Annotated in this window: 44 protein-coding genes and 1 pseudogene (1 of these 45 running past the window's edge); 33 read left to right on the forward strand and 12 right to left on the reverse strand. The window is 60.8% G+C overall.

Annotated features, from left to right (window positions below):
- Window positions 1-46: 46 nt before the first annotated feature.
- Window positions 47-556 carry a helix-turn-helix domain-containing protein gene (locus K7I12_RS04275; protein ID WP_231663125.1) on the reverse strand — a complete coding sequence of 170 codons (510 nt, stop codon included), beginning with the start codon at window positions 554-556 and terminating at the stop codon, window positions 47-49.
- A complete protein-coding gene (locus tag K7I12_RS04280) occupies window positions 553-1,044 on the reverse strand; it encodes a transposase (RefSeq protein ID WP_231663127.1) in 492 nt (163 codons plus the stop codon). The genes K7I12_RS04275 and K7I12_RS04280 overlap by 4 nt, the downstream gene beginning before the upstream one ends.
- An 86-nt stretch (window positions 1,045-1,130) precedes the next feature.
- Here K7I12_RS04280 and K7I12_RS04285 point away from each other — a divergent pair, with 86 nt between their 5' ends.
- Entirely contained in the window at window positions 1,131-1,289 is a 159-nt protein-coding gene (locus K7I12_RS04285; protein WP_231663129.1) for a helix-turn-helix domain-containing protein, read from the forward strand.
- A 311-nt stretch (window positions 1,290-1,600) separates the two neighbouring features.
- Complete coding sequence (locus tag K7I12_RS04290; protein WP_231663133.1) at window positions 1,601-3,085, forward strand: YfjI family protein; 1,485 nt, start codon at window positions 1,601-1,603, stop codon at window positions 3,083-3,085.
- A 56-nt stretch (window positions 3,086-3,141) separates the two neighbouring features.
- On the opposite strand, the gene K7I12_RS04295 is transcribed toward K7I12_RS04290, so the two are convergent.
- Window positions 3,142-3,894, reverse strand: coding sequence for a hypothetical protein (locus K7I12_RS04295; protein ID WP_231663134.1), 753 nt, complete (start codon window positions 3,892-3,894; stop codon window positions 3,142-3,144).
- A gap of 334 nt (window positions 3,895-4,228) precedes the next feature.
- Here K7I12_RS04295 and K7I12_RS04300 point away from each other — a divergent pair, with 334 nt between their 5' ends.
- The 9 genes from K7I12_RS04300 to K7I12_RS04340 all read left to right on the forward strand — a co-directional run bounded on the left by K7I12_RS04300 (window position 4,229) and on the right by K7I12_RS04340 (window position 23,453).
- A complete protein-coding gene (locus K7I12_RS04300) occupies window positions 4,229-4,498 on the forward strand; it encodes a helix-turn-helix transcriptional regulator (RefSeq protein WP_231663136.1) in 270 nt (89 codons plus the stop codon).
- Window positions 4,499-4,631: 133 nt separating this feature from the next.
- On the forward strand, window positions 4,632-5,540 hold the full coding sequence (locus K7I12_RS04305) for a WYL domain-containing protein (RefSeq protein WP_231663138.1): 909 nt from the start codon (window positions 4,632-4,634) through the stop codon (window positions 5,538-5,540).
- A 25-nt stretch (window positions 5,541-5,565) separates the two neighbouring features.
- On the forward strand, window positions 5,566-9,117 hold the full coding sequence (locus K7I12_RS04310; protein ID WP_231663141.1) for a helicase-related protein: 3,552 nt from the start codon (window positions 5,566-5,568) through the stop codon (window positions 9,115-9,117).
- Window positions 9,118-9,125: 8 nt separating this feature from the next.
- A complete protein-coding gene (locus tag K7I12_RS04315; RefSeq protein WP_231663143.1) occupies window positions 9,126-12,041 on the forward strand; it encodes a DUF1156 domain-containing protein in 2,916 nt (971 codons plus the stop codon).
- 8 nt (window positions 12,042-12,049) lie between these two features.
- Window positions 12,050-13,099, forward strand: coding sequence for an AAA family ATPase (locus K7I12_RS04320; RefSeq protein ID WP_231663145.1), 1,050 nt, complete (start codon window positions 12,050-12,052; stop codon window positions 13,097-13,099).
- Window positions 13,092-13,697, forward strand: coding sequence for a hypothetical protein (locus K7I12_RS04325; RefSeq protein ID WP_231663148.1), 606 nt, complete (start codon window positions 13,092-13,094; stop codon window positions 13,695-13,697). Before K7I12_RS04320 ends, K7I12_RS04325 begins: the two co-directional genes overlap by 8 nt.
- The gene (locus K7I12_RS04330) at window positions 13,690-15,378 is read left to right on the forward strand and encodes a DUF262 domain-containing protein (RefSeq protein ID WP_231663149.1); all 1,689 of its coding nucleotides are present in this window, start codon (window positions 13,690-13,692) and stop codon (window positions 15,376-15,378) included. The genes K7I12_RS04325 and K7I12_RS04330 overlap by 8 nt, the downstream gene beginning before the upstream one ends.
- The gene (locus K7I12_RS04335) at window positions 15,378-18,251 is read left to right on the forward strand and encodes an ATP-binding protein (RefSeq protein ID WP_231663150.1); all 2,874 of its coding nucleotides are present in this window, start codon (window positions 15,378-15,380) and stop codon (window positions 18,249-18,251) included. Before K7I12_RS04330 ends, K7I12_RS04335 begins: the two co-directional genes overlap by 1 nt.
- 141 nt (window positions 18,252-18,392) lie before the next feature.
- Window positions 18,393-23,453: an AAA domain-containing protein gene (locus K7I12_RS04340; RefSeq protein WP_231663151.1), complete on the forward strand. Its 5,061-nt coding sequence runs from the start codon at window positions 18,393-18,395 to the stop codon at window positions 23,451-23,453.
- A gap of 37 nt (window positions 23,454-23,490) precedes the next feature.
- Here the strand turns inward: K7I12_RS04340 and K7I12_RS04345 are convergent, their stop codons facing one another.
- From K7I12_RS04345 to K7I12_RS04350, 3 genes and pseudogenes are all read right to left on the reverse strand, one after another.
- The gene (locus tag K7I12_RS04345) at window positions 23,491-24,720 is read right to left on the reverse strand and encodes a tyrosine-type recombinase/integrase (RefSeq protein WP_231663152.1); all 1,230 of its coding nucleotides are present in this window, start codon (window positions 24,718-24,720) and stop codon (window positions 23,491-23,493) included.
- A 361-nt stretch (window positions 24,721-25,081) separates the two neighbouring features.
- A pseudogene (locus K7I12_RS17650) lies at window positions 25,082-25,327 on the reverse strand (IS30 family transposase); the annotation flags it as partial.
- A gap of 33 nt (window positions 25,328-25,360) precedes the next feature.
- Window positions 25,361-25,738, reverse strand: a complete 378-nt coding sequence (locus tag K7I12_RS04350; protein ID WP_442908017.1) for a transposase domain-containing protein — start codon at window positions 25,736-25,738, stop codon at window positions 25,361-25,363.
- Between the two features lie 197 nt (window positions 25,739-25,935).
- Here K7I12_RS04350 and K7I12_RS04355 point away from each other — a divergent pair, with 197 nt between their 5' ends.
- The 4 genes from K7I12_RS04355 (at window position 25,936) to K7I12_RS04370 (ending at window position 30,733) form a co-directional block, all read left to right on the forward strand.
- Complete coding sequence (locus tag K7I12_RS04355; RefSeq protein ID WP_031383939.1) at window positions 25,936-27,447, forward strand: CoA-acylating methylmalonate-semialdehyde dehydrogenase; 1,512 nt, start codon at window positions 25,936-25,938, stop codon at window positions 27,445-27,447.
- Between the two features lie 107 nt (window positions 27,448-27,554).
- Complete coding sequence (locus K7I12_RS04360) at window positions 27,555-29,219, forward strand: GMC family oxidoreductase (protein WP_031383938.1); 1,665 nt, start codon at window positions 27,555-27,557, stop codon at window positions 29,217-29,219.
- Window positions 29,220-29,733: 514 nt separating this feature from the next.
- Window positions 29,734-30,342 carry a L,D-transpeptidase family protein gene (locus tag K7I12_RS04365; protein ID WP_231663153.1) on the forward strand — a complete coding sequence of 203 codons (609 nt, stop codon included), beginning with the start codon at window positions 29,734-29,736 and terminating at the stop codon, window positions 30,340-30,342.
- 112 nt (window positions 30,343-30,454) lie between these two features.
- Window positions 30,455-30,733, forward strand: a complete 279-nt coding sequence (locus tag K7I12_RS04370) for an Lpp/OprI family alanine-zipper lipoprotein (protein ID WP_231663154.1) — start codon at window positions 30,455-30,457, stop codon at window positions 30,731-30,733.
- 99 nt (window positions 30,734-30,832) lie between these two features.
- Here K7I12_RS04370 and mfd read toward each other — a convergent pair whose 3' ends face one another.
- A complete protein-coding gene (gene mfd / locus K7I12_RS04375; protein ID WP_231663157.1) occupies window positions 30,833-34,282 on the reverse strand; it encodes a transcription-repair coupling factor in 3,450 nt (1,149 codons plus the stop codon).
- Between the two features lie 256 nt (window positions 34,283-34,538).
- Between mfd and K7I12_RS04380 the strand changes: the two genes are divergently transcribed.
- From K7I12_RS04380 to K7I12_RS04430, 11 genes are all read left to right on the forward strand, one after another.
- A complete protein-coding gene (locus tag K7I12_RS04380) occupies window positions 34,539-36,008 on the forward strand; it encodes a glyceraldehyde-3-phosphate dehydrogenase (RefSeq protein ID WP_051907452.1) in 1,470 nt (489 codons plus the stop codon).
- A gap of 293 nt (window positions 36,009-36,301) precedes the next feature.
- Window positions 36,302-37,654, forward strand: coding sequence for a Na(+)-translocating NADH-quinone reductase subunit A (locus K7I12_RS04385; RefSeq protein WP_031383933.1), 1,353 nt, complete (start codon window positions 36,302-36,304; stop codon window positions 37,652-37,654).
- A complete protein-coding gene (locus K7I12_RS04390) occupies window positions 37,654-38,886 on the forward strand; it encodes an NADH:ubiquinone reductase (Na(+)-transporting) subunit B (RefSeq protein WP_031383932.1) in 1,233 nt (410 codons plus the stop codon). The genes K7I12_RS04385 and K7I12_RS04390 overlap by 1 nt, the downstream gene beginning before the upstream one ends.
- Window positions 38,883-39,671, forward strand: coding sequence for a Na(+)-translocating NADH-quinone reductase subunit C (locus tag K7I12_RS04395; protein ID WP_150113104.1), 789 nt, complete (start codon window positions 38,883-38,885; stop codon window positions 39,669-39,671). Before K7I12_RS04390 ends, K7I12_RS04395 begins: the two co-directional genes overlap by 4 nt.
- 3 nt (window positions 39,672-39,674) lie before the next feature.
- Window positions 39,675-40,343 carry an NADH:ubiquinone reductase (Na(+)-transporting) subunit D gene (locus K7I12_RS04400; RefSeq protein ID WP_031383930.1) on the forward strand — a complete coding sequence of 223 codons (669 nt, stop codon included), beginning with the start codon at window positions 39,675-39,677 and terminating at the stop codon, window positions 40,341-40,343.
- A gap of 1 nt (window position 40,344) precedes the next feature.
- Window positions 40,345-40,965: an NADH:ubiquinone reductase (Na(+)-transporting) subunit E gene (gene nqrE, locus K7I12_RS04405; protein WP_031383929.1), complete on the forward strand. Its 621-nt coding sequence runs from the start codon at window positions 40,345-40,347 to the stop codon at window positions 40,963-40,965.
- 25 nt (window positions 40,966-40,990) lie between these two features.
- On the forward strand, window positions 40,991-42,226 hold the full coding sequence (gene nqrF, locus K7I12_RS04410) for an NADH:ubiquinone reductase (Na(+)-transporting) subunit F (RefSeq protein ID WP_231663159.1): 1,236 nt from the start codon (window positions 40,991-40,993) through the stop codon (window positions 42,224-42,226).
- On the forward strand, window positions 42,223-43,311 hold the full coding sequence (locus K7I12_RS04415) for an FAD:protein FMN transferase (protein ID WP_231663161.1): 1,089 nt from the start codon (window positions 42,223-42,225) through the stop codon (window positions 43,309-43,311). Before nqrF ends, K7I12_RS04415 begins: the two co-directional genes overlap by 4 nt.
- Window positions 43,308-43,565 carry a (Na+)-NQR maturation NqrM gene (gene nqrM / locus K7I12_RS04420; RefSeq protein ID WP_031383926.1) on the forward strand — a complete coding sequence of 86 codons (258 nt, stop codon included), beginning with the start codon at window positions 43,308-43,310 and terminating at the stop codon, window positions 43,563-43,565. The genes K7I12_RS04415 and nqrM overlap by 4 nt, the downstream gene beginning before the upstream one ends.
- A gap of 67 nt (window positions 43,566-43,632) precedes the next feature.
- Complete coding sequence (gene sthA / locus K7I12_RS04425; protein WP_231663162.1) at window positions 43,633-45,024, forward strand: Si-specific NAD(P)(+) transhydrogenase; 1,392 nt, start codon at window positions 43,633-43,635, stop codon at window positions 45,022-45,024.
- Between the two features lie 64 nt (window positions 45,025-45,088).
- Window positions 45,089-45,373 carry a YrhK family protein gene (locus tag K7I12_RS04430; RefSeq protein WP_231663164.1) on the forward strand — a complete coding sequence of 95 codons (285 nt, stop codon included), beginning with the start codon at window positions 45,089-45,091 and terminating at the stop codon, window positions 45,371-45,373.
- Between the two features lie 3 nt (window positions 45,374-45,376).
- Here the strand turns inward: K7I12_RS04430 and K7I12_RS04435 are convergent, their stop codons facing one another.
- From K7I12_RS04435 to K7I12_RS04450, 4 genes are all read right to left on the reverse strand, one after another.
- Window positions 45,377-46,243: a DNA replication terminus site-binding protein gene (locus tag K7I12_RS04435; protein WP_231663166.1), complete on the reverse strand. Its 867-nt coding sequence runs from the start codon at window positions 46,241-46,243 to the stop codon at window positions 45,377-45,379.
- A 123-nt stretch (window positions 46,244-46,366) separates the two neighbouring features.
- A complete protein-coding gene (trhO, locus tag K7I12_RS04440; RefSeq protein WP_231663169.1) occupies window positions 46,367-47,302 on the reverse strand; it encodes an oxygen-dependent tRNA uridine(34) hydroxylase TrhO in 936 nt (311 codons plus the stop codon).
- 158 nt (window positions 47,303-47,460) lie between these two features.
- Window positions 47,461-48,360, reverse strand: a complete 900-nt coding sequence (locus tag K7I12_RS04445; protein ID WP_231663170.1) for a carbon-nitrogen hydrolase — start codon at window positions 48,358-48,360, stop codon at window positions 47,461-47,463.
- 1 nt (window position 48,361) lies between these two features.
- Window positions 48,362-49,429, reverse strand: coding sequence for an agmatine deiminase family protein (locus K7I12_RS04450; protein ID WP_231663172.1), 1,068 nt, complete (start codon window positions 49,427-49,429; stop codon window positions 48,362-48,364).
- 191 nt (window positions 49,430-49,620) lie between these two features.
- On the opposite strand from K7I12_RS04450, the gene K7I12_RS04455 reads away from it, so the two are divergent.
- Complete coding sequence (locus K7I12_RS04455; protein WP_031383919.1) at window positions 49,621-50,862, forward strand: lipoprotein-releasing ABC transporter permease subunit; 1,242 nt, start codon at window positions 49,621-49,623, stop codon at window positions 50,860-50,862.
- Window positions 50,855-51,586: an ABC transporter ATP-binding protein gene (locus tag K7I12_RS04460; RefSeq protein WP_031383918.1), complete on the forward strand. Its 732-nt coding sequence runs from the start codon at window positions 50,855-50,857 to the stop codon at window positions 51,584-51,586. The genes K7I12_RS04455 and K7I12_RS04460 overlap by 8 nt, the downstream gene beginning before the upstream one ends.
- On the opposite strand, the gene K7I12_RS04465 is transcribed toward K7I12_RS04460, so the two are convergent.
- Window positions 51,583-52,113: a DUF2062 domain-containing protein gene (locus K7I12_RS04465; RefSeq protein ID WP_231663174.1), complete on the reverse strand. Its 531-nt coding sequence runs from the start codon at window positions 52,111-52,113 to the stop codon at window positions 51,583-51,585. The two genes, K7I12_RS04460 and K7I12_RS04465, sit on opposite strands and share 4 nt — an antisense overlap.
- A 101-nt stretch (window positions 52,114-52,214) precedes the next feature.
- On the opposite strand from K7I12_RS04465, the gene K7I12_RS04470 reads away from it, so the two are divergent.
- The 5 genes from K7I12_RS04470 to lpxK form a co-directional block, all read left to right on the forward strand.
- Complete coding sequence (locus K7I12_RS04470) at window positions 52,215-54,536, forward strand: DNA internalization-related competence protein ComEC/Rec2 (protein WP_231663176.1); 2,322 nt, start codon at window positions 52,215-52,217, stop codon at window positions 54,534-54,536.
- A gap of 113 nt (window positions 54,537-54,649) precedes the next feature.
- On the forward strand, window positions 54,650-55,303 hold the full coding sequence (locus K7I12_RS04475; protein ID WP_231663177.1) for a MotA/TolQ/ExbB proton channel family protein: 654 nt from the start codon (window positions 54,650-54,652) through the stop codon (window positions 55,301-55,303).
- The gene (locus tag K7I12_RS04480; RefSeq protein WP_031383914.1) at window positions 55,300-55,731 is read left to right on the forward strand and encodes an ExbD/TolR family protein; all 432 of its coding nucleotides are present in this window, start codon (window positions 55,300-55,302) and stop codon (window positions 55,729-55,731) included. The genes K7I12_RS04475 and K7I12_RS04480 overlap by 4 nt, the downstream gene beginning before the upstream one ends.
- The gene (gene msbA, locus K7I12_RS04485) at window positions 55,728-57,470 is read left to right on the forward strand and encodes a lipid A export permease/ATP-binding protein MsbA (RefSeq protein ID WP_031383913.1); all 1,743 of its coding nucleotides are present in this window, start codon (window positions 55,728-55,730) and stop codon (window positions 57,468-57,470) included. The genes K7I12_RS04480 and msbA overlap by 4 nt, the downstream gene beginning before the upstream one ends.
- Window positions 57,467-57,671: the 5' end (the start) of a tetraacyldisaccharide 4'-kinase gene (lpxK, locus tag K7I12_RS04490; RefSeq protein ID WP_031383912.1), read on the forward strand. The gene runs 812 nt beyond the window's last position; 205 of the gene's 1,017 nt are visible here — the first part of the coding sequence; the start codon lies at window positions 57,467-57,469; the stop codon falls past the right edge of the window. Before msbA ends, lpxK begins: the two co-directional genes overlap by 4 nt.

Below are 57,671 nucleotides of genomic sequence, written 5' to 3' on the forward strand. Positions count from 1 at the left end.
CTTGCCGCTCTTGCTCCCGTACCGGAGGTCGAGCTGCCCTCAGCTTCTATCGGCCTGCTGCGACAGACCAACGGCAGTGCTCTTTCATCACTGCACGTTTCCAAAGCGCCTCGTGGCGCACCACGTCCCAGCTCCAACAGGCATTGGGGCGTGTCACCCGGTGTCGTTGAGGATCGCCCTGGGGACGTGGGGCACGAGCGCGGCCACGCTGATGCTGCTCACCATGCGCCCGGAGGATGCGGTAGTAGCTCGACTCTGACGCCACGTAGCGGCCTTCGTCGTCCAGCAGCCGCGGCACGATCTGCCCGGGCGGCAGGCTGGCGAACTCAGGACGATGGCAGATCTCCAGCACCTGCTGACGTTCCTCAGGCGACAGGGCATGGCGCGGGACAGGTCGCACGGCCTGAGGCCGGCGATCCTGATCGCCCCGCACCCAACGGCGGTAGGTGTTGGTGCCGATGCCGAGCTCTGCACATGCGGCTTGCAGGCGGGCTCCCTCGGCACGCGCCTCATCGATCAGCTGTGCGGCGTCCTGGCGATCTGCGGTGCTGATCATTCGTCCTCGTCCCCCCAGATCGCTCGGGCCTTTTTTCTCAACGTCAGCAGCGCCGCGGTTTCCGCGAGGGCGGCCTCCTTGCGGCGGAGCTCACGTTTGAGCTCCTTGTTCTCCCGGCGGTCCGCCTTGCGGGCTTCACCCTGCTGCCTGGAGGCGGCATCACTCCGGTCGTTGGCGCCTTCGCAGCTCGCCCGCCAGCGCTGGATCTGCTCAGGATAAAGGCCACGCTGCCGGCAATACTCGGCACGCTCAGCCTCGCTGAGGGCCGCCGTTTCCAGTACGGCGTGGAACTTGTCCTGCGAGCTCCAGCCCTCGGAATCATCGCTTTGGTCTGGTAGCAAACGGCCTGCTTGCCGAGCCTTCTTGCGCCAGTGGTACAGCGTTGCCGCGGAGATACCTTCTTCCTGGGCCACTTCCGCCACCGTGCGGTTGTGCGGCGGGAGCAGCTTCTTGAGGATGGCTTCCCGGCGCTCGTCGGAGTACTTCATCGGAACCTCATCACGCCCCATATGGTTCAGAGTCTAACAGCCGCTGAAACTCCAACTAGCGTGACAGTGGGGGGTTGGTCAGTGCCATGCGCTCTTTGCGTCACAAGAAAAGACTGACTCAGAGAGAGTTTGCTGATCAGTTAGGCGTCAGCCCGCGAACCCTCCAGGATTGGGAGCAGGAGCGTAGGCTTCCATCTGGGCCGGCCAAGGCACTTCTTCAGCAGCGGCTCAAAGAGGTGTTCTGACGCCATGCATCGACCAAGGTCTTGGTCGCTGTTGACAGCCCAATTTGAGCGACAACCAGAGAAGCACGTCGTTATCTGGCCCTAATACGCGCTATGACTGCTATTCCATAGCAGAAATAGCAAAAATCAGGTTCTGATGACCAGAAAATAGAGCAGGGGCTTGCCATAAGATCTTCTCGATGTCAATGGTTTTGCATGATTTAACCCTGGCTTTTAGCAAGGCCCTCCAAGGATGTTGGCATGGGGTTCACTCTTGGCCAGGCACGGCGACTGGTAGCCCGTGCAAACACACAGCCATAAGGAGCCAGGAGATGCACAACCCGTTCAGACTCAAACGCCCCCTTCTGCCGGGGCCCGGGGAGTTCGATGCTTCAGTTATGGAAGGGTCGCTGTTTTGGGAAGCCACTCAAGAGCTGAGCCGCAATATACAGGTACCACCTGATATGGCTGGTCTCACTTTTCTTGGTGCTTTGGCTACCGCCTGTCAAGGCACACATGACGTGCGCATGCCCTATGGCAACCTGAAGCCACTTTCTCTGGCAATCAATATCATCGCACCACCTGGAGAGCGAAAGTCAGCACTATTAAACCGGGTGATGTCGCCTATTAATGATATGGAACGCCAGCAGAGAAGTGAATATGCGAAGAAGTTGGAGCTATACCAGGCCGAGCAAAGCCAGTGGCTTGCAGAGAAAAAAGCGTTAACAGAGCAAATCTATCGGAACAAAACGAAAGGATCTCGTACCGATAAGCAAAGTCTCGAACTTGAAGAACTATACGAAAGGAAGCCGGAGAGGCCAAAGGAAATGGCGATGGTCTATGAAGATGCAACACCCGAAGCTGTTTTCAAAGGTCTTCATGAGGATTTCTCCTCAGCTAGCGTCGTTACCGATGAAGGTCATACGGCCATGAAGAGTGCTTTGTTTAGAGAGTTGGGTAAACTGAACACGCTATGGAGTGGTGGTACCATTACGACTGCGCGTGCTACATCTGGTGGTGTGACTCTGGATAACGCACGGTTAAGCATAATGATGCTGGTGCAACCAGGGGTAATGCAATCTCACTTAGAGCAGCATGGTCAGCGTGAGCGAGAATCCGGTCTATGGGGACGGTTTCTCGTGTGTTGCCCGGCTTCCCTGCAGGGATCTCGATTTATGGATGCGCATCATCAGGTGAGTTGGGATGCTTGGGAAATGGCTCGACAACGTCTCGCAAGCTTGGTGCTGGAAAACTTAGTTTTGACTGAGAACGTTCCACATGAACGTCGTGTCCTCGAATTTTCAGCTGAGGCTCATGAGTGCTGGGTTAAGGTCCACAATGAAATTGAAGCTCAGCTCGCTTTTGGGGAGCGTTTTTTCTTAGTGCCTGATCATGCTAACAAGCTTGCGGAGAATATTGCCCGTGTCGCCGCACTTCTCCATCTTCTAGAGGAGGATGAGGAGGGGGGCGACGAGGAAGGCAAGATTGGAATTCGTTCTTTGCGGCAAGCGATAGAGCTCTGTAGCTGGTACTCAAACTACTTTCAGCAGATCTTTGTTCCACCTCCGCAAGAGGAGTTAGATGCTCAGTTGCTGAGCGAGTACTTGAATGAAGTCCGGCAGTACCGATACCAAGTCATTCGCTACAATGACGTTCGCCAGCGTGGCCCCAATCCAATTCGCAATAAAAAGCGATTACAGGCAGCTATAGAGGTGTTGATGTCGCATGGGGAAGTAGATCTCTTCATGCAAGGCAAAACCAAGTTTATTAACCTATATCCGCAGGTACAGCCGATTCCTAGTGCCAGAGGTTTTTGAGGGTTTTATTACAAAGCGCCGCTAGTAGCGGCGCTTTTTGCCGTATGGCGTCTTGGTTATTGGTCAAATGTTACGTTCATCTTAGTGATTTTGGCGAACTTGACTTTCTTGTTGGCGTTATCTTGAAAATCCTTAAGGACTTGCTCGTTTTTGAGGATGAGCTGGTGTATCTTGTCCATCAGCTTGTCTCGGTCAGTAGGCAGGGGAAAATCCTGCTCTTGAATCAACGGAATTAAGTCGTCGGCGATGGTTGTGGCAGTTTCTACCGGTTCAGGCCAGCCGTTGGGCGGGCGCTTCTTCAATTTGCTGCGTACTAAAGAGCGGAGCAGTGTCGACACTTCATCCTCTTTCGCTCGCTTGGCCTCATGGGCTTTTTTAGAGCGCTGGGAATAGTCCTTATCCCGGACTTGTGTGAGAATATGAAAAGCTGACCAGTATCGATTAGCCCACTCCAAAGCGGTAAGCATCTCGCGTCCTTTTTCTTTTATCTTCTCTTCCTTCACCCTTCCGCTGTCATTGGACTCTATTAAGTTGATGTCTCGTTCGTACAAGATGCTGACATAAACTGCTTGGCAGAGAGCAGCATCGTAATACTTATCAACTAGCTGGTCCAGAGTTTCTTGTTTCTGGCTTGCGCGAAGCTCTTCTTCCCAATCTTTTTTAGGATCTATCTGACCAGTCGCCATACGCTTGACCATATCTTGCATGTTCGCCATGAAGTCGAGATGATCCATGTTGGAATGGCTTCGGCGAATCTCGGTCAATAAATCCTTACTACGACGATAGATGGTGAGAATTAGATCGTCCATGAAGGAATTCCTCTTCTATGTTGCTTGAAATGCTTGGGCTTTATGATGGGAGTCACAATTGGAACAGTGAATCAAGCCGCATTTCAAAATTACCATGTAGAAGTGCTGTGTTTCCATGCTCGAAGGGTCTTTTGACAAGGGCGTTCCTATGACTGCGGCTATTCCGTAATCCATATTTTTAATAGAATGTCAAGATCTTTGCTTGATGGAGCCGCGATTTTTAGCAGCCGTGCAGAGAGAGCCTCGCCATCTTGGGATGATCTGATTGTCATCCAGCGAAGCCGCATGAAGCTGGGAAATCCAACCGGGTCACCTCCGCAGTAAGGAAAGCGCAATGGCACAGCAAGCAATCAACACCCAAACCAATAGGGCTATGGCATCGGGGTATGATGTGCAGAATAGGCCGAAAAAAGTATTGAGAATCAGTGAGTTGACACTTCGTACAGGGCTGTCGAGATCGACCATCTACAGCAAGCTGGACCCAGGGTCAGCAGCGTTCGACCCCACATTTCCGAAGCAGATCAAGCTGGGCAGCCGAGCCGTGGCATGGTTGGAGGACGAGGTTGATGCTTGGTTGTGTCAGCAAGCCGGCCAGCGGCATTGATGCCAGCGAAGCAATGCTTGTCCGCCAAGGTGGTATGGCTCGGCAGCGCGAGTGTTAGCTGCTACTATGCCACCTATCACTATTTGTTAGGTTGTGCCTGCTTGGGCACAGTCGCCGCCAAGGAGGCCCGCGGGTGCCCAACGCATCACACCAGTCGAGCTCGCTGACGTCGCTCTCCACGCCGCAGCGGGAGCGTCTCGCTCATATCGACTTCACCCTCATGTTCAAGGGTGAGGCGGGGCGCGGCGACCTGATGGAGCGCTTCGCCATCGCGCCGACGCAGGCCACCAAGGACTTCGCGCTCTATCACGAGTTGGCGCCGGCCAACATCGTTTACGATAAGTCCAAGCGGCTGCATGTGCGAGCTCGCTCCTTCACGCCGCTGTTCGACTACGACACCACCCGCACCCTGGCTACCCTCTGCCAGGGGCATGGTGATGGCTTCCTCGGCACGCTGCCGACCTCGGTGCGCTGCGAGATGGCCGATCAGCTCAATCAGCCGGATCTGGTCCTGGTAGCGGCGGTCAGCGAGGCCGTGCACAAGAGCTGTGCGCTCTCGATTCGCTATGTGTCGCTCTCTAGTGGTGAGACAGAACGCGAGATCGTGCCGCACACCCTGGTCGACAACGGCTTACGTTGGCACGTGCGGGCCTTCGATCGTCACTCCGGTGAGTTTCGCGACTTCGTGCTCACACGCCTTCTGAAAGTGTCTGTGTACGAGCAGAGTGCTGCTCAGGAACATGAGAGCCTCCTGCATGACCGCCAGTGGAATCGTTTCGTGGAATTGGAATTGGTGCCTCACCCCGGGATTCGTCATCCCCAGGCCATCGAGCGCGACTACGGCATGCAACAAGGCAAGCTGAGTGTGGAGCTGCGAGCCGCGTTGGCCGGCTACCTGCTGCGGCGTTGGAACGTCGACTGCTCGTCCGATCACTCGCTGCAAGGGGCGGAGTACCAGTTGGCCCTGGCCAATGCCCCGGCCCTGTACGGGGTTAAGAATCTTCAGCTGGCCCCTGGTTACGATCAGGCCGAGCCGGTATAACGCGCCTTCGTGCGGAGGGAACTGCATGCTGAAGCTGGAAGACATCAAGCAGGACGCTCAGGTCCGCGGTATCAGGCCCGATGAGGTGGTCCGAGTCGTGGCGGTGGTACCGGTGGGTACCGATGCGCTGACCGTCTACTTCAAGGACAGTCAGGGCGCCGTTCACGAACAGATGCTGTTCCGTGACAATGAGCCCAATCTCTCACTGGCCGAAGCCGGCCGCCCCTGGGCCTTCGATGCCCCCGGCGCCGACTTCAAGCTGGGCCTTGAAGCCTATCGCATCAGCCAGGCGGCCCTGTTTGATCCCATGATGGCGGTGCACACCTCCAACGTGGAGCCTCTGCCCCACCAAATATCTGCCGTCTACGAGGCCATGCTGCCCCGCCAGCCGTTGCGCTTCGTGCTGGCCGATGACCCCGGCGCCGGCAAGACCATCATGGCCGGCCTGCTGATCCGTGAGCTGCTGATGCGCGCCGACGCCAAGCGCATCCTGATCGTCTCCCCAGGCGGGCTCACCGACCAGTGGCAGGATGAGCTGCTGGAGAAGTTCGGCGTGCAGTTCGAGATCTTCAGTCGCGAGAAACAGGAGCAGTGCGCCTCCGGCAACTACTTCGACGAGCAGGATCAGCTGATCTGCCGCCTGGACCAGCTTTCCCGCAATGAGCAGCTCCAGGAGAAGCTGGCCAACACCGAGTGGGACCTGATCATCGTTGACGAGGCCCATAAGCTGTCGGCCAACTACTTCGGTAACAAGATCAACAAGACCAAGCGCTTCCAGCTCGGCGAGCTGCTCGGTTCGATCACCCGCCACTTTCTGCTGATGACCGCCACGCCCCACAACGGCAAGGAAGAGGATTTTCAGATCTGGTTGTCGCTGATCGACAGCGACCGCTTCTACGGCAAGTTCCGCGAAGGTGCGCACAAGGTCGACGTCTCCGACATGATGCGGCGCATGGTGAAGGAGGAGCTGCTCAAGTTCGACGGCACCCCGTTGTTCCCCGAACGTCGCGCCTACACCGCCAATTACGACCTCTCCGACGCCGAGGCCGAGCTCTACGAGCAGGTCACCGACTACGTGCGCAACGAGATGAACCGTGCCGATGCGCTCTCCGGTAAGCGCAAGGGCACCGTAGGTTTCGCGCTGACCCAGCTGCAGCGGCGATTGGCATCGAGCCCCGAGGCGATCTACCAATCGCTCAAGCGCCGTCGGCGCAAGCTGGAAGACAAGCTCAACGAGATGAAGCTCATGGCCCGCGGCCAGTCGGTCCGCGAAGGCAAAGTCGCTTCCACCTTGGGCACCTATGCCGTCCAGAAGCAGATCGATCTGCCTGACAACATGGATGAGTTGGACGAGGAGCTGAGCGCCGAGGAGTACGAACTCTTCGCCGAGCAAGTGGTAGACCAGGCCACTGCTGCCGAGACCGTCCCGGAGCTGGAGGCCGAGATCCTCATCCTCAAGGATCTGGAAGAGCAGGCCCTAACGCTGGTGGATTCCGGGAACGACCGTAAGTGGGAAGAGCTCTCGCACTTGCTGCAGGACAGCCCAGAGATGTACACCGCTGGCGGTAGCCGCCGCAAGCTGATCATCTTCACAGAGCACAAAGACACCCTGAACTACCTGGTCGACCGCATCCGCAGCCTGTTGGGCCGCCCCGAGGCGGTGATCACCATCTATGGCGGGACCAATCGCGATGACCGTCGCAAGGCCCAGGAGCAGTTCCGCAACGACCCGGACGTACTGGTCTTGATCGCGACCGACGCCGCCGGCGAGGGCGTCAACCTGCAGAACGCTAATCTGATGGTCAACTATGACCTGCCTTGGAACCCCAATCGCCTGGAGCAGCGCTTCGGGCGTATCCACCGTATCGGCCAGCGAGAGGTCTGCCACCTGTGGAACCTGGTGGCCAACGAGACCCGCGAAGGGGCTGTGTTCCAGAAGCTGTTCGATAAGTTGGAGGTGGAGAAGAGCGCCCTTGGCGGCAAGGTCTTCGACATCCTCGGCGAGGCCTTCGAGAATACCTCGCTCAAGGACCTGCTGGTGGAAGCCATCCGCTACGGCGAGTCCGACGAGGTGACATCGCGCCTGGACCAGGTCATCGAGGGGGCCCTGGATACCGAACACCTGCGCGAGATCATCCGCCGCAATGCCTTGGTGGAGCAGCATATGGGGCTGGAGGCGCTCTATGCGGTGAAGGACGAGATGGAGAAGGCTGAGGCACGCAAGCTGCAGCCTTATTTCATTCGCGCCTTCTTCACTGAGGCCTTCCAGACACTGCGCGGTGAGCTGCGCCCGCGTGAGCCGGGGCGCTATGAGGTGCGCCATGTGCCCGCGGCGATCCGTGAGCGCGACCGGGTGATCGGTGAAAGTCGCACCCCTGTGCTCAGGAAGTACGAACGGATCTGCTTCGAGAAGGAGCATGTGCGCCTGTCCGGTAAGCCTATGGCGGATTTGATCCACCCCATGCATCCGCTCATGCATGCCACCACCGACCTGGTGTTGCAGGCCCACCGCAGCAAGCTCAAGCAGGGGGCAGTGCTGGTTGACCCTAACGACGATAGCACCACGCCCAAGGTGCTGTTCATGGTCGATCACTCGGTGCGCGAGGTAGAGAGTCAGAGCAGCAGCTCGCCCTTGGTGGTGTCGCGGCGTCTGCAGTTCGTGGAGATCGACGAACAGGGCAGGGCGACCCATGCCGGCTGGGCGCCACACCTGGACATGCAGCCCATCGATGACCATGACTTGGGCCTGGTGCAAGACGTGCTCAAGGCGCCCTGGATCACCGGCGACCTGGAGGCCCTGGCGCTCAACCACGCCGTGCAGGCCCTCGTGCCCGAGCACTTCCGCGAGGTGAAGGGGCGCCGGGAGCGCCACGCCGACAAAGTGCTCAACGCCGTGAACGAGCGGCTGGTCAAGGAGATTAACTACTGGTCGGACCGCTACATCAAGCTCACCGACGACATGAAGGCCGGCAAGCAGCCGCGTATGCAGCCGGAGATGGCGCGCCGGCGGGTCGATGAGCTGACCGAGCGACTCAACCAGCGCCGCCGTGAGCTAGACGCCATGAAACAGGTGGTCTCCAGCACGCCGGTGGTGATCGGCGGTGCCCTGGTGATTCCCCAAGGCCTGTTGGCCGATCGCAAGGGCGAGACCCAGTTCAACGTCGATGCCCAGTCCCGTGCCCGTATCGAGCAGTTGGCTATGCAGGCAGTGATGGAGGCCGAGCAGGCCATGGGCCATCAAGTGTTCGATGTTTCCGATCAGAAGTGCGGCTGGGATGTGACCGCTCGTCCGCCGGCCAACCCGGACGGCTCGATCCTGCCCGACCGCCATATCGAGGTGAAGGGCCGAGCCAAGGGGCAGAGCACCATCACTGTTTCACGCAACGAGATCATCTACGGCCTTAATCAGGCCGACAAATTCTGGCTGGCCATCGTCATCGTCGATGGCGACAGCGTAGAAGGTCCGTACTACGTGCAGGAGCCTTTCACCAGCGAGCCTGACTTCGGCGTGGCCAGCATCAACTATGACTTGGGCGAGCTGCTTTCGAAAGCTGCCGACCCACAACAGACGCTATAGGGAACCGGATGACAGACATCAAATCTCCCAAGAAACTCATCGAAGTGGCGCTGCCACTGGATGATATCAATGCCGCTGCGGCTCGAGAGAAGTCGATCCGTCACGGCCACCCTAGCACCCTGCATCTGTGGTGGGCGCGGCGTCCCTTGGCGGCAGCACGGGCGGTGCTGTTTGCGCAGTTGGTCAACGATCCCGGCTATCAGCGCGAGCTAGGCTACGGCGTCAACAAGCAGGAAGCCGAGCGAAAGCGCGAGAAGCTGTTCGATATCATCCGCGACCTTGTGAAGTGGGAGAATACCAACAACGAGGAGGTGCTGAACCGGGCCCGAGAGGCGGTCTGGGAAAGTTGGCGAGAGACCTGCCATCTTAACCGTAATCACCCGCAGGCGGCGGAGCTTTTCGATCCTGAAAAGCTGCCGGCTTTTCATGATCCCTTTGCGGGCGGTGGTGCGATCCCGCTGGAGGCACAGCGACTGGGGCTGGAGAGCTACGCTTCGGATCTCAACCCCGTGGCGGTAATGATCAACAAAGCAATGATTGAGATCCCGCCGAAGTTCGCGGGCCAGTCGCCGGTGGGACCGATCCCCGAAGGGGATAAGCAGCAGAAGATGCATGAGGACTGGTCCGGAGCCAAGGGCCTGGCTGAAGATGTTCGCCGTTACGGCTACTGGATGCGTGATGAGGCCTTTAAGCGTATTGGGCATCTTTACCCTAAGGTCAAGATCACTCCGGAGATGGTCGCTGAGCGTTCGGATCTTAAACAGTATGAAGGTGAGAAGCTTACGGTAATAGCTTGGATTTGGGCGAGAACCGTTAAAAGTCCAAGCCCTGCTTATAGCCATGTTGATGTGCCTTTGATTTCGAACTATGTACTCTCATCAAAGAAAGGAAAGGAGGCCTGGGTAGATCCAGTAGTTAATGATGATGACTATCATTTTTCTGTTGGTATAGGTGGTCGAGAGGATATCTCTGAGCTTAAAAGAGGGAATAAGCTATCGCATGGGGCTAAGTTTTCATGCTTGATGTCCGGGAGCCTGATAGATGCTAAGTATATTAAGTCTGAGGGCCAGGCTGGTCGCATGGGATCTCGCTTGATAGCAGTTGTTGCAGAAGGGAATAGGGGAAGGGTATATCTATCTCCAAATAATGAGCTTGAGAAAATAGCGAAGTCGGAGCGCCCTACATGGTTGCCGGATGTTGAGTTTGCAAAAAACTCTAGGCATATGACGCCATGGGCTTATGGACTTTCAAATTTCTCGGACTTGTTTTCTGATCGTCAGGTTATCTCATTGAATGCATTTTGCGATTTGATACCAGAGCTTGTCGAAAAGGTTAAGTGTGACTACCAGAAAGCAGGTGGTGAGGAAAGCGAGTCCAGTTTGGTTTCTGGTGGTGTTGGGAGTAAAGCTTATGCTGAGGCAGTCTGTACATATCTATCATTTGCAATAGATAAAATGGCTGATTTGGGTAACAATCTTTGTGGTTGGGAGCCAATCGCTCAGTGTCCAAGACACGTTTTCGGTAGGCAGGCTTTACCCATGGTTTGGGACTATGCTGAAGCAAATCCATTCTCTACTAGTTCTGGTTCTTGGAAAGTTTTTGTTGATGGGATAAGTAAGTCTTTTTCAAAGTCTTTTGAAATATCAAAAAAAAGTGCTTTAGGGTTCGCTTCTCAAGCTGATGCTGGGACCCAGGAAATTAGCGGAGACAAGGTGGTTTCTACTGATCCGCCCTATTATGACAATGTTCCTTATGCTGATCTCGCTGACTTCTTCTATCTTTGGATGCGGCGATCTCTAAGAAAAATATGGCCCAAAGTTTTTTCAACTTTGGCTGTTCCAAAAGAAGAGGAGTTGGTAGCTGACTCTTTTCGTCACGGTGGGAATGAAAAGGCTGAGCTCTTCTTCATGACAGGGATGACTAAAGCCATAAAGAGGCTCGCTGAGCAGGCAAGTCCGGCTTTTCCTGTTACTATTTATTATGCTTTTAAGCAATCAAAGACACGTGAGGATGTGACCACAAGTGCTGGGTGGGTGAGCTTTCTTGAAGCAGTGATTAAGGCAGGTTTTTCCATCGACGGTACATGGCCTTTGAACACCGAAAATGCCAGCAGGATGAGAGGGCAAGGTGCCAACGCATTAGCATCTTCGGTAGTTCTTGTCTGCAGAAAGCGCGAAGTCACTGCTGAGTCCATTTCTCGCCGCGATTTCCAACGTAAGCTGCGTGAGGAAATGCCCGAAGCCCTGGAAACCATGATCGGTGGTGAAAGCGGCCAGGCGCCTATCGCGCCGGTGGACCTCGCCCAGGCGGCCATCGGACCTGGTATGGCCATTTACTCTAAGTATGAAGCGGTGCTGAATCAAGATGGCTCGCAGATGAGTGTCCACGATGCTCTGGTGCTGATCAACCGGGCGATTACCGATTTCCTGACGCCAGATTCCGGCAACTTCGATGCGGATACCCAGTTCTGTGCCAGCTGGTTCGACCAGTATGCCTGGAGCACCGGGCCCTTCGGTGAGGCCCAGGTGCTGGCCCAGGCCAAGGGCACTAACGTAGATGGTGTTAAGGAAGCCGGTGTAGTTGAGTCCGGCAGCGGCAAGGTGCGGCTGCTGAAGTGGGCCGAGTACGAATCTGACTGGGACCCAACCACCGACAAACGCACGCCGGTGTGGGAGGCCTGCCACCAGATGATCCGCCGGCTGCAGAATCATGGCGAGTCCGCGGCTGGCGAGCTGTTGGCCAAGATGCCGGAGAAAGGCGAGGCGATTCGTCAGTTGGCCTACCACCTCTACACGCTCTGTGAACGCAAGAAGTGGGCCGAGGAGGCACGCGCCTACAACGAGCTGATCGGCTCCTGGCATGCCATCGTGGCGGCGTCCCATGAGACCGGGCATACCGGTGAACAGGTAGGCTTGGAATTTTAGGAGGCAGCATGCTGAAGCGGTTGGAGCTCGATAACCTCACGCTTTTCCCCCACGCGCGGCTGGACTTCGCGCCGGGGCTGAATGTGATTGTTGGGGAGAACGGTACCGGTAAGTCGCATCTGCTCAAGGTGGCCTATAGCGCGATCGCCAACGCTCACGAGCAGGGCAATGAGCCCAGTGTGGTCGACCCGACGAAGTCGCTGCTGCAAAAGGGTATCGCCGACAAGCTTATCAAGGTGTTCCGGCCCGAGTCTCTAGGCCGGCTGGCCAGCCGTCGTCAGGGAACGCAGACCTGCAAGGTATCCGTCTCCTTTGAGCAGGAGGTGCTGGATACTGCTTTCAGCTTCAGCACCCGCTCTCAGACCGAGGTCAAAGTCGAAAACCTTCCCGGTGCCTGGCAGGAGAAGGCGCCGGTCTTTATGCCGACACGTGAGCTGCTGAGCCAATATCACTGGCTATTGCCGCTCTACGAAAGCCGCCATGTGGATATCGAAGAGCACCATATCGATCTCTGCAAACTGCTGGGCGCACCCGCCATCAAGGGGCCTCGTGAAAAGGCCGTGGCCGAGCTGTTGGCCCCGCTGGAAGAGGCCATGGGCGGCAAGGTGGTGCTGGACAAAAATGGGCGTTTTTACCTGCGCATTCCCGGCCAGGGCAATCTGGAGATGCCGCTGGTTGCTGAGGGACTGCGCAAGCTGGCGATGTTGGCTCGCCTGATCACCACCGGTTCGCTGCTCGACAAAGGCTACCTGTTCTGGGATGAGCCCGAAGCCAATCTCAATCCCAAGCTGATCAAGCTAGTGGCACAGGCAGCCGTAGCACTTAGCCAGCAGGGGATTCAGGTGGTGATCGCCACCCACAGCTACTTCCTGCTCAAGGAGCTAGATCTGCTGACTCGCCAGAAGGCAGTGGCGCAGCGCTACTTTGCCCTGGTGCGTGGCGAGGGCCAGGTGGAGCGCATCGAGGCAGCCGACCATCTCAGCGGACTGGAGCACTTGGTCAGTCTCGAGGAGGAGCTGGCCCAGTACGATAGGGAGATGGAGTTGACGGATGCCTGAAGTGAGGGAAGGGCAGCTTACCTTCCACTTTCCTGAGGGGTGGCAGCTGCTCAAGTACGACGACAGCACCTGGCACCGTCAGCGCATGAAGAGTCGGTCCAAGGGGGTGGACATCCTGGCCCACATGGGAGGTCCCACCCATTGGTGGGTCGAGGTGAAGGATTGCGAGGGCTATGAACCCGAAAACCGCCCGCGGCTGTCGGCGGCGGACCCCGCGGAAGTCAGCCAGGCCCGACAGTGGGTAGAGCAGCAGGGGTTGAAGCCTAAAGTCCAGGTGGTTCGCCGCAAGCCGTTTATCGTCGATGAGATCGAGGAGAAGCTGCGCGACACTCTGGCGGCAATTGCCGTGGCAGAGCGTGAGGCGGCTCCTGAGCTTGCCGGTTTTTCACCGTTACACGCACCGTTCCCGCGGCTGCGGATTGTGCTGCTGTTGACCTGGAACCAGCGTGATTTTAAACGCCTGGCTTCTCGACTGCAGACTCGACTGGAGCGAGCTCTGGCGCCCTATGGAGTCCAGGGCCTGGTGGTAAACGAACAAACGACCGGCAGTGCGGGACTCCACTGCCGTGTGACAAGGAGTCATGCTTCCAATGCCTAGCAAATCAATCAAGGCGATGGTCCAGGATATCAACAATCGGGATGCCGACGGTGGTGGGCTCTGGCTGCCCAATATCCAGCGAGAATTTGTGTGGGAAGAGGAGCAGATTGAGCGCCTTTTTGACTCGATTATGCGCCAATATCCGCTTTCTTCCATGCTGATTTGGAAAACACGCGATGAGATTAAGCATAGGGCGTTCATTCAAAATTACAACGACAACAAGGTGGACTTGAAGGGGCATTATCAGTATGACCATGCTCGACTAAAGCGTTTGGTGTTGGATGGTCAGCAGCGCTTGCAAAGCCTTTATTTGGGGCTTCGTGGCAGTATCGACGAGCATACGCTTCATTTTAATATTCTGAGTGGTGATGCTCATCCCACAGAAGATATTCGCTACCAGTTCGAGTTTAAAAGGCCAGGAGAAGCAGGTTGGCCTTGGATACCTATCGCTGAGCTGGTCTTCAATAACAGACTTCCAGAAGAAATTATTCCAAAGTTGCTTGAGAAGCACGATGTCGATCTGTCGTCTTCTGATAGGAGTCGTGTCACAATCAATATTAGCCGCGCTCGCCATGAGTTTAGCAATGAGTCTGGCTTGCTGTATCAAGAGCTTGATAACACCTATGAAGAGAATGGCCTGACGTTCGAGGATGTTGTAGAAGTCTTTATTCGAGCAAATTCAGGTGGTACGAAGCTAAGTAAATCAGACTTGATGTTTACTCTCCTTACGACTGAGTGGGGTGAAGCCGATGTCGAGTTTGAAGATTTTTTAGAAGATATTAATGATAATAGGTTTGACTTTCAGCGTGACTTTCTCATTAAGGTGAGTACTACGCTGCTTGGCTATGGTGCCAAATATGATGTTGAAAAACTCAGAGATGAGGCAGTTAGGAAAGATATAAGCGAGCATTGGGAGAAAATTGCTGAGGCATTGCGTTTCGTCAAGGATGAGGTGGTCAATAAAACCTATATCCGTGATGGAAAGGCAATGATTTCTTACAATGCGCTAATTCCTTTGGTATATGCCTATTATCGATATCCGGAAAGTTGGGGTAGGGCAGCCTTTCTCCCTAAGTATCTTGTGCGAGTTCTTCTTAGTGGCGCTTTTTCAGGACAGCCTGACGGGTTAATTGATCGTCTCATTCATGCTATTGATAAAGATGAAGGTTTTAAGTTAAAGAGCGTATTTTCCGTGATTCGGGATTATGGGCGCAACCTGAACGTTGGCGAAGAAAAGCTTCTTTACCGCTGTGGGTATGGTAGTGGTAATATCCATCTTCTGTTCAACCTGTGGTACGGTCGTGAATATAAGGCAACCAGTATAAAAAATTCCCCTCAGGTCGATCACATATTTGCCAGAAGCATATTGAAAAAACAGAAAGTTGTGAATGAAGAGACCGGTAGGAAGGTGCAGAAATATAGCAAGTGGGACATGGATCAGCTTGCTAACTGTATGCTACTTCCCGCCCACCAAAACGGCGTGGGCGACAAAGGCGCGAAAGCGCTGGATGAGTGGCTAAAAGACATGAGTGAAGATTTTCTTGAGCTTCACTGTATTCCCAAGAAGAAATCGCTTTGGAAGCCAGAAAATTTTGAAGCATTCATCGAGAGTCGCCAGGAACTGATTGTTGAGAAATTCCGGGAAATGGAACTGCTGGATGAAGACGAGGAGTACTCATAATGAGCCTGAAACCCTGGAAAGAGATCGCTCGCCCGCACAAGGATGTGCTGGAGGGTACCTTCAAGCAGGCGGAGTTCGCCGCTGACATCACCCAGGTGGCGACAGGTACGGCGCCGCAGGAGTATCAGGACGCCGAGCAGTTCTTCGCCCGCACTTATATCACCGAGGGGATGCGTCTGCTGCTGATCTCAGTGGCCCAACGGCTCGCCGGGAAGGGCGGCGACCCAGTGATTCAACTTCAGACGGCTTTCGGTGGCGGCAAGACCCACACCATGCTGGCGGTCTACCACCTGGCAGCGCGCCAAGCCTCCACCGATAAGCTGATGGGGGTTCCACCGATCCTGGACGAGGCCGGCATCCATGAGCTTCCTCATGCTCGCGTGGCCGTGATCGATGGTATCAAGCTCTCGCCTAGCCAGGCGTCCCAGTACGGCCCGCAGAGGGTCAACACCCTATGGGGCGAGCTCGCTTGGCAGCTGCTAGGCGATGATGGGTATGCCATGGTGGCTGAGAGCGACAGCTCCGGGACCTCGCCTGGCAAGGAGGTACTCAAGCAGCTGCTCGAGCAGGCCTCTCCCTGCGTCATACTGATCGACGAGCTGGTGGCCTTCATCCGGCAGTTAGAGTTAGGCAAGTCGTACCCCGCCGGGACCTATGACAGCAACATCAGCTTTATTCAGGCGCTGACTGAGGCACTCAAGGCGGTCCCTCACGCCATTCTGCTCGCCTCTTTGCCTGAATCAGAGCTGGAAGTGGGCGGCACGATGGGCCAGCAGACGCTCAATGCCCTGGAAAAGTACTTCGCTCGCGTGGAGTCGGTTTGGAAGCCGGTGGGAGCCGAGGAAGCCTTCGAGATCGTCCGTCGACGTCTCTTCGACCATCCCGGCGAGCGCGCTGAGGTAGAAGGCATCAGTCGTCAGTTCTCGGACTTCTATCGGCAACATGCCAAGACGTTTCCTGTCGAGACCCAGTCCAACGAATACTTCGAGCGCCTGTGCCGCTCCTATCCGATTCATCCCGAAGTGTTCGATCGACTCTACGAAGACTGGTCGACCCTAGACAAGTTCCAGCGCACCCGGGGCGTGCTGCAGTACATGGCCATCGTCATCCATCGACTGTGGGTCTCGGAGAACCGTGATGCCATGATCATGCCGGGCTCCCTGCCGCTGGAAGATGGGAATGTGCGCAACAAAAGCATCCACTATCTGCCCCAGGGCTGGGAGCCGGTGATCGAGCGCGAGGTGGATGGCCCTCGCTCGGCAACGCTGGATTTGGATAGCCACGTCACCCTGTTCGGCGGGGTGCAGGCTGCTCGACGTGCAGCTCGTACCATTTTCCTGGGTAGTGCTCCCTCCAGCAGTAACCAGACGGCCCGGGGCATCAAGCAGGAGCGCATCCTTCTGGGGGCCGTGCAGCCTGGTCAGTCAACCGGCATCTTCGAGGACGTGCTCAAGCGCCTGCGTGACCGGCTGCATTATCTGTACTCTGAGCAGGACCGCTATTGGTTCGACACCAAGCCCAACTTGCGTCGGGAGATGGAGAGCCGAAAGCAGAACATCAGTGATCGGGATGCGCTGATCCCGATGATCAAGGAGCGCACCAACCGGCTGATGGGTCGAGGTCACCACTTTGCCGGCATCCATGTATTCACCCCCTCCGGGGACGTGCCGGATGAATACGGCTCCGGGCCGCGCCTGGTAGTGCTGCCGACGGCTGCCGCCTTCAGCCGTACCGAGACCAATCAGGCCTACAAAGCGGCTGAGGAGATCTTGCGCAACCGTGGTGATCAGCCGCGACAGAAGCAAAATCGGCTCATTTTCCTGGCCGCTGACTTCGACGTCGTGAGCCGCCTGAAAGATCAGGGGCGTACCTTCCTCGCTTGGAGATCCATCGTCGAGGATATCGAGAACGGTACCCTAAACCAGGACCTGACCCATCTGCGCCAGGCCAAGCAGAGCCGTGATACTGCGGAGACGTCGCTCTCCCAGCTGATCCGCGAGACCTACAAGTGGCTTATGGCGCCTGTGGAAGAGTTCGTGCGCGGCAAGCCGAAGCTGGAGTGGGAGGTCGTGCAGATCTCCACCACCACCACCAACCTAGTGGAGACCATCGAAACGAAGCTTCGTGAGGAGGAATGGCTGATCTACGAATGGTCGCCGATCTTCCTCCGCAACGTTCTCAACCAGTGGTATTTCAAGGCTGGCGTGACCGAGGTCAGTGCTCTCAAGGTCTGGCAAGACAGCTGCCACTACCTTTATCTGCCCCGCCTGGTGAACGATCAGGTGTTCAAGAACGCTATGAACCAGGGCATCGCCTCGGAAGACTTCTTCGGCTACGCCTCCGGTAAGGAGGGGGACAAGTACCTCGGCTTCACCTTCGGCCACGGCAGCGTGGCGAATATTGACACAGAGGCCTTGCTTATCGAACGGGAAGAGGCCAAGACCTATCGCGACAAGCTGGAGGCAGAGGCCGCCCAGCGCGCCCGGGAACAAGCTGAGGGTCAGGGCGAGCAACCGCCAGTGTCTGGAGCAGGGTCAGAAGGTGTTGGCGAAGGCGTGCCCAGTGGCTCCTCCGTCCCCATGGGGGGCGGCCAGGGCAGTAATGGCATCGTGTCGGAATCTTCGGCGCCTAGTGCCGCTAAGACGCACTTCTACGGTGCCGTCGATCTGGATCCGGTTAAGGCCAAGATGGATTTTGCCACCTTGGTTGACGAGATCGTCGAGCAGTTCACCCTGCGCGCCGGGGTCGAGGTCAAGATTTCCGTAGAGGTCGAAGCCAAAAGCACCGACGGCTTCGACGAGGGCTTGCAGAGAACGATCAAGGAAAACTGCAATGTATTGAAGTTCAGCAGCTCGGAGTTCGAGGGTGAGTAACTTCGAAAGGCGCAGAAGGATGATCCCGATGGCAAGTACGTATAATTTGCCCATCGGGTAGTGAAGAGAAGGCTAGCGAGGCTGGTTGGCTTGCCTCGTTGAGCGTCATGAACATGAGCTGTTGAGTCAGGTGGAGGTCGCATGAGCTCCTCGAGCACCGGTATCGATTCGGAAAATATCAAACGAGACACCAAAAGCCTGGCTGGCTTACTGGGGTTTGCCCACGAGGTGCTGACGGCACGCTCCAAGGTTCAGATGGAGATGGCATCCGGGCTCGGCGTGTTCCGTGAAAGTGATTTCGCGGGGCTGCCTGGGGTTCACCTGAACGAGGAGGATGGCGCTTGGCTCAGGCTTGAGCGTCAGAGGGAAACACGTCCGCCAGCCCCGGAGGAGCATGTGGCGGCCTTTGTGGCTGACATCGGTGACGATCCTGATAAGCGGCCTGAGCTGCAGCCGGCGGTTTCCATTGAGGTGACAATCGAGGCGGCGTCAGATCTGGCAGAGGCTGAATTGCTGCGACCCGATAACATCCGCGAAATTGTCGAGGATAACCAGGAGCTCCAGGACAGAGTCAAAGTGACCTTGCTGGTCGAGGACTTCTTGGCTGTGCAGCAAGGGTTCAAAGCTTACGTCACTGGCCCTTGGGCACGGTGGGCAGAGGCCGAAAAGCCGGTACGAAAGGCCATCAAGCTCTACAAAGATCTTTTCGCGCTGCAGACCGCTATACATTCAGCTGAGAGTACGCCTCCCGAGCTCGTGTGGGGAGTCGGGATCGCACGTTGGAAGGTGGACGGAAAAGTCGTCGACATGCCTATCCTCGAGCAGTTGGTCGATGTTGAGGTCGAAGAGCGTGGTGACATTGCTTTCCGGCCACGCGATCTGAAGCCAAAGCTGAGTCTGAAGCCATTCATTGAGCTTGAGGTCGAAGGTTCCCCCAAGTTGCAGCGTGTTCTGCAGGGTAGCCTGGAAAAGATCCTGGATGAGGATACGGAATTCTCACCATTTCAGACGGTTTGGGAGACGTTGCTCTCTACGGCAGCCGCACAGCTGACCTCAAATGCGGAACTCATCACCAGAGAGGCACTCGATAGCGGTGCGCAGATTCCCGCTATGGGCGACCAGTTGATCATTGCCTCCAGCTGGGCCATTTTCGGCCGCCCGCGTTCGTCCGAGGCGAGAGAGCAAGACCTTCAAGCGCTTCGCAAGACGATCGAGGAGACAGCAGCTGAGTCTGAGTTACCATCTGCGCTGAGAGGCTTTGCGGCGGTGCCGCCAGAGACACCTGTCGACAGCCTCAGTGATTATGGGCTGGACACGAATGTTTTGCAGGCTGGCGGTGCGACCAATAGCTGGGAGGAGTCTAGCAGGGGCACACCGGGCTCCGAGCCCCGTCGGGTTGAAGCGCTGAAGGAGGAGCCGCGGCGAGTCCACTTCTTCCCACTGCCCTATAACCAGGAGCAGGGGAAGGTCATCGACCTGCTCGAGACGGCCGACGTGGTCTCCGTGACGGGACCGCCAGGTACCGGCAAGACGCACTCCATTGCCAACATCATCAGCCACATGATGGCCACCGGTAAACGAGTATTAGTCACCGCTCGCACGCCGGAGGCCATTGCCGCCGTGCGTGAGAAGCTGCCCGAAAGCCTGCGTCCCCTCGTGATCGCATCGGTAGGGACCGACCGTGAGAGTGCCAAACAGTTACAGTCTGCTGTTTCGGAACTCTCCGATAAGGTCATCGGGATGGATAAAGACGCCGCCAGGCAAGAGATGCAGCGCCTGGAGGCGGCTATTGTCGAGTGCGATAGGAAAGCCGACGAGGCTGATCTAAAGCTTGCCGAAATTGCCAGGGAAAACCTGGCGCCTCTTGTCTGGCAAGGGCAGGAGTATGCCCCCATGGAGCTGCTGGATGTCCTCTCGGAAGATGAGAACAGGTTTGGGTGGTTTACTGATCGACCCAGCAGCCATCCCCCGAGCCAGCTCAGTGAGATACTGCAACGACTGCGTGATGAGTTGCCGAGTCTGTCTCCTGATATCGTCTATGTTGGGGCCGATGTTCCTGCTATCGAGGCGATTCCTTCGACACAATCGATGATCGAAGCCCATGATGCTGAACTAGCTTATCACGCGCAGGAGAAGCCGGATTACAGCAACGCGCCGCCCATGGCCCGCGATTCCGCAGAGGCAGATAGTGTCGGTAGGGATCTCCTGGTTGAGCTCAAAAGCATCCAGCAGCGATTGGCCAAGCTGGATGAGCATCAGCGTCGGATGGTCGCCGCAGCCTGTTCACAGGGCTTGGACGGCGACGTTGGCCCGTCGGTGCTGAAGAGAAAGGCTGCTTACATCGAGGAGCATCGGTATCTGGAGCTCGCCGCCCAGGTAACCTATACGCTCGGGAAAAGCTCAGCTAGTGAGTTGGTGGATGCTGCTCAAAGGGCGGCAGCAGGGCAGAAGCCAGTGTCTTTCGGTTTCTTTAATAAGCCATTAAAGGAGGCCGTATCTTCCATCAAGCTGGGAGAGCAGTCGCCTGACTCTCGAGAGGGATGGGTAGCGGTCCATACGGCCTGCAGGCTGGAAGTTGACCGCGAGCAGATCGTAGCTGAGTTCTCGCCGTTCGTCACTGGAGGGTATCCCCCTGAGGTCCCGTTGCAGGGGCCCCAGATAGCTGAGTACCTGGTCAGCTGCAGCATCAATATCGAGACGGCAATGCATCTCTCTGCCTCATTGCACGAGGCAATGGAGACGCTACGGATGCTCTTTCCGTACGGGCTGGATCAGGATGCGATGGTGAGGACTCTTGACTTGAGTGGTGCCATCTTCGCACTTGAAGCCAACTTGCCGGATAGCTACCAGACTCCTGAAGCTATCCAGATGCTTGAGAATCTCGAACTAAGAGAAGAAGTCCCCGTTCACAAGGTTCTAATGGACCTGAGGCGTGGGCTGGGCAGTCCTGATCTCGATCACGCCACGCTCGTTGCCTTGAGAGGCGAGCTAACCCAAGAGTTGCAACGCATCGCGGAGTTGGGGTCTCGCCTGCAGCAACTGGAGCGTGATCTCGAAGCACTGGAGCAGGCAGGTGCGCCTGAGTGGGGCGCGCGGCTGAGAAAAGACCCACTCCAGGCTGCCGAGTTGATTCCCGAAGAGTGGGAGGCTGCTTGGGAATGGGCAATGATGCGTGAGCGTATCGACCGCATTATTGCCCTCGGTAACGGCGATGAGCATCGGACTATCAAGGCCAACATGCTTGAGCGTCGCCGCAGGCACTTTGAGAAGTTGATCAGCACCCGGACCATGCTGGGGTTAGCCAAGAGGATGACACCTACTGTCCAGAGTGCCATGGCGGCATTTACCCAAGCCGTTTCCAGGATCGGCAAGGGAACAGGGAAGAATGCGCCTCGCTTTGTCAGGGCAGCGCAGGAAGCGGCCCAAAAAGCGTCGAAGGCAGCACCGGTCTGGGTCATGCCGGAATACAAGATTCCAGAGCAGCTGCCGCCTCAGTTGGGAGACTTCGATCTTGTAATCCTCGATGAGGCTTCCCAGTCAGATATCACGGCACTGGCGGCACTAGCACGGGGCAAGAAGCTGCTCATTGTGGGCGATGAGGAGCAAGTTAGCCCAAGCAATGTTGGTATTCCTTCGGAGCGGATCAATGCGATGCGAGCCGAGTACCTACATGGGGTGCCTAATGCTGCCTTGATTGATGAGAACGCATCAATCTTTGAGATCACCATGCGCATGTATCCGGCTACCCACATGGTGCTCAGGGAGCATTTCCGCTGTGTGGCACCCATCATTCAGTTCTCGACACGTTTCTATTCTAATCGACTCATTCCTCTTAGAGTGCCTAAGGCCTCGGAGCGTTTCGATCCACCCTTGGTGGATGTCTACCTTCCTCGTGCCAGCCGTCGGGGAAAAACGAATAGGGATGAGGCCAATTATATCGTTGACGAAATTGCCAATATCATTGCCGATCCTGCCCATGATCATCGGTCTATTGGCATCATCTCCTTGCTTGGAAACCATCAGGCAGAGCTGATCGAAAGGCTATTGATCGAGGATTCGAGGATAGGCCCAGAGAAGATTGCCGAGCGGGAGATCATCGCGGGTGATGCTCGGACTATGCAGGGTCAGGAACGATCCGTAGTGTTTATCTCCATGGTCGCTACTCCCTCCGATGTCCGCTCCCAAAGCGCTAAGAGCGATCAGCAACGCGTCAATGTAGCAATGAGCCGAGCCGCGGATCGACTATATCTAGTCCGCTCGGTTTCTCTAGAAGACTTGAAACCTCAAGATATCAAGTCGGATATCATCAAACATCTTCAAGATCCTATGCCGGAAGGGCACTCTTATTCTGGGGGAGACCTACTGGCACGCTGTGACAGCGGCTTCGAGCGTGAAGTCTTGTCGATGTTGCTGGACGCCAACTATCGGGTCAGACCACAGGTTGAGGTGGGTGGCTTTTCGATCGACTTGGTCGTTGAGGGTGCTGAAGACCGTCGATTGGCCATTGAGCTGGATGGTGATGCTTTCCATGGCCCTGATGTCTGGGAAAAGGACATGGCGCGCCAGGCTGTGCTCGAGAGAGCGGGGTGGGTGTTCTGGAGAATCTTCGGTAGTCAGTGGCGTGCCCAGAAGGACTACTGGTGGAACCAACTGTTAGAGACCCTGACCCGTATGGGGATCGATCCTATCGGCGCTGAGGCTCTCGATGAACGGTTCACTGATTTCCGAGTTATCCAGCCTTTCGGGCAGGTTAAGGAAGATGAGCTATCAACGGCTGAAATTGATGATTTTGGTTCGCCTGACCCAAATGGTAAAGATGATGCTGCTGAAGAAATAACTATAGAAGGGAAGGGTGCCCAGAGCAAGCGTGAGCCTACTGATGATGCGCATCTGGCGGAGGGAAACCTCGAACTCGATCTCTCCGATTTAGAGGAGAGCCAGGAAAGTGAAGCTTCTGACACTGAAGCTACCGAAGATATCCGAGTTGTTCAGGTGGGAAGCGAGGTCGTTGTTGAACAGATGTTCGGCGATCACAGGGTCATGAGGTTTACCATTGTGGAAAACTACAATGCGCCTCAGAAAGGCTTGCTTGGCAGTCATACACCTCTTGGACAGGCACTGCTTGATGCTAGTGCTGGTGAGGAAGTGGAATACCATCAAGGGGATGATCACAAGAAGGTCAGACTGATAGAGGTGTTATAAATAAGTTAATCCCCCGGCTTTGCCGGGGGACCACTTACTATTCGTTGACCTCGATTGCCTGTGTTTGTGAGGGCCCACAACAGATGAAGTCTGCCCATTCTTGCATCATCGCCCTTCGCTTCTCGAATAGGTCACCGCGGCGATAGGCCGCTTCCACCTTGTTCTCGATGGTGTGAGCAAGAGCCATCTCCGCTACGTCGCGGGGATAGCTGGTTACTTCGCCCGTCCAGTCGCGAAAGCTCGAGCGGAAGCCGTGGGGTACGTAGTCGCCACGTTCGCCACCGACGCCATACCCCATGCCGCGCATCAGCTGCAGCATGGCCATGTTGGAGAGAGGGCGACCATAGCGAGCGCCGGGGAATACGTGTGTATTGCCCTGTACCCTCGGCAACGTGGCCAACAGCTCCACTGCTTGCCGTGACAGCGGCACACGGTGTTCGCGGCGTGCCTTCATCCGGTCAGCTGGGATCGTCCAGGTTTCATTGTCGAGGTCGATCTCCATCCAATCAGCTCGCAGGACCTCTGAAGTGCGCGTAGCTGTGAAGATCAGGAACTGCAGCGCCTTGGAGGAGATGCTGGTATAGCCCTGAAGCTCGGTCATGAATGCAGCGACATCGTCGTAGGGCATGGCCGGGTGGTGGGTCACCTTCTTGACCCTTGCAGGCTTGGCCAGCAGCTTATCGAGATGACCACGCCAGCGGGCAGGATTTACGGGGTCCCGGTAGCTGTGCGCTGCGGCGTAGTCGAGAACGTTCTCAATACGACCTTGCACGCGCTTGGCCGTCTCGGTCTTGCTGGTCCAGATCGGCGACAGGATCTTCAGGACGTCCTGGGTGGTGACCTCATCGACCGGCATGGAACCGATCACCGGACGGGCATACGCCTTGAGCGTGCTGACCCACTGCCGCGCGTGCTTGGCGTTCCGCCAGCTACGGCGGTGAGATTTGATGTAGCGTGCGGCACAGCTGGTGAAAGTGGGACTCGTCTCGTCTACTTGCTCTTCCTCTACCTTTACTTCAAGAGGGTCAAGACCCTCCTTGACCAGGCTACGGTTCTTGCCGGCACGATCACGCGCCTCAGCAAGGCTGACGTCTGAGTAGCTACCAAGGCCCATGTCGCGAAGCTTGCCATTGCGCCGGAACCGATAGATCCAGCTTGCTCCTCCCTTCTTGCCGATCTTGAGATACAGGCCTTCGCCATCATTGGTCAACCCGGGCTTGGCCTCCCTGACCAGTTTCTGTACCCCGCGTGTGGTGAGCTTGCCCATGGCCGCCTCCTCGTTGTCGTGGGGATCAGCGTACCATACCCTAGCCCATACTCCAGCCCATACATTGATCCTGCAATCAGTGATATGGCTTTGGATGCTCCTGGACAAAAAATCAAAAAAAATATAGCTAAAACAATGATTAAATGATTGGCTCTAGACTTCCCTGTACTCAATATATGCGGACTCCCCCTCCGCCAACGAATACAGATAAGCCGCTGATTAAAGCGGCTTATTCTTTGCCTTGATGTTTTTGACCCGCACTTTGATCCACACCTACAGGCTGACTTCCTCTGAAAACTGCAGGATGCTTTTGGACAACCCTTCCCTTGCCTTACTCTTTTCCTCGCTGATTGGGCCAACCGGCGAATTCCGACTCATTGTCCAGCTTGATGGGCTGGACCGCACCCCGACGAGGTTTCAGTAGGCGTATCATGGCCGCTTTCGTCAGCTCCGCCGAGATCCTGGGCAGTCGTGCCGCCAGCAGATAGCCGCTACGCCGCTCGACCAGCGTGACCAGGCCTGATTGGTTTTGTCCTTGGATCACAGTGTCGGCCTCCCAGTGGCCGATGAAGCGCCGGCCATCGACCTCAGCCGGTCGTTGCTTAATGGTAAGCGCCGTTAAACCGTAAGCGTCTGGCGATCACCAGGATTGCGGCAAAGGCGTGATATCGGCCATCGCTAGCTGCTGGGGCAGCAAGGCTCGGACGGCGTCTTCGGTCCTGGCACGCGGCAAGTGCTCGAAGACGTGGGTCAGGTAGGCATGGGGATCCAGGCCGTTGGCCTTGGCCGTTTCCACCAGGGTGTAGAGCATGGCACTGGCGTCGGCGCCCTTGGGACTACCAGCGAACAACCATCCCTTCCTGCCGATGACGAAGGGGTGGATGGTATTCTCGGTGGCGTTATTGTCGATGGCCAGGTAGGTGGTCAGCTGCGGCCAGAGGTTCCGCGCATAGCGGCTCGGAGGCCACGGACGGCCTGACCGTCTCGTTGCCTTCCCGCGCCACGGTGACGAAGGCACGCAGGGTCTGTAGCTTCTGCATGGTGACGTATCTCCCTCCCCGCGCGTCCTTTATATTTATAAAGCTTATATCACGGTTAGAAATTACTCGATTGATCCTGGTGACGATGCCGCTAGTCTGGGCGCCAATGGCATCCTTTCCGAAGCCAGGAAAGCCCCTGTCACGGATCTGACCAACGATACAATATGAGGTGACCATGAGCACAGCCAGCATCCAGCATTATATCAATGGGCAAATATCAGCCGGCGAGTCCGGCGCGAGCCAGGACGTCTTCAACCCGGCCACCGGCCAGGTGACCGGCCGGGTGGCCCTGGCGTCCCCGGCCGATGTGGACACCGCCGTGGCCGCCGCCCGGGCCGCTTTCCCGGCCTGGGCCGATACGCCGCCGATTCGCCGCGCGCGGGTGATGTTCAAGTTCCTTCAGCTGCTCAATGCCCACAAGGACGCGCTGGCCGCGGCGGTCACTCGGGAACACGGCAAGGTGTTCACCGATGCCCAGGGCGAGGTGGCGCGCGGCATCGACATCGTTGAGTTCGCCTGCGGCATCCCGCAGCTGCTCAAGGGCGACTACACCGAGCAGGTCAGCACCGGCATCGACAACTGGACGACCCGCCAGCCGCTGGGCGTGGTGGCCGGCGTCACCCCGTTCAACTTTCCGGTCATGGTGCCGATGTGGATGTTCCCGCTGGCCATCGCCGCCGGCAATAGCTTCGTCCTCAAGCCCAGTCCGCTGGATCCCAGCGCCTCGCTGCTGATCGCCGACCTGCTCAAGCGAGCCGGGCTGCCGGATGGCGTGTTCAACGTGGTACAGGGCGACAAGGACTCGGTGGAGGCGCTGATCGACCATCCCGACGTCAAAGCGCTGTCGTTCGTCGGCTCCACTCCGATCGCCAACCTGATCTACGAGCGTGGCGCCCGCCACGGCAAGCGGGTCCAGGCCCTCGGCGGCGCCAAGAACCACATGGTGGTAATGCCCGATGCCAACCTCGACAAGGCCGTCGATGCCCTGATCGGCGCGGCCTACGGCTCCGCCGGCGAGCGCTGCATGGCGATCAGCGTGGCGGTGCTGGTGGGCGACGTGGCCGATGAGCTCGTGCCGCGGCTGGCCGAGCGCGCGAAGGCGCTGAAGATCAAGAACGGCCTGGAGCTCGATGCCGAGATGGGCCCCATCGTCACGGCTCAGGCGCACCAGCGCATCACCGGTTACATCGACAAGGGCGTGGCCGAGGGCGCCGCGCTGGTGGTCGACGGCCGTGACTTCGACCCGACCACCACCGGCGAAGGCTGTGCCGAGGGCTTCTGGATGGGCGGCACCCTGTTCGATCACGTCACCCCGGAGATGACCATCTACCGCGAGGAGATCTTCGGGCCGATGCTGGCCTGCGTGCGAGTGCCGGATGTCGCCACCGCCATCCAGCTGATCGACGATCACGAGTTCGGCAACGGCGTCAGCTGCTTCACCGAGAGCGGCAACGTGGCCCGCGAGTTCGGCCGGCGCATCCAGGTCGGCATGGTGGGCATCAACGTGCCGATCCCGGTGCCGATGGCCTGGCACGGCTTCGGCGGCTGGAAGCGCTCGATGTTCGGTGACACCCACGCCTACGGCGAGGAGGGCGTGCGCTTCTACACCAAGCAGAAGTCGATCATGCAGCGTTGGTCGAGCTCCATCGAGCACGGGGCCGAGTTCGCGATGCCGACGTCCAAGTAACTTCTTCCTCAACGACCGACAGGCATGCCGGCCAGTCAGCTGTCTTCCACCCGCTGACTGGCCAGCGCCACCCCGCTGGGGGGCTACATGCCGAACGAGAGCATGCCATGGCTGAACACTCCAACGACAAGCAAGCCTTCGACTATATCGTGATAGGTGCTGGCACCGCCGGCTGCCTGCTCGCCAACCGCCTGAGCGCCGACCCGGCCAACCGGGTGTTGCTGATCGAGGCGGGGGGGCGCGACAACTACTACTGGATCCACATCCCGGTGGGCTACCTCTACTGCATCGATAATCCGCGCACCGATTGGCTTTTTCGCACCGAGCCCGATCCCGGCTTGAACGGTCGCTCGCTGATCTACCCCCGCGGCAAGACCCTCGGTGGCTGCTCGAGCATCAACGGCATGCTCTACATTCGCGGTCAGGCCCGGGACTACGATGGCTGGGCCGAGCTCACCGGCGACGATGCCTGGCGCTGGGAGAACTGCCTGCCCGACTTCATGAAGCATGAGGACCATTATCGCCTGGATGAGGGAGGCGATGCCGACGCCGCCCACCGTGACTTCCACGGTCACGGCGGCGAGTGGCGCATCGAGAAACAGCGCCTGAGCTGGCAGGTGCTGGATGATTTCGCCACCGCCGCCGTGGAAGCCGGCATGCCACGGACGCGCGACTTCAACCGTGGCGACAACGAGGGCGTCGACTACTTCGAGGTCAACCAGCGTGCGGGCTGGCGCTGGAACACCTCCAAGGCCTTCCTGCGCGAGGCCCAGAAACGGCCCAACCTGACCCTCTGGACCTCCACCCAGGTGCTGGGGCTCAAGGTCGAGAAGGGCGAGGGCGGCGAATCGCGTTGTCGTGGCGTGAAGGTCGAGCGGGCCGGCGAGACCGTCGTGGCGACGGCCAGCCGTGAGGTGATCCTCTCCGCGGGCGCGATCGGCTCACCGCAATTGCTGCAGCTCTCGGGGATCGGCCCGGCAGGGCTGCTGGCCGAGCATGACATCTCCGTGGTGGCCGAGCTCCCCGGCGTGGGGGAAAACCTGCAGGACCACCTGCAGATCCGCTCGGTGTACAAGGTGACAGGGGCCAAGACCCTCAACACCATGGCTAACTCGCTCATGGGCAAGGCGAAGATCGGCCTGGAATACGCCCTGAAGCGCTCCGGCCCGATGAGCATGGCGCCGTCCCAACTGTGTGCCTTCACGCGCAGCTCCGAGGACTACACGCACCCCAATCTCGAGTATCACGTCCAGCCGCTGAGCCTGGAGGCCTTCGGCCAGCCGCTGCATGACTTCCCGGCCATCACGGCCAGCGTCTGCAACCTCAACCCCACCAGCCGCGGCACGGTGCGCATCAAGAGTCGCGACCCGCGCCAGGCCCCAGCCATCGCGCCCAACTACCTGAGCACGTCCGAGGACCGCCAGGTGGCAGCGGATTCGCTGCGGGTCACCCGACGCATCGCTTCCCAGCCTGCCTTCGCGAAATATTCGCCGGAAGAGGTCAAGCCAGGGGTGCAGTTCCAGAGCAACGAGGACCTGGCACGGCTGGCCGGCGACATCGGCACCACCATCTTTCACCCGGTGGGGACCGCGAAGATGGGGCGAGACGACGACCCCATGGCGGTAGTCGACTCTCACCTTCGAGTGAAAGGTATCCAGGGCCTCAGGGTCGTGGACGCCAGCGTGATGCCAACCATCGTCAGCGGCAACACCAATTCACCGACCCTGATGATCGCCGAGAAGGCAGCGGAATGGATACTCGCATCTCGATAACGCCTCGAAAATGACTCTGCAAGAGAGGTAGGTAGGGCAAGTACGCGCAGGAAGCCTTCAAAAGTGCATGACGTTGTCTACCGGGCGCAATGCACCTGGATCAAATGGTTGAGGCGACATTCCCAGAGAGGATACTTCTCTTGGGGGAAGGCCAACGTACTGTTCAGACACCTACCCTTGCCAAAGGCAAGGGTTGTGCATCGGCAAGTCTTTCAGTGAATCTGATGATTGAGGAGCCGGGTGCGTCAATCGCGCATGCCCGGATCTGTGGGGGACCGGGTCGAGCAATCGCCCAGTTTACCCGACCGAATGATAACCTTCGAATCCGCCGGGTGATGCATGGCTTCTTCTGTAGACGATCGGAACCGGCCGGATTGCAGAACGATGTGCTCGTCGGGGCGATGATGCATCGAAGCGAGAGCAATTTTTGAGAATTTTATGGTCATGTCAGTGGCACGGTTAGCTGGCTTCAGGTGCGGGAAATGGTAGGCTCAGGTACTAGGTGGAGTTGCAAGTGACGGCTCTGGTCGGTTGGGAAATTTCCGGGAGAGTATATATGACAGGACGAATTGTAGCCGGCTTGATCTTGAGCCTGCTATTGATCCTGCCGTCGACGGGCCAGGCGCTAACGCCCCGACAGGGTGAGATCTGGCTGCTGATCGATGAGGCCACCTCGACGTTGCACGTCTATCGGGGCGAGCGTGAAATCGAGCGCTTTCAGCCCATATCGGTGGGACGGCGCGGCGTTTCCCAGACGCGCTTGCGGGGTGACATGACGACACCGGCGGGCGAGTTCCGGATCAACTGGATCAACCGCGACAGCGATTTCAATATCTTTCTCGGGCTCGATTACCCCAATCTGGACAACGCGCGCGAGGCGAAGCGCAGCGGTGTGTTCAGCGAAGTCGAATTCAATCGCTATCTTGATTATTATCGCCGAAACGGCGCGCCGCCACAGGATACCGTCCTGGGGAGCAATATCGGGATCCACGGGTTGGGCAAGTCCGATCCCGCGATCCATGAGCGATTCAACTGGACTGAGGGTTGTGTCGCGGTGACCAATCGCCAGATCGAACGCTTGGCGGATTTGGTGCAACTTGGCACAACGGTTATCATCCGCTAGTTTCTAGGATGGAAGTGATGCATAGTGGTCGGCATCATGAAAAACCAGATTCATGACGGCCAAGAGCCGATCATGAAAGCCTGCCCAGCAGGAATTAACCAAGAACCAAGGAATGATGGAGATGATTATGACAAATAGTCTCAGCAGCACTCTCAAGCTCTCCGCGATCGGTCTGTCCCTGCTGGTGGTGTCAGGCTGTGCCGCTCAGGGCGGCGAGCAGCAGTCATGGATGGACAAGACGGATTCCGACGTTGCAGAGGCACGCAGCATGGCTAACGAAGCTCTGGGCACCGCAAATTCTGCTCAGCGCGATGCCCAGGCTGCACTGAAGATGGCTCGCGAAAACCGTCAGGCCATGGATCGCATGTTCCAGAAGTCCATGCAGAAGTAAGACGCTGACTTAATCGTGCCGCCAAGGGCGGCACGATTAATGATGTTCAGGAAGGCCCTGTCGATTGTGATGGGGCCTTTTGCGTTTCTTCAACCTGGATCAGGCGGCCTCGGCCTTGCGGTTGAGGTTTTCCAGCAAGGTCTCGAGAGTGGCGAAACGTTGCTCGGGATCGGCCATCTCGGCGTTGAAGCGCAGGGTGTCGGCGCCGTCGAGTCGATAGTGTTGCGGATCCTGTTGAATCAACTGAACCAGCGTCATGGGATCGATCGCCGGGCTGGCGCCGAAGATGATGCGACCGCGCTCGTCGCCGGCCTCGAGACGCACGATGCCCAGGCGCTCGGCGCGCTGACGCAGCCGTGTCTGACGGAACAGCGTCTTGACCGGGTTCGGCAGCAGACCGAAACGATCGATCATCTCCACCTGCAGTTCCTTGAGGTCGGCTTCATTTTCGGCGTTGCTGATGCGCTTGTACATGATCAGGCGTTGCTGGACGTCGTGCAGATAGTCGTCGGGGATCAATGCCGGCAGGTTGAGGCTGACTTCGACCCCTTCGTCCAGCGGTGCCTCGATATTGGGCGTCTTGCCGGCACGAATCGCCTTCACCGCCCGGTCGAGCATCTGCATGTAGAGGCTGTAGCCGATAGTCTCCAATTGGCCGCTCTGCTCGTCGCCGAGCAGCTCGCCGGCGCCGCGAATCTCCATGTCGTGGCTGGCCAACGTGAACCCGGCGCCAAGATCCTCGGCCTGGCCGATCGCTTCCAGGCGCTTGATGGCATCCTTGCTTATTGCCTTGGGCGCTGGGGTGAGCAAGTAGGCATAAGCCTGATGGTGGCTGCGACCGACCCGGCCGCGCAGCTGATGGAGCTGGGCGAGGCCGAACTTGTCGGCGCGCTCGATGATGATGGTGTTGGCGCTGGGCACGTCGATGCCGGTCTCGATGATCGTCGAGCAGACCAGCACATTGAAGCGCTGATGATAGAAATCGGACATGATTCGCTCGAGGCTGCGCTCGGGCAGTTGACCATGCGCCACGCCGACCCGCGCCTCGGGAATCAGCTCGCGGACCTTCTCTGCCGTCTGCTCGATGGTCCTGACCTCGTTGTGCAAGAAGTACACCTGCCCGCCTCGCAGTATCTCGCGGAGCAGCGCTTCCTTGATCACCGCCTCGTCGCGCTGCTGCACGAAGGTCTTCACCGATAGCCGGCGCGCCGGCGGCGTGGCGATGATCGACAGGTCGCGGATACCGCTCATCGCCATGTTCAGGGTGCGCGGTATCGGCGTCGCGGTCAGCGTCAGGATATCGACCTCGGCGCGCAGGCTCTTCAGACGCTCCTTTTGGGAAACCCCGAAGCGGTGCTCCTCGTCGATGATCAAAAGGCCCATGTTGGGCAGCTTGATACTCTTGGAAAGCAGCTTGTGAGTGCCGATGACGATGTCGGCGCGGCCTCCCTCGATGCGCTTGAGCGTATCGGCCTGGCCCTTGCCGCCGGTAAAGCGCGAGATCAGCTCGACCTGGACGGCGGTGTCGGCGAAACGATCGCGGAAATTGTCATAATGCTGCTGAGCGAGCAGGGTGGTCGGTACCAGTACCACCACCTGGCGCCCCGAATGCACGGCGAGAAAGGCGGCGCGCATGGCGACTTCGGTCTTGCCGAAGCCGACATCGCCGCAGACCACTCGATCCATCGGCTGGCTGGCCGTCATGTCGCCGATCACCGCATGGATAGCGGCACGCTGATCGGGGGTTTCCTCGAACGGGAAACTTGCGGCGAAGCGCTGGTACTCCGCCCCGGGCGGGTCGCTGGCGAAGCCTTCGCGTGCCTCGCGGCGGGCATAGACATCGAGCAGCTCGGCGGCGGTGTCGCGGATGCGCTCGGCGGCTTTCTTCTTGGCCTTGTCCCAGGTATCCGAGCCGAGCTTGTGCAGCGGCGCCAGTTCATCGCTGGCGCCGGCATAGCGCGAGATCAGCTGCAGGCTGTCCACCGGCACGTAGAGGCGTGCACCGTCGGCGTACTCCAGGGTCACGAACTCGGCGGCCTGACCGCCAACCTCGATGGTTTCCAGTCCCAGATAGCGACCCACGCCATGCAGTTGATGGACTACCGGCGCGCCGGGACGCAACTCGGAAAGATGGCGCACCGCCAGCTCGTTGTCGTCGGTGGCCTTCTCGCGGCGCCGGCTCTGACGCACTACCTCGCCGAACAGCTCGGTCTCGGTGATGATGGCGAGATCCGGCTCGTCGAGCACCAGGCCCTCGCTGAGCAGGCCCTCGGTGATCGCCAGGCGTTGATCGCCGGCAATGAACGTCTGCCAGTCGTCGATATGCGGCATTTCAAGATGCAGAACGGCCAGCGTTTCCTCCAGCGCCTCGCGCCGACCACGGGATTCGGCGACGAACAGCATGCGCTGCTCGGGATGAGCGGCGAGATACTCCTGCAGCGCGGCCAGCGGCTGTTGGGCGCGGGCGTTGATGGCGACCTGTGGCGGGGCCTTGGCCAGCGGCTGCTGGGCATGCGGATGAGCGTCGCTGTCGACCAGTTCGAGACGCGGCTTGGCCTTGATCGCGGCGAACACCTCGGCCACCGGGATGAAGGCCCGCGCCGGCGGCAACAGGGGGCGCGTCGGATCGACACCGAGATTCTCGTAGCGGCTTTGTATCGAGCCCCAGTGGTGTTCGGCAGCGGCATGCACGCCAGGCAGCAGGGCGACGCGGGTGCCCTCGGCGAGATGCTCGAAGAGCGTCGCCGTCTCCTCGAAGAACAATGGCAGGTACTGTTCGAGCCCCGGCGAGGGGATGCCCTTGATGGCGTCGCTGTAGAGCGGGCACTGGCGCGGATCGACGTCGAACAGCGTCTCGAAGCCTTCGCGGAAGCAGGCGATCGCCGAGCGCGACAGGGAATATTCGTGGGCCGGCAGCAACTCGACCGACTCGACCTTGTCGGCGCTGCGCTGGGTGTCCGGGTCGAAGCGGCGCAGGGTATCGATCTCGTCGTCGAACAGATCGATGCGCAGCGGCGTTTCACTGCCCATCGGGTAAAGATCGATCAGCGCGCCGCGCAGGGCGTATTCGCCGGGCTCGTAGACGGTCTCCACGGCCCGGTAGCCGGCACGTGACAGACGTTCGCGAAAGCCCTCGCGGTCCAGCGTCATGCCCACTGTCAGGGTGATGACCCGCCCGGCGATATAATCGGTGGGCGGAAGCCGCTGCATCAGCGTGTTGACCGGCACCAGGACGATGCCTTCGCGGGCTTCCTGCAGGCGGCGCAGGGTGCGCAGGCGCTCGGAGACGATGTCCTGATGAGGCGAGAAGCTGTCGTAGGGCAGCGTCTCCCAATCGGGAAACGGCAGCACCGGCACGCGGGCGAAAAAGCGCAGTGCGCTTTCCAGACGCTGCGCGCTGGCGGTATCGGGAGTGATCACCAGCAGCGGCGCATCGTCGGCCAGGCGGGCGAGAGTCAGCGGGCCTGCGGCGCCCGACGGTGCCCGGCAATACAGGGTATGACGGTTATCGTCGGGAAGCGGAGGAGCCAGGGGCGAAAAAGTGGGCATGGGTCTTTGCAACGTAACGACGTGGTGGCGATGCGCTAGATCATAACAGGGCGGCGCTATCGGCGGACAATCGGACCGTACGATCATGGATCGTTGTCGAAAATAGTGTCCGCCTTGCCCACAAGCGAGTTTGTAGTCAACCCCGCTTTTCTGTAGTGGTCCTACAGCGCATGCGACCATCCAGCGATTGAGCATTCTAGCCTGGCAAGGATAATGAACGGATCATTGTTCGCGATTCCGAGAAAGGGGCTTCCAGGTGGATCAAGACAAGGCGAGTCAGGACGCACGCGATATCTGTTTCCAGGAATGGCAGGAAAACGAGGCGCTGGCCGAGGAGATGATTCCGCTGCTCGGCCAGTTGTACCGCAAGTACAATGTGGTGCCGTCGCTGTACGGTCGTTCGCTGATCATCCGTTCGGTGATCCGCATCCTCAAGAACCACCGCTACGTCAAGAAGGTCGAAGGGACCGAGCTGTCGGTGCGCGATACCTTGCCGTTCATCAAGGCGATGACCGAACTCGAACTGGGGCCGGCGCACATCGATCTGGGCAAGCTGGTCGTCGCCTTCAAGCGCAGCGGCCGCAGCGATGTCAAGGCCTACCTGGGCGAGGAACTCGGCGAGCTGGTCGGCGCTCACGGTACCAACGGCATGGGCGGCGCACCCAAGGATGTGGTGCTCTACGGCTTCGGGCGTATCGGGCGTATTCTGGCGCGGATCCTGGTCGAGAAGGCGGGCGGCGGCAATCTGCTGCGGCTGCGCGCCATCGTCGTGCGCGGCGCAGGCGACGATCTGGAGAAGCGCGCCAGCCTGCTGCGGCGCGACTCGGTACACGGGCCTTTCGCCGGCTCGATCAGCGTCGATCATGAGAACAGCGCGCTGATCGCCAACGGCCAGGTCATCAAGGTCATTCACGCCGATTCGCCGGCAGACATCGATTACACCGAGTACGACATCAACAATGCGCTGGTGGTCGACAATACCGGCAAGTGGCGAGACGAGGAGGGCCTATCGCAGCACCTGGCCAGCAAGGGCGTCGCCAAGGTGATGCTCACCGCGCCGGGCAAGGGCAACCTCAAGAACATCGTCTATGGCATCAACCACACGGACATCGGCGACGACGACCGCATCATTTCGGCGGCGTCCTGCACCACCAACGCCATCGTTCCGGTACTCAAGGCGATCAACGACGAGTTCGGCATCAGCCATGGCCATGTCGAGACGGTGCACTCCTATACCAACGATCAGAATTTGATCGACAACTACCACAAGGGCGACCGCCGCGGACGCAGCGCGCCGCTCAACATGGTGCTGACCGAGACCGGCGCCGCCAAGGCGGTCGCCAAGGCATTGCCCGAACTTGCCGGCAAGCTGACCGGTAACGCCATTCGCGTGCCTACGCCGAACGTCTCGATGGCGATTCTCAATCTCAACCTGGCCAGGCCGGCCGACGTGGCAAGCGTCAACGCCTACCTGCGCCAGGTGTCGCTCGATTCACCGCTGCACAAGCAGATCGATTACGTCGATTCGCCGGAAGTGGTGTCGTCCGACTTCGTCGGCAACCGTCACGCGGGGATCGTCGATGCCAAGGCGACCATCGTCGATGGCAACAATGCCGTGCTGTACGTCTGGTACGACAACGAATTTGGCTATAGCTGTCAGGTGGTGCGGATCCTGCAGTCGATGTCCAACGTCAATTTTCTCTACCTGCCGCGTACCCGCGATTGAGTTCTCACTCCTTGGCGGCCACGGCGTGGCCGTTTGCACAGCGCTCCGTAGTGTTTCGACAAAGGCCACCGGTGCGCGTCGCTGGTGGCCTTTCGATGTGCCCCTCTATATAATGTTGGCGACTTTTGGCGCGGTCCGTATGGCCACGGGCCGCTCGAGACAACCTTCTGATAAGAAAAGCATTCGGGCACTGTGACAAGCGCCGTGACAGCTCAGCCGGACGCGGGGCTCGGCATCATGCTGTGCATCGAATCCCTTTCCTTGCTAATCAGATTCGATAACTGGGCGAGACTATGATCGAAGTCAAACGAGGCCTGGATCTCCCCATTGCGGGGGCGCCGGAACAGCGTATCGAGGATGCGCGGCCGGTGCGCCATGTGGCCGTCCTGGGCTCCGACTACGTCGGCATGAAGCCGACCATGGAGATCCGGGAAGGGGACCGGGTGAAGCTTGGCCAGCGCTTGTTCACCGACAAGAAGATTCCCGGCGTGTGCTTTACCGCGCCAGCGGCCGGGGAAGTGGTCGCCATCAACCGTGGCGAGAAACGTCGCTTGCTGTCGGTGGTGATCAAGGTGGACGAGCAGGGCGAACAGGTCGCGTTCACCGCGCATGGCGCCGCGGCGCTTGAGAGCCTGGAACGCCAGGCGGTCGTCGATCAACTGGTCGAGTCCGGGCTGTGGACCGCGCTGCGCACCCGGCCCTATTCGCGCACGCCGGCGCTCGACGCCCAGCCGACGAATATCTTCGTGACGGCGATCGACACCCATCCGCTGGCGGCCGATCCGGCGCTGGTGATCAGCGAGCAGCCCGAGGCGTTCAGCCAGGGGCTGAAGGTTCTCAAGCGGCTCACCGAGGGGCGGGTGTTCCTGTGCCATGCGCCCGATGCCAGCCTGCCGGGCAGCGATGTCGCCGGCATCCAGGCCGAAAGCTTCAAGGGCGCGCATCCCGCCGGCTTGGTCGGCACGCACATCCATTATCTGTCGCCGGTCAGCCTGACGCGTCAGGTCTGGCACGTTGGCTATCAGGACGTGATCGCCATCGGCAAGTTGTTCGCCGAAGGCATCCTCGATACGCGCCGGGTGGTGGCGATCGGCGGGCCGTTGGCCAATCGCCCGCGGCTGGTGCGCAGCCGGCTGGGGGCGAGCCTTCGCGAACTGCTCGACGGCGAGATCGGCGAGGCGGAAAGCGATGCCCGGGTCATCTCTGGCTCGGTGTTCGGCGGCAACATCGCCGAAGGCGCACTGAGCTACCTGGGGCGTTTTCATCAGCAGGTCAGTCTGCTTGAAGAGGGCACCAAGCGCGCCTTCATGGGCTGGCTGTCGCCGGGGCGCAACAAGCACTCGGTGCTCGGTATCTACCTGTCGCGGTTTACCGGGCTCGGCAAGTTCGCGCCGACCACCACCACCAATGGCTCCGAGCGCGCCATGGTGCCGGTGGGCTCCTACGAGACGGTAATGCCGCTGGACATCCTGCCGACTCAGTTGCTGCGCTCGTTGATTGTCGGCGACATCGAAATGGCGATGCAGCTCGGCTGTCTCGAACTGGATGAGGAGGACCTCGCACTCTGCACCTATGTGTGTCCGGGCAAGTACGAGTACGGCCCTATCCTGCGGGACAATCTCACCACGATCGAGAAAGAGGCTTGATGATGGGGATCCGACAGACACTCGACAATCTCGAGCCGCATTTCCACAAGGGGGGCAAGTACGAGAAGTTCTATGCGCTCTACGAGGCGGTGGACACGATCTTCTACTCGCCGCCCGACGTGACGCGGACGACGGCCCACGTGCGCGATGGCATCGACCTCAAGCGGATCATGATCACGGTGTGGTTGTGCACCTTCCCGGCGATGTTCTTCGGCATGTACAACGCCGGGCTGCAGGCCAACCTGGCGATCGCCGAGGGCTACAGCGCCCTGGGCGGCTGGCGCGAAGCCATCACCATGACCCTGGCCGGCGGCAACGACCCGAGCAGCATCTGGGCCGACTTCGTGCTCGGTGCAGCCTATTTCCTGCCCATCTACCTGGTGACCTTCGTGGTCGGTGGCTTCTGGGAAGTGCTGTTCGCGGTCAAGCGTGGCCATGAGGTCAACGAAGGTTTCTTCGTCACCTCGGTGCTCTACGCCCTGATCCTGCCGGCGACGATTCCGCTATGGCAGGTGGCGCTGGGGATCACCTTCGGGGTGGTGATCGGCAAGGAGATCTTCGGCGGTACCGGCAAGAACTTCCTCAATCCGGCCCTCACCGGCCGCGCGTTTTTGTACTTCGCCTACCCGGCGCAGATCTCGGGCAATGCGGTATGGGTCGCGGCCGATGGTTATACCGGGGCGACCGCCTTGTCGACCGTCTACGCCGGTGGCATGGATGCGCTTGATCAGCAGCTGAGCTGGCTCGATGCCTTCTTCGGTTTCATGGCCGGCTCGGTCGGCGAAGTCTCGACATTGGCAATCCTGATCGGCGCCGCGGTGCTGCTGTGGACCCGGATCGCCTCCTGGCGAATCATGCTGGGTACCTTCCTCGGCATGGTCGCCACCAGTGCGCTGTTCAATGCGGTCGGTTCCGAGACCAACACGATGTTCGCCATGCCCTGGTACTGGCACCTGGTGGTCGGCGGTTTTGCCTTCGGCATGGTGTTCATGGCCACCGATCCGGTCTCGGCGTCGATGACCGACAAGGGCAAGTTGATATTCGGTGCCTTGATCGGGGTGATGACCGTGCTGATTCGCGTGATCAACCCGGCTTTCCCCGAAGGCATCATGTTGGCGATCCTGTTCGCCAACCTGTTCGCTCCGTTGATCGATCATTTCGTCGTGCAGGCCAATATCAAGCGTCGCCAGAAGCGTGAGACCGCCGGCGCGATGAGCAAGGAGACTGCCTGATGGCCAGTAACAACTCCGTCAAGAAGACCCTCACGGTTGCGTTCGCGCTGTGTATCGTCTGTTCCGTCGTGGTAGCCTCGGCGGCGGTTGCGCTGCGTCCGATCCAGCAGAAGAACCAGGAGCAGGACCGCATGAGCAACCTGCTCCAGGTGGCCGAGCTCTACAAGCCCGGCCAGGACATTCTGGCACTGTACGACAAACTGATCACCGCGCGGGTCGTCAACCTGAATACCGGCGAATATGCCGAAGACAAGAACCCCGAGACCTTCGATCAGTTCGAGGCCGCCAAGGATCCCGCTCAGTCGCGGACCCTGTCCGGGGCTCAGGATCTCGCGGGTATCGGTCGCCGGGAAAATTACGCTACGGTGTATCTGGTCGGCGATCCGCAGAACCCCGACAAGATCATCCTGCCGGTCCGTGGGCAGGGGTTGTGGTCGCTGATGTCGGGCTACCTGGCGCTGAAAGGGGACGGCAATACCGTAGTCGGTCTGTCGTTCTACGATCAGGGCGAGACACCCGGGCTTGGCGGCGAGGTCGACAATCCCGACTGGAAGGCCCTGTGGGATGGCAAGAAAATCTATCCCGAGAACGGGATGGACCCCGCCATACGCCTGGTCAAGGGCGGGGTCGGCCCCCAGACGCCTGATGCCGAGTACAAGGTCGATGCGCTCTCCGGGGCGACGCTGACCAGTAAAGGTGTGACCAATCTTCTGCAATTCTGGCTGAGTGACGCCGGCTTCGCCGAGTACTTGGCTCGTTTTCGCGCCACGACGCAAGGAGCGTAAGCCATGGCTGCCTATACGCCCAAAGGCGTGCTGACCACGCCGATCTTCAAGAACAACCCGATTGCACTGCAGATTCTGGGTATCTGCAGTGCGCTGGCAGTGACCAATTCCATGAGCACGTCGTTGGTCATGAGCCTGGCGGTCATTGCCGTCACCGCCTTTTCGAGTTTCTTTGTATCGCTGATTCGTAGCCAGATTCCTTCGTCGATTCGCATCATCGTGCAGATGACGATCATCGCCTCGTTGGTCATCGTCGTCGACCAGGTCCTCAAGGCCTATGCCTATGAAATCTCCAAATCGCTGTCGGTGTTCGTCGGCCTGATCATCACCAACTGCATCGTCATGGGGCGTGCCGAGGCCTTTGCCATGCAGAATGGCCCGGTGATCAGCTTTCTCGACGGTGTCGGCAATGGCCTGGGCTATACCGTCATGCTGCTGGTCGTGGGCTTTTTCCGCGAACTGTTCGGCTCCGGCTCGGTGTTCGGCTACACGGTGCTGGCACCCGTCAATGAGGGTGGCTGGTACGTGACCAACGGCCTGATGCTGCTGCCGCCCTCGGCGTTCTTCGTCATCGGCCTGATCATCTGGGGGCTGCGCAGCCTCAATCCCGAACAGGTCGAGGAGAACGAGTTCAAGATCACGACCAACACCAAGGTCAAGGAGGCCGTGTAAAATGTTCGAACAGTACCTGAGCCTGTTCATCAAGGCCGTGTTCGTCGAGAACATGGCACTGGCCTTCTTCCTTGGCATGTGTACCTTCATGGCGGTATCGAAGAAGGTTTCCTCGGCCATCGGGCTGGGCATCGCCGTGATCGTGGTGCTGGCGATCACCGTGCCGGTCAACAACCTGATCCTGAATTACCTGCTGAAGGAGGGGGCGCTGAGCTGGACCGGTATCGAAGGGGCGGCGAGCATCGATCTGTCGTTTCTCGGGCTGCTCAGTTATATCGGCGTGATCGCGGCGATCGTGCAGATCCTCGAGATGTTCCTCGACAAGTTCGTGCCGGCGCTCTACAACGCGCTGGGGGTCTTTCTGCCGCTGATTACCGTGAACTGCGCGATCCTCGGCGCGTCGCTGTTCATGGTGCAGCGCGACTACAGCTTCGCCGAATCGGTTATCTATGGCTTCGGCGCCGGCGCCGGCTGGACCCTGGCTATCGCCGCGCTGGCGGGCATCCGCGAGAAACTCAAGTACAGCGACGTGCCGGCCGGCCTGCGCGGGCTGGGAATCACTTTCATCACCGTTGGCCTGATGTCTCTGGGCTTCATGTCCTTTTCCGGCATTCAGCTGTAAGTACAACGAGATATAGGAATTCGACATGGTCGATACATCGATTATCGTGCTCGGCGTGGTCATGTTCACCGTGGTCGTCATTGGCCTGGTGGCGATCATCCTGGCCGCGCGCAGCCGGCTGGTCAGCAGCGGCGACGTGACGATCCAGATCAACGAGGACCCCGACAACACCCTGACGACACAGGCCGGCGGCAAGCTGTTGCAGACCCTGGCGTCCAACGGCATCTTCCTGTCCTCCGCCTGCGGTGGCGGCGGCTCCTGCGCCCAGTGCAAGTGCCGGGTCACCGAGGGCGGCGGCTCGATCCTGCCGACCGAGGAGTCGCACTTCACCATGGGCGAGAAGAAGGCGGGCTGGCGGCTCTCCTGTCAGGTGCCGGTCAAGCAGGACATGCGCATCGAGGTTCCCGAAGAGGTCTTCGGCGTCAAGAAGTGGGAATGCGAGGTCATCGAGAACCCTAACGTCGCCACCTTCATCAAGGAGCTCAACCTCAAGCTGCCGGAGGGCGAGAACGTCGACTTCCGCGCCGGCGGCTACGTGCAGCTGGTGGCGCCGTCCTACGACATCAAGTTCTCCGATTTCGATATCGACGAGGAATACCGCGGCGACTGGGAGAAATTCAATCTCTTCAACGTCTCCCACAAGAACGACGAAGAAGAAGTGATTCGCGCCTACTCGATGGCCAATTACCCGGAAGAAAAGGGCATCCTCAAGTTCAATATCCGGATCGCCACGCCGCCGCCCAACTCCGGCCATCCGCCGGGGTTAATGTCGACCTACGTCTTCAGCCTGAAGCCGGGCGACAAGATCACGGTGATGGGACCATTCGGCGAGTTCTTTGCCAAGGACACCGATGCCGAGATGGTCTTCGTCGGCGGTGGCGCCGGCATGGCACCGATGCGCAGTCATATCTTCGACCAGCTCAAGCGCCTCGAATCCAAGCGCAAGATCTCGTTCTGGTACGGCGCGCGCTCCTGGCGCGAGACTTTCTACAATGACGAGTATGACCAGCTGGCCGAGGAGTTCGACAACTTCGATTGGCACCTGGCGTTGTCGGATCCGCAGCCCGAGGATAACTGGGAAGGCCCCACCGGCTTCATCCATAACGTGCTCTACGAGAATTACCTCAAGGACCACCCGGCACCCGAGGACTGCGAGTACTACATGTGCGGGCCACCGATGATGAACGCCTCGGTGATCAAGATGCTCACCGACCTGGGCGTCGAGCCGGAGAACATCATGCTGGATGACTTCGGCGGATGAGCGACGGCCGTCGGCGTACACCGACAGGGCCGCATGCGGCCCTGTCATTGATAGTGACACTGGTTGCGGCGTTGGCTCTGGTGTCGTTGGCGGGGTGTGAGCGTGCGCCACAGGTCGAGGCTCACCGCTTCGAGGGGCCGATCTTCGGCACCGGGTACAATGTGACGGTGTATGCCGCACTGGACGAGGCAACCATCGAATCGCTCGATGCGGGCATACGTAGCCAGCTCGAGCAGGTCGATGCGTTGATGTCGACCTACCGGGAAGACTCCGAGCTGTCACGGTTCAACCGCTACCCGGTGGGCGTGCCGTTCTTCCTGTCGCCGGCCACGGCGGAAGTGATACGAGAAGCGCTGCGCATTGCCCGGTTGTCGGACGGCGCTTTCGATGTCACCGTCGGCCCGGCAGTCAACCTGTGGGGGTTCGGGCCCAAGGGGCGTCCCGAGCGGGTGCCAAACTCCGCCGAGCTGGCCAAGGCATTGGCGCGGGTTGATATTGATGCGCTTGTGCTCGAGGGCGATACGCTGACCAAGCGCAAGCCCGTCTACGTCGATCTGTCGGGCATTGCCAAGGGGTATGGCACTGATCGCGTCGCCGACTATCTCGAAAGTCGAGGCCTCGAGGACTACCTGGTCGAGGTCGGTGGCGAGATTCGCACCCATGGCGCCAAGCCGGGCGGCAAGCCGTGGCGCATCGCGGTCGAAAAACCCATCTCCAGCGAGCGAAGTGTGCAGCGGGTCATCGATCTCGGCAACGTCGCGGTGGCCACGTCGGGCGATTACCGCAACTATTTCGTCAGCGACGGTGTGCGCTATTCGCACACCATCGACCCGCGTACGGGACGGCCCATCACCAATCGGGTGGCGTCGGTGACGGTCATTGATGAACGTTGCGCAACCGCCGATGCCTTGGCCACTGCGTTCACGGTGATGGGTGAACGGGCCGGGCTGGAAATGGCCAAACGTGAAAACATTGCAGTGTATTTCGTTGTCAGAACCGATGACGGGTTCGAAACACGCATGAGTCCGGCCTTCGCTCCTTATATGGAAGGAGCCGAGACGGTCGGCGAGGAGGAGGGATCATGACGCTCTGGTTGATAGTTTTCATAGCCATGCTGCTGCTGGTCGCGGCGATGTCGATCGGCGTGATTCTCGGTCGCAAGCCGATCAGCGGTTCGTGTGGCGGCCTGAACAATCTGGGCCTCAAGGATGGCTGCGATATCTGCGGCGGCAAGGACGAGGTCTGCGAAGAAGAAAACCGCAAGCGTGGCGGCCGGACGCGGCGCAGTGCCGATAGCCAGCGTGGGCTTGATCTCGGCTACGACGCCACGCAGCGTTAAGTGATTCGCGGCCAAGCAGTTACCACTCACAAGCAGTTACCACTCAGTAGAGGAGACGCGACAGCCAATGGCAGTGCATAACTACGATGTGGTGGTGATCGGTACCGGCCCGGCCGGTGAGAGCTCGGCGATCAACGCTGCCAAGCATGGCAAGCGCGTGGCGGTGATCGAAAAGCAGCCAGCGGTGGGTGGTAATTGCACGCACTGGGGGACGATTCCTTCCAAGGCGTTGCGTCATCAGGTCAAGCAGATCATGCAGTTCAATACCAACCGCATGTTCCGCGATATCGGCGAGCCGCGCTGGTTCTCGTTCCCCAGGGTGCTCGAGCGCTCGCGAGCGACCATCGAACAGCAAGTCGAGATGCGCACCACCTTTTATGCACGTAACCGGATCGATGTGTTCTTCGGCGTGGCGCGCTTCAAGGATGAGCACACCCTGGTGGTACGCGACAACCACGAAGGCGCCGAGGAACTGGTCGCTCAGCGCATCGTGGTGGCTACCGGCTCAAGGCCCTACCGGCCGGGCGATGTCAACTTCCGTCACCCGCGTATCTACTGCTCGGATACCATTCTCGGCGTGTCCCACACCCCGCGAACCCTGATCATCTACGGTGCCGGGGTCATCGGTTCCGAATATGCCTCGATCTTCTCGGGGCTGGGAGTCAAGGTCGATCTGATCGATACGCGTGATCGATTGCTGTCGTTTCTCGACGACGAGATCAGCGATGCGCTCTCGTATCACCTGCGTCAGCACGGCGTGCTGGTGCGCCACAACGAGGAGTACGAGAGAATCGAGGGCGACGAGGCGGGCGTGGTGGTGCATCTCAAGTCGGGCAAGAAGCTGCGTGCCGACGCCTTCCTGTGGGCCAACGGCCGCACCGGCAACACCGATGAACTGGGCCTCGAGAACGTCGGCCTCGAAGCCAACGGACGCGGCCAGCTGCCGGTCGACGAGCATTACCGCACGATGATCCCGCACATCTACGCGGTGGGCGACGTGATCGGCTGGCCGAGCCTGGCGAGTGCCGCCTACGATCAGGGGCGCAGCGCCAGCGACGACTTTCTCGACGAGCCGTTCCGGTTCGTCGAGGACATTCCCACCGGCATCTACACGATTCCGGAAATCAGCTCGGTCGGCCAGAGCGAGCGCGAACTCACCGAGGCCAAGGTGCCCTACGAGGTGGCCCAGGCGTTCTTCAAGGACACCGCACGGGCGCAGATCACCGGCGATACCGTGGGCATGCTCAAGATCCTGTTCCATCGCGACAGCCTGGAGATCCTGGGCATCCATTGCTTCGGCGACCAGGCCTCCGAGATCGTCCACATCGGCCAGGCGATCATGCGTCAGCCCGGCGAGGCCAACAGCCTCAAGTACTTCATCACCACCACCTTCAACTATCCGACCATGGCGGAAGCCTACCGGGTGGCGGCTCAGAACGGTCTGAATCGCTTGTTCTGATTTCTCGAAAAGCCCGGCCCGTCGCGGCGGGCCGGTTCGCCCAATGACAGACAGGAGCCTTGCCATGCGCCGGGAGCGCCATGCCGGCAGTCGCGACTGGACCTTCACCATCGGCCATGAAGAGCTGGTCATTCATCAGCGCTATGAAGTCCTCAGCATCGTCAACGACGTCATGCTCGGCGTGTGGTTTACGGTGGGCAGCGTGTGTTTCTTCTTCGAAGGCAGTGTCAAGACGCTGGGGGTCTGGCTGTTCGTCATTGGCAGCCTTCAGCTATTGCTGCGGCCGTTGATTCGTCTGCATCGTTACGTGCGCTTCAAGCACCTGCCCGATACCGATCATGACGCCTGACGCCTATACGCTGCGGTATCGATAGACGCGCAGGCTGGGCAGGAAGACCTCGTCCTCGAGCCGTTCATCGCTGCGGCGTGCCCGCGTCCGGTCCCGGGGTGGGCGCGGTAACGGCTCGTTGTGATGGGGCAGGCGGCCATCCGCTGCCGGGATGAACAGCGGCAGCGGCAGGTTCATGGCGCGCCGCTCGCGGCCATCGGCCAAGGGCTCCTGAAAGAACAGGTTGGCGCGCATGACCGGTGCCTGACGTTGTACCTGGGCCAAGGGTTCGCCATCGGGGATGCCTGCCAGTTGCCTGAGCTGGATACGCACGTGGGCGGCCTCGCTGTCGAGTACCAGCAGCTTCTGCTCGGCCTCGCGTACCGTGAGCCGCTTGATCGAACGCCCGCTGCTGTACCAGGCCAGCCTAATCCGCGACACTGGCGCGTCGGCCACCGGAATGTGTCGCCAGCATTGCTTGAGATGCAACCGCGCGAGACCCTGGCCACGCAGGTGGTCGTGCAACGCCGGGTGGCGAAACGGCAGTACCGCCTTGATTTCCGGAACGAGGATTGCCGCCTGCTGACGGATCTGCGCGAGCAGCGCGGCAAAATCGGCCTTGGCGCGGTTGACGCTGGCCACCGCCTCGAGGAGCGCTTCATCGGCGGCTATCAGCGCCACGTAACTGCGGGTGGTACGGCCGTCCTGACCATCCTGATACCAGAAGTCGAACAGCGCCCGGCGTAGCCAGTCGCTGCCGGGGTGAGGCTCGTCGAGCGCCCACGCCTGGCGGGGGGCGCGCTCATAGAGCGTGGCCAAACCCTCGACGCTTTCGATCAGCCGATCAAAGGCGGCTTCCAGTTCGGCGAGCAGGCGATATTGCAGTTCCATCCTTCGATTGACCTTTTATACCGTTATCCAAGCCAATCATAGAAGCCGTGAAGAGATCTGTCACGGGCATGATGGCCTAAAAGACGCTATTGCCCCATGGATTGGGAATAGCGCCTCGGCCAGTCAGGCCTGCTCGGCGCGCGGGTCGCGGCCGATCGGATGGGGCTTGCGCCGCGCCTTGGCCAGGTCGATCTGTTTCTGGCGCTCGGCGGCGCGCGCGCGGGTCTTCTCGGGCAGCGCGTCCCAACAATGCGGGCAGCTGACCCCGGGGCGGTACTTGTGCGAGGCGCGATCCTGCTCGGAGATCGGCCGTCGGCAGGCGTGGCATTGGTCGAACTCGCCTTCGCTGAGATCGTGGCGCACGGTGACCCGGTTGTCGAACACGAAGCAGTCTCCCCGCCACAGCGACTGCTGCTCGGGGACCTGTTCCAGGTAGCTCAGGATGCCGCCCTTGAGGTGGTAGACCGACTCGAAGCCTTCATCGAGCAGGTAGCTCGAGGCCTTCTCGCAGCGAATCCCGCCGGTGCAGAACATTGCCACCTTCTTGTGACGGGCAGGGTCGTAGTGGGCCTTGACGTACTCGGGGAAATCGCGGAACGAGCGTGTCCGGGGGTTGACCGCCCCCTCGAAGGAACCGATCTCGACTTCATAGTCATTGCGGGTGTCGATCACCAGCACCTCGGGGTCGCTGATCAACGCGTTCCAGTCCGTCGGTTCGACATAGCTGCCGACCTTGCGATTGGGATCGACCTGAGGCACGCCGAGGGTGACGATCTCGCGCTTGAGCTTGACCTTGGTACGGTAGAACGGATGGGCGTCGCAGTACGACTCCTTGTGCGCGATATCGGTGAAGCGCGCGTCGCGCCTGAGCCAGTCGAGCAGGGCGTCGATCCCGCCGCGGGGGCCGGAGACGGTGCCGTTGATGCCCTCCTCGGCGATCAGCAGGGTGCCCTTGACGTCGTTGTCGCGCATGACCTCGAGCAGCGGCTCGCGCAGGGCCTGGTAATCGGGCAGCGTGACGAACTTGTACAGCGCCGCCACGACGATGGCTTGACTCATGTCGTTCTCCAGTGGGTCGTCCGCGTAAAGGACGGGCCGGATGATGGTTCCTGCCGCGGGGCGGCCGGCGGCCATTTTAAGTCAATCATCGGCGAAGACAAACGTGGGGCGGGCGACGCGCGGCAACGCGTCGCACCTGAGGGTGGTAGGGGCGACTCCTAGCGGTCGCGGTAACGCTTGGTCAGGTCGCCATAGGCGTCGATGCGTCGATCGCGCAGATAGGGCCACATGCGGCGCACATGCTCGCTGCGGCGCATGTCGAGTTCGACCAGCAGGTTTTCCGGCGCGTCGCCGGCGTGGGCGAGCAGTTCGCCCTGCGGCCCGCAGATGAAGCTGCCGCCCCAGAAGTGGATGCCCTCGCTGACGCCGCTGTGGTCGGGCTCGTTGCCGACTCGGTTGGCGACCAGCACCGGCAGGCCGTTGGCCACGCCGTGGGCGCGCTGGACCAGCGTCCAGGCATCCTTCTGGCGGCCCTTCTCGGGCAGGTCGTCGGGCGGATGCCAGCCGATCGCCGTGGGGTAGAGCAGCAGCTCGGCGCCGGCCAGCGCCATCAGGCGGGCGGCCTCGGGATACCACTGATCCCAGCACACCAGCACGCCGAGCCGACCGAGCGAGGTGTCGATCGGCTCGAAGCCCTGTTCGGCGTCGGCGTCGCCGGGGGTGAAGTAGAATTTCTCGTAGAAACCGGGATCGTCGGGAATGTGCATCTTGCGATAGAAGCCGACGCGCCCGTGATGACGATCCATGACCACGGCGGTATTGTGATAGACTCCCGCGGCGCGGCGTTCGAACAGCGAGCCGACCAGCACGATGTCGAGCTCGCGGGCGAGTTCCGCCAGTCGGGTGGCGGTCGGGCCGTCGAGCGGCTCGGCGAGGTCGAACAGCTCGGCGTCCTCGCTCTGGCAGAAGTAATGGGTGGCATGCAGCTCCTGCAGCAGCACCAGCTCGGCGCCACGCTCGGCGAGCTCGCGGATGCCCGCTTCGCTGGCTTCCAGGCTGCGCGCCTTGTCCGGCCAGGCCTGCTGCTGGACCAGGCCCACCTTGAGGGTCTTTTGCATCTCAACGCTCCTCGTCGTTAGGTGAGAGCCCGGTATCGGCCAGGCTGCCTCGCGGAAGTTGCATGGTCAGGCAGTGTAGACTGCCGTGCTGGCGGATCACACTGCGGCAATCGATGGGGATCACTTCGCGCTCGGGAAAGGCCTCGGCCAGCGCCGCCAGCGCCCGGGCATCGGCGGGGTCGGCATAGACCGGCACCAATACCGCGCCGTTGATGATCAGGAAGTTGGCGTAGGTGGCCGGCAGGCGGTGGCCGTCTTCGGGGTCGAAGCAGGGCCTGGGCCAGGGCAGTGGAATCAGCCGGTAGGGCTCGCCGTCGGCGCGGCGCAGCGCCTCGAGTTCGGCCTGCATGGCGCGCAGTGCGGCATAATGCGAATCGGTCGGATCGTCGCAGCGTACGTAGGCGATGGTCTGCGGATCGCAGAAACGTGCCAGGGTGTCGACATGACTATCAGTGTCATCGCCCTCGAGGTGACCGTGACGCAGCCACAGTACCCGCTCGATGCCCAGCTCGTCGCGCAGCCGCGCTTCCAGCGCCTGACGATCGAGCCGCGGGTTGCGATTGGGATTGAGCAGGCAGGCCTCGGTGGTCAGCAGCGTACCTGCGCCGTCGCTGTCGATGGCGCCGCCTTCAAGTATCAGCTCGCGCGTCTCGACGGGCGCGGCGAACACGCCGGCGGCTTGGAGTCGTGACGTCAGCGCGTCGTCGCGCGCCGCCGGAAACTTGCCGCCCCAGCCGGTGAAGCGGTAGTCGAGTAGCACCACGCGGCCGTTGCGTTCGATGGCGAGCGGGCCATGGTCACGCGCCCAGCTGTCGTCGCTGGGCGCCAGCACGAACAGCAATCGGGCGCGCTCGATGCCCAGCTGGCGAAAGCTCGCCCCCAGGCGTTGGCGGGTGGCCTCGTCGGCGACGCTGATCAGCACGCGCTGATGGCGGGCGATCGTCACGACCATGGCCTCCAGCGTCGCCTCGATGCGTGGCAGGATCGGTGCCCAGTCGCTCTCCGCGCCGGGCCAGGTAAGCTGTATGGCATCCTGGAGGTGCCATTCGGGGAACAGACGCTGTGTCATGGGGTCTCCATGGTGGCTATCGTAGCGGGCGAGCCGCAAGCCGGGCGGCGCAATTGTAGTCGCCGCCGGGGTCGATGCAAGCCTTATCGAACGCGGCGGGCGAGGCGTCGTCCCGGGTCGCTTGGCCCGGCGATGCGTCGCCGCCAAAAAAACCGTACCATGGGTCGCCTGCCGACAAGGAACCGATGTTGATGCTGGATCGCCTCCCCTTTCTGATCGGGCTGCGCTACGTGCGCGCCAAACGACGCAATCATTTCATTTCATTTATCTCGATGACCTCGATGCTGGGCCTGATGCTCGGCGTGGCGGTGCTCATTCTGGTGCTTTCGGTGATGAATGGCTTCGATCATGAACTGCGTACCCGGGTGCTCGGCATGGTGCCGCACACGCGCATCGAGAAGCCGCAGGGCATGAGCGACTGGAAGCCGCTGGCCGAGCGTCTGGTGCAGCGCGAACATGTGCTGGCGGCCGCGCCCTACATCCAGCAGCAGGGCATGTTTTCGGTCGGCGGGCGCAACGAAGGCGTGCTGGTCTGGGGAATCGAGCCGAAGTACGAGAAGCGCGTATCGATCATCGACCAGAACATGCCGCAGGGTAACCTGGACGACCTGACCCCCGGCGACTGGAATGTCGTGCTCGGAGATCTGCTGGCACGCAATCTGGGCGTCGGCGTCGGCGACCAGGTCACCTTGCTGGTGCCCGAGGCCTCGATCACCCCCGGGGGGGTGTTCCCGCGGCTCAAGCGCTTCACGGTCAGCGGCATCTTCAAGGTCGGTGCGGACCTGGATGCGCGGCTGGCCTACGCCAATATCCAGGACATGCAGACCCTGGCGCGGATGGGCGACAACGTGGGTGGGTTGCGCCTCAAGCTCGACGATCTGTTTCTGGCCAGCGACTTGACCCGCGAGATCGTCCAGGATCTGGGCTATGGCTATCGCGGCATCGACTGGACCTATACCCAGGGCAACCTGTTCCAGGCGATTCAGATGGAAAAGCGCATGATCGGCCTGCTGCTGCTGGTGATCGTCGCCGTGGCGGCGTTCAACATCGTCTCGACACTGGTCATGGTGGTCACCGACAAGCATGCCGACATCGCCATCCTGCGGACCTTGGGCGCGACGCCGCGGACCATCATGGGCATCTTCATCGTCCAGGGGCTGACGATCGGCCTGATCGGCATCGTCGCGGGGGTGGCCCTGGGCATCGGGCTGGCGCTGACGGTGTCGGACATCATTGCTGGCTTCGAGGCGCTCACGGGTATCCAGTTCCTCGATCCCAATGTCTATTTCATCAGCTACCTGCCTTCGCAACTGCTGTGGAGCGACGTGGCCGTGATCGTCGCGGCGGCCTTTGGCCTGAGCTTCCTGTCGACGCTGTATCCCGCCTGGCGGGCGGCGCGAGTCCAGCCTGCGGAGGTATTGCGTTATGAATGAAGCATCTCGATCCACACTTTCTGTTTCTGCCGAGGCTGACACGCGTCAGGTCATGCTCGAATGCCGGGGGCTGGGCCGTACCTACCGCGAAGGCCCGCAGGACGTCACCGTGCTCGACGGGCTCGAACTCGCGGTGCGCGCCGGCGAGCGCGTGGCGGTGGTGGGCAGTTCGGGGTCGGGCAAGACCACGCTGCTCAATCTGCTCGGCGGGCTCGACCAGCCAAGTGGCGGCACCGTGCGTATCGCCGGCCAGGACCTGGCCGGGCTCGACGCCGCCGAGCTGGGGCGCTTTCGCAACCGGCATATCGGTTTCGTCTACCAGTTTCACCACCTGCTGGCCGAGTTCACGGCGCGCGAGAACGTCGCCCTGGCGCTGCTCATCCGCGGTCTCAAGCGCAAGGTCGCCGAGGCGCGGGCCGGTGAAATCCTCGCCAAGGTGGGCATGGCGCCACGTACCGACCACAAGCCCGGCGAGCTGTCCGGCGGCGAGCGTCAACGGGTGGCGATCGCCCGGGCGCTGATAACCGATCCCAGCGTGATGCTGATGGACGAGCCCACCGGCAACCTCGACCAGGCCACCGCCTCGAGCATCCTCGCGCTGATGGACGAGCTCGCCGCGACCGCCGCTTGCGCCTTCGTCGTGGTGACCCACGACCGCGGTCTGGCGGCTCATCAGGATCGGGTGTTGCACCTCGATGGCGGGCGCCTGCAGCCGGCGGGCTAGTTCGGTTCGGCGTGGCGGCGCCGCCGGGCACGGCGCTTCCAGCTGCGTGCCACGTGCCAGCGCCATATCAGGCGAATGATCAGGTTGCTGGCGAGTCCCAGGGTTACCGCCGCGACCAGCGAGCCGAGGATCAGCGGAGGCAGGATGTCGGCCATCTTGGCAGCGATCCAGTGAATGTTGATCTGCTCGGGGACGTGGCGCGCCGGGGTGTTCATCAGCCAGGCACCGAGGCGGTAGTTGGCATAGAAGATGATTGGCATGGTCAACGGGTTGGTCAGCCATACCAGGCCCACCGAGAGCGGCAGGTTGCAGCGCAGCAGCCAGGCGCCCATCGCGGCGACGACCATCTGGAAGGGAATCGGCAGCAAGGCGCAGAACAACCCGACCATGAAGGCATTGCCCACCGAGCGGCGAGTCAGCACCCATAGCGTGGCATTGCCGATCAGGCCGCTCATGAAGCGCAGCGAGCGGTTGCGCTTGAGAACGTCCGGGTGGGGCATGTAGCGCTGTAACAGGCGGCGCGGCATGATCTCGCTCGCTGGCTCGGGTTACGGCTATTATCCATGGTTGGTTGGCGTCCTGCCATGCTCGATCATTGGGAGGTTCCACGCACATCCCCGATCTTCGCTTGCCCCCCGTCGGCCTGGCGCCGCCCCTGGCCAGCGCCGCTATCCTGGGCGGCCTGCTCGGTACGCTGGCATTGCCCGGGCTCCTTGGCGGCCTGGCGCTGGCCCTGCTGATGGCCCTGGCCGTGCGACGTTACCGCCTGGCGCTGCTGATCGCCGTGCTGGCCGTGAGTGCCGGTCAGGTGCTGCTGGCACGCGGCTCGCAACTGCCGCAAGGACTGTCGCGCGCCGATTTGACGACACAGGTCCGGATTCTCTCGTTCAGCGACGAGGGGCGCTTCATGCGACTGCGGCTGGCCGTGGAGGCCTGCCGGCCGCGCGAGTCCGAACGGCCGAGCTGTGCCGCGCTCGACCAGGTACGGGTCAGCTGGTACGACCCGCCGGCGCTGGCAGTGAACGATCGCTGGCGGCTGACGCTGCGGCTGCGTCCGTCGGCCGGCTTTGCCAACCCGGATAGCTTCGATTACGGCGCCTGGCTGTGGCGCGAGGGCATCGATGCTACCGGCTACGTTCGCGATGCGCCGCCACCGCAGCGCCTGGCCGTGGGTCGGCCGGGGGTTCGCCAGACGGCGCTCGGTTATCTCGACCGGCATGTCGACGACCCGCTGGCCCGACGTTGGCTGGCGGCCTTGACGTTGGGTGCGGCCGAGCGGCTCGATAGCGCCGACTGGGAACTGCTCAATGCCACCGGTACGACCCACGTCATGGTCGTCTCGGGCCTGCACGTCGGCCTGGTGGCGGCGCTGATGCTGGGGCTGACGCGCGGTCTGGCCCGGTTGGTCACACCCCGGCGCTGGCGGCTGGCAACCTGGCCCTGGTGGTGTGCCGCGGCGGCGGCGATCGGCTACGCCTGGTTGGCGGGACTCGAGCCACCGGCCCTGCGGGCGATGATCATGACCCTGATCGGGCTATGGGTCGCCAGTGGGCGGCACGCACCCGGCCCCTGGCAGGGCTGGTGGCTGGCGCTGGCGGTCATCGTGTTGCTCGACCCGTTGGCGCTGTGGCGTCCCGGGCTGTGGTTGTCCTTCGTTGCCGTGGGCCTGCTGATCGTGATCTGGCAGGGGCGCACGCGACCCAGCGGTGGCCGGGGTTGGCTGCTGGCGTTGCTGCGCACGCAAGGCCTGCTGGCGCCGCTGATGGCGGCGGCGGTACTGCTGGCCTTCGATCGGTTGGCGCCGGCGGCGCCGCTGGTCAACCTACTCATCGTGCCTGTAGTGGGCAGTCTGATGGTGCCGCTGGGGCTGGCTGGCTGGTTGCTGGCCTGGGTGCCGCCGCTGGCCGAAGGCCTCTGGCAGTTGTTCGCGCTGCTGGCCCACGCGCTGCAGGCGCTGCTGGTCTGGGGCGAAAGCGTGATGCCGTTGTGGCAGCCACCGGCTTGGCAGGCCTGGCCGCTGGCCCTGGGGTTGGTCCTGCTGACGGCATTGTGGGCGCTGCCCGGAGTGGCGCGCACCCCGCGTTGGGTCGGTAGCGCGGCACTATTGCTGATGGCCATGACGCTGACGCCGCCGAATATTACGACCGGTACGCTGCAGGTGCGTGTCAACGACGTCGGCCAGGGGCAGCTGTTGGAGCTGCGTACGGCAAATCACCGCTTGCTGTACGATACCGGGCCGCGTTTTCGCTCCGGCTTCATGCCGCTGGAAACGCTCTGGCCGCCTGGCCAGGCCTTCGATGCGGTCATCGTCAGCCACAGCGATCGCGATCACGCCGGCGGCATGGCGGCGCTGCGCGAGTTGCACGATGTCGGACGCTGGTACTCGCCGGGCGTTGTCGGGCTGGGCGTGGACGATCGTGCCTGCCGGGCGGGTAGCCGTTGGCGCTGGGATGGGGTCGAGTTTCGTTTCCTGGGGCCCCCGGCGGGAGCCGACCTGGCCGGGCGCGAGTCCAACGACCGCTCCTGCGTGTTACTGGTCGAGGCCGGCGATCAGCGTCTGCTGGTCAGTGGCGATGCCAGCGCCGAGGTCGAACGACGCCTCGCGGAGGCTTTGCCGGGCCCGGTCAGCGTGCTGGTGGCAGGGCATCACGGCAGCCGCAGCAGCTCGTCGCCGAGCTGGGTCGCGGCCAGTCGGCCTTCGCATGTGGTGTTCAGCGCCGGGCGCGACAATCCGCTCGGACATCCGGCGGCGAGCGTGGTGCGGCGCTTCCGCGCCGCCGGCAGTTGCCTGTGGAATACCGCCACGGACGGCGCGGTGACCTTCCGGCTGGGGGGCCAATCGGCGCATCCGGTGGCTGTCGAACGCGAGCCGGCGGGCTGGCGTGGCGGTGTCGATGGGCGCTGCCATGCGGTAGAATCGCCGTACCGGGACGCCTTCGCGCAAGAGTAGCTTAGCTGCGTTCGGGGTGGTTGCGTTCGGACCCGTGTGGGTGGCTCTCGAGGAACAGGCAGGGCAATGATGGAGCCGCGGATAGATCGGCTGATGACCGGGAGATGGGCTGAATGAACATGTACGACGCTTTACTGGCCGGCGGCCTGTTGATGCTGCCCCTCGTGGGCTGCTCACTGTTCGCGACGCTGATCATCCTCGAGCGGTTGTGGAGCCTGCGCATTGCGCGGATCGCTCCGCCACATCTTGGCCAGGAGGTCTGCGAGCTGATCCAGCAGGGGCAGGTCAACCTCTACTGGCTGGAGAGCCACTCGCCACTCGGCGGCATTCTCGCGGCGGGGCTGCGCAATGCCCGGCTGGGTCAGGACCAGGTACGCGCCCGGCTCCAGGAGGCGGCGACCGCGGTGATCCACGACATGGAGCGCTTTCTCAGTCCGCTGGGGACGATCGCCTCGATCACCCCGCTGATCGGTCTGCTGGGCACGGTGGTGGGGATGATCCAGGTCTTCGCGGTGATCGTTTCCGCCGAGGGCGCCGAACAGACCGCCGAGCTCGCCGGCGGCATCTCCCAGGCCTTGGTGACTACTGCCGCAGGGCTGACCGTGGCGATTCCGGCCTTGATGTTCCACCGCTATTTTCAGCGGCGCGTCGAGGACATCACGGTACGCATGGAGGAGCAGGCCGGGCAGGTGGTCGAGTTTCTCGCCCATCATGGCAGCGAGCTGACACTGGCCGAGCGGCGCGACCTGCGTGGAGCGCGCCCATGAAGTTCGCTCGACGCCACCGGGAGCCGGCAGAGGTCAATCTCACGCCGCTGATCGACGTGGTATTCCTGCTGTTGATTTTCTTCATGGTCTCGACCACCTTCGAGACGCGCGAGGCGCTGGAGCTGACGCTGCCGGCGAGTGAGAGTGGTGCACCCGTCAGCGCTTCGCCGGTGACCGTGGTGGTGACCCGCGGCGGCGACTACCGGCTGGACGGTCGAACCTTCACGGCCACCGAGATGCTGCGCCAGGCGCTGAGTGAACGCGCCGGCGTGGCCCGCGAACAGGGGCTGGTGGTGGAAGCCGACGGTCAGGCCAGCCACGCGGCGGTGGTCGGAGCCCTCGACCAGGCGGCCGCGCTGGGTATCCAACGCGTGCGCATCGCTACCCGCGCGCCGTCAGAACCTCTCAACCAAGCGGAGACGCCGTGACCCAAGCAACCAGCTGGACCCTCTATCGGCGCTTGATCGGCTATGTGCGCCCGTACTGGAAGTACTTCACTGCGGCGTTCGTCGGCTACGCAATCTACGCCGCCTCGAGTACTGCGCTGGCCGAGATGATGAAGCGCCTGATCGAGGGCATTCAAAATCCCGATGCCGCTTTTCGGCTATTCCTGCCGCTGTTCGTGATCGGCATGTTCGCGCTGCGCGGCGTGGGGACCTTTCTCGGCACTTTCTACATGAGTAACGTGGCGCGTAACGTGGTGCATTCGCTGCGTTGCAGCGTGTTCAATCACATGCTCCACCTGCCCGGGCGCTTCTTCGACTCGCACTCGAGCGGGCACCTGATCTCGCGGGTCACCTATCACGTCGAGCAGGTCACCGGCGCAGCGACCAATGCGATCACCATCATCCTTCGTGAAGGCCTGTTCGTGATCGGTCTGATCGGCTATCTGCTGTGGACCAACTGGCTGCTGACCATGCTGTTTCTCACCGTGACGCCGCTGATCGGGCTGGCGGTGAGTTATGCCAGCAAGCGTTTCCGGCGCATCTCGCGACGCATCCAGCACTCGATGGGGGACGTCACCCATGTTGCCTCCGAGGCGCTGACCGGCTACAAGGTGGTGCGCACCCACGGTGCCGAGGACTACGAGAAGCGCCGCTTCGCCGCCGCCAGCGCCTATAACCGCGATCAGAGCCTCAAGGAAGCGCTGACCAAGGCGACCAGCACGCCGATCATCCAGTTGCTGGTGGCGATGGCGCTGGCCGGCCTGGTGTGGCTGGCGATGGCGCCGAGCCTGATGGCCAACATGACGCCCGGCGAATTCGTCGCCTTCATCACTGCTGCTGCGTTGATGGCCAATCCAATCAAGCAGCTCACCGACATCAACTCGGTCATCCAGAAGGGCCTGGCGGCCGCCAGCGAGCTGTTTCGCCTGCTCGAGGTGCCGGTCGAGATCGATGAAGGGCGGCGCGAGCCCGCGGCAATCGCCGGACGAGTCGCCTTCGAGGGCGTGCATTTCGCCTACGGCGACGATCAGCCCGACGTGCTCAAGGGCATCGATCTGCACGTCGAGGCTGGCGAGATGATCGCCATCGTCGGCCGCTCGGGTAGCGGCAAGTCGACACTGGTCAATCTATTGCCGCGCTTCTATCGGCCGACCCGGGGCCGCGTGACGATCGATGAGGTGGCCGTCGAGGACTATCGCCTGTCGCCGCTGCGTCGTCAGATCGCGCTGGTCTCGCAGCAGGTGACGCTGTTCAATGCCTCGGTCGCCGCCAACATCGCCTACGGCGTGCCCGATGCCGATCGCGAGGCGGTCGAGGTCGCGGCGCGGGCGGCCTATGCCGACGAATTCATCGCCCAATTGCCGCAGGGCTACGACACCGTGGTCGGCGACAACGGCGTGATGCTGTCCGGCGGCCAACGCCAGCGCCTGGCGATCGCCCGGGCGATCTTCAAGGACTCTCCATTGCTGGTGCTGGATGAAGCGACCTCGGCGCTGGACAGCGAATCCGAGCGCTACATCCAGCGTGCGCTGGAGGAGGTCTGCCGCGGACGCACCACCTTCGTCATCGCCCACCGCCTGTCGACCATCGAGCGCGCCGATCGTATCCTGGTGATGGAGCAGGGCCGGATCGTCGAGAGTGGCAGCCACAGCGAGCTGCTCGAGCGCGAGGGCGCCTACGCGTCGCTCTACCGGCTGCAGTTTCAGGAAGCGGCGGCATGAGTCGGCTGAGCGAGGCCTGGTATCGCGACGCCGCCTGGCTGCAGACGCTGCGACCCCTGGCCTGGCTTTACCGCCAGGTGGTCGGCGCCCGCCAGCGAGCCTACGCGGCAGGACGCAAGACCCGGTGGCGCTCGCCGGTGCCGGTGATCGTGGTCGGCAACCTGACCCTGGGCGGCACCGGCAAGTCGCCGCTGGTCGCCT

It is taken from the genome of Halomonas sp. IOP_31 (genome assembly GCF_021151495.1).
Taxonomy (GTDB): domain Bacteria; phylum Pseudomonadota; class Gammaproteobacteria; order Pseudomonadales; family Halomonadaceae; genus Modicisalibacter; species Modicisalibacter zincidurans.

Bases quoted from the DNA above. Each gene is read 5' to 3' on its own strand.
- K7I12_RS04385 (WP_031383933.1), top strand. From the start codon at position 36,302: ATGATCGAAGTCAAACGAGGCCTGGATCTCCCCATTGCGGGGGCGCCG.
- K7I12_RS04370 (WP_231663154.1), top strand. From the start codon at position 30,455: ATGATGGAGATGATTATGACAAATAGTCTCAGCAGCACTCTCAAGCTC.
- K7I12_RS04475 (WP_231663177.1), top strand. From the start codon at position 54,650: ATGAACATGTACGACGCTTTACTGGCCGGCGGCCTGTTGATGCTGCCC.
- K7I12_RS04280 (WP_231663127.1), bottom strand. From the start codon at position 1,044: ATGAAGTACTCCGACGAGCGCCGGGAAGCCATCCTCAAGAAGCTGCTC.
- K7I12_RS04390 (WP_031383932.1), top strand. From the start codon at position 37,654: ATGATGGGGATCCGACAGACACTCGACAATCTCGAGCCGCATTTCCAC.
- sthA (WP_231663162.1), top strand. From the start codon at position 43,633: ATGGCAGTGCATAACTACGATGTGGTGGTGATCGGTACCGGCCCGGCC.
- K7I12_RS04430 (WP_231663164.1), top strand. From the start codon at position 45,089: ATGCGCCGGGAGCGCCATGCCGGCAGTCGCGACTGGACCTTCACCATC.
- K7I12_RS04355 (WP_031383939.1), top strand. From the start codon at position 25,936: ATGAGCACAGCCAGCATCCAGCATTATATCAATGGGCAAATATCAGCC.
- K7I12_RS04450 (WP_231663172.1), bottom strand. From the start codon at position 49,429: ATGACACAGCGTCTGTTCCCCGAATGGCACCTCCAGGATGCCATACAG.
- nqrE (WP_031383929.1), top strand. From the start codon at position 40,345: ATGTTCGAACAGTACCTGAGCCTGTTCATCAAGGCCGTGTTCGTCGAG.
- K7I12_RS04300 (WP_231663136.1), top strand. From the start codon at position 4,229: ATGGCACAGCAAGCAATCAACACCCAAACCAATAGGGCTATGGCATCG.
- K7I12_RS04455 (WP_031383919.1), top strand. From the start codon at position 49,621: ATGCTGGATCGCCTCCCCTTTCTGATCGGGCTGCGCTACGTGCGCGCC.
- trhO (WP_231663169.1), bottom strand. From the start codon at position 47,302: ATGAGTCAAGCCATCGTCGTGGCGGCGCTGTACAAGTTCGTCACGCTG.
- K7I12_RS04340 (WP_231663151.1), top strand. From the start codon at position 18,393: ATGAGCTCCTCGAGCACCGGTATCGATTCGGAAAATATCAAACGAGAC.
- nqrF (WP_231663159.1), top strand. From the start codon at position 40,991: ATGGTCGATACATCGATTATCGTGCTCGGCGTGGTCATGTTCACCGTG.
- K7I12_RS04330 (WP_231663149.1), top strand. From the start codon at position 13,690: ATGCCTAGCAAATCAATCAAGGCGATGGTCCAGGATATCAACAATCGG.
- K7I12_RS04445 (WP_231663170.1), bottom strand. From the start codon at position 48,360: ATGCAAAAGACCCTCAAGGTGGGCCTGGTCCAGCAGCAGGCCTGGCCG.
- K7I12_RS04435 (WP_231663166.1), bottom strand. From the start codon at position 46,243: ATGGAACTGCAATATCGCCTGCTCGCCGAACTGGAAGCCGCCTTTGAT.
- K7I12_RS04415 (WP_231663161.1), top strand. From the start codon at position 42,223: ATGAGCGACGGCCGTCGGCGTACACCGACAGGGCCGCATGCGGCCCTG.
- K7I12_RS04290 (WP_231663133.1), top strand. From the start codon at position 1,601: ATGCACAACCCGTTCAGACTCAAACGCCCCCTTCTGCCGGGGCCCGGG.
- K7I12_RS04460 (WP_031383918.1), top strand. From the start codon at position 50,855: ATGAATGAAGCATCTCGATCCACACTTTCTGTTTCTGCCGAGGCTGAC.
- K7I12_RS04310 (WP_231663141.1), top strand. From the start codon at position 5,566: ATGCTGAAGCTGGAAGACATCAAGCAGGACGCTCAGGTCCGCGGTATC.
- K7I12_RS04480 (WP_031383914.1), top strand. From the start codon at position 55,300: ATGAAGTTCGCTCGACGCCACCGGGAGCCGGCAGAGGTCAATCTCACG.
- nqrM (WP_031383926.1), top strand. From the start codon at position 43,308: ATGACGCTCTGGTTGATAGTTTTCATAGCCATGCTGCTGCTGGTCGCG.
- mfd (WP_231663157.1), bottom strand. From the start codon at position 34,282: ATGCCCACTTTTTCGCCCCTGGCTCCTCCGCTTCCCGACGATAACCGT.
- K7I12_RS04345 (WP_231663152.1), bottom strand. From the start codon at position 24,720: ATGGGCAAGCTCACCACACGCGGGGTACAGAAACTGGTCAGGGAGGCC.
- K7I12_RS04320 (WP_231663145.1), top strand. From the start codon at position 12,050: ATGCTGAAGCGGTTGGAGCTCGATAACCTCACGCTTTTCCCCCACGCG.
- K7I12_RS04325 (WP_231663148.1), top strand. From the start codon at position 13,092: ATGCCTGAAGTGAGGGAAGGGCAGCTTACCTTCCACTTTCCTGAGGGG.
- K7I12_RS04285 (WP_231663129.1), top strand. From the start codon at position 1,131: ATGCGCTCTTTGCGTCACAAGAAAAGACTGACTCAGAGAGAGTTTGCT.
- K7I12_RS04335 (WP_231663150.1), top strand. From the start codon at position 15,378: ATGAGCCTGAAACCCTGGAAAGAGATCGCTCGCCCGCACAAGGATGTG.
- K7I12_RS04400 (WP_031383930.1), top strand. From the start codon at position 39,675: ATGGCTGCCTATACGCCCAAAGGCGTGCTGACCACGCCGATCTTCAAG.
- K7I12_RS04275 (WP_231663125.1), bottom strand. From the start codon at position 556: ATGATCAGCACCGCAGATCGCCAGGACGCCGCACAGCTGATCGATGAG.
- K7I12_RS04465 (WP_231663174.1), bottom strand. From the start codon at position 52,113: ATGCCGCGCCGCCTGTTACAGCGCTACATGCCCCACCCGGACGTTCTC.
- K7I12_RS04295 (WP_231663134.1), bottom strand. From the start codon at position 3,894: ATGGACGATCTAATTCTCACCATCTATCGTCGTAGTAAGGATTTATTG.
- K7I12_RS04315 (WP_231663143.1), top strand. From the start codon at position 9,126: ATGACAGACATCAAATCTCCCAAGAAACTCATCGAAGTGGCGCTGCCA.
- K7I12_RS04360 (WP_031383938.1), top strand. From the start codon at position 27,555: ATGGCTGAACACTCCAACGACAAGCAAGCCTTCGACTATATCGTGATA.